The following is a 51,841-nucleotide window of genomic DNA, read 5'->3' as shown; positions in this document are numbered from 1 at the left end:
AAATGCAGGGAAAAGAATGACGTTAGGCAGCTTCAGGTGCCTGGGCGGGTTTCTCCGGGGCATCCTCCAGCACTGGAATTTCTTCACCGCCCAGAAGCGTGATTAGCTCTTCGGCAACGGCCACAAGAGCTGGGATGTGAATATGGGCATCGACATCAAACTTGGATGCTTCGTCATCACCCGGCTCGCCTTGCTCTAGCAGTGCATCGTCGTACTGTATCTTTTTGAGAGCCAGGTCATCCTGAAGCTGCAGCGCCAGCTGACCAGTCCTAGTAATCGCAAGAGCAGAGCAAATTCGGCCACCCTCAAGGTGTTGCAGTATTTCTTCACTATCGAGATCGACCTCTGCGGCTTTGATCACACCCTCATTGCCAGAAGGTGATTCAAGCTGACAGGACTCCCCAAGGGCCCAGCCATCAGCACGCTCAGAAGGCGTGGACAGCCAGCGAGTCATCAAACCCGTTGCGCGATGGCGAGTTGCCAGCGGGGTCACCTTGAGCGAGCCTAGCGTCATGCGCAGTAGGTCAAGCGCCTCTTCGGCTTTCTTTCGGCTTGCAGTGTCAACGAGTATCCAGCTCCGCTTTGTGTCGATGGCCACCAGGAAGTGCCCGGTTCGCTTCAGTGCGGTGGGAAGTAGCTCTTCGTATATCTGCTCTTTGAGCAACTTTTTCTCCGCTCGACGCAGCGGACTTCCTGAGGCTTTCTCCATTTCAGCCGCCCTTTCTTCCACAAGCTCTTTGACCGCTGAAGCTGGGAGTAGTCGCTCCTGCCGGCGAAAGCGAAGAATGAGGTATTGAGACTGCATGCTGTACGCCAGCACATCACCACATACTGTTGACCACCCTACTCTTTTAGCTTCTATTGGTGCGCAGCTTCGGAAAAGATGCTCTTGAATGAGACCTGTCATCTCGTCAGGCCCAGGAACTGGGCTGTGAGCACGATATAGGAGTGCGTTATCAAACATTATGAAGCCCTTTTGGATATTTCTATTAGGTAGGGGGCAGGCTGTCATTTGTAGGTGTGGGCATTATGGATAACGGTATAAACCTCCCTCCCCTCCCTAGCTACCCCAATGAGCGGATGACTGCTCTGTTACCTTGCAGTGGCAGGAGCTTCAACGCCCAGGGCTTCACGTAGAAAGGTATTGGCTGCCCTCCTCCCCGCGTTATCTCGTTGAGGGCTGCTGGCAGACTCTGCCGCAGTAAGCCAGCACGTTTGGTACGTCGCCAGTACAGATGAGTGGTCGACAACGCCACCCACGCGCAGACAATGCAGGATAAAGCGCTGGTCTTCTTTGGTAAGGGGTAGCTCATGCAACTGGCTCAGTAGGATTTCATCACTGTTCATATTATATCTATACTGGACGATGATTTATATTATTGATTCTGTAAAACGGCTCAATTAGTGCTTGCCACTAGCTGAAGGGATGTATATTCGCCTACTGCCGCCGGCGCAGGCGGCGCTTATGGCCTCTCGCGCTGAATGCCCGTAGTCCACGACACCATGTACCGCATCCTCCATACGCCAGTGTTCTCCGACGCGGGGAGCAAGGCTAACCCTCGCGAAGCCTGGAGGGAGCTTTACGGTGAAGCAATGAAGGTGAAGGTCTTCCAGGCCTTCGATCATCTTGAGATTGATCTCATCTATCTGATCTGTCTCGACCGCAAATACTGTGTAGCTCCCATCTAAACCCAGCTGGTTTTGCGCTACGATCGTCAGCATTTCATCGAACATTGGTGACGATCGTGCAGAGGTCTTCGATTCAATCATTCTTCACCTACTTATCATGAGAGCTTCTGTTTGGGCCTCTTTTACGATGATCGGTGACCAAGCATAAACGCCGCCCATCGATCCATAGCTCTCTGAAAATGCCCTCGTGTGTATACATCCCTACCAGCACATCCAAAGGCTCTGCGTAATACGTGGATGATGGTGACTGGGTTTTGTCGGTGATGGGAGTTTCGCGGACCTGCAGCACCACAGCGGTTTGGCTATCCAGTGGTACGGCCTTGTTCTTCATTCCCCATTTCCAAGAGACATTATCTTTGGGTGAGAAACGTTCGTGCGATCGCCCCTCGTTCAGAAGATCCAGGGCTAGGGAAATCGTCATCTTTGTGATGGCGGGGTCATCTGGATCGACTTGGCTAGCCTTCAACGACTGCTTGCCCCGCCCAGTCAAAACCCGTCCAACAGAAACGAGCCAATGCTCGTTGCCTTGTGTCATGCATCTATCCTCGGCGTCTTTCTATTTCGCCCAACAGCCACGGCCACGACTATAAGGGTCCAGGCAGCAAAAAACGTAAAGCCCAAATGAACGAAAGCCCCGTAGGGTGGGCCTATTTTTACAGAGAGGAAAAGCGATGCGCCAAACGCTATGAACCAACGGAACCAATAGTCAATTGCCCGGTTAGCGACCCAGCGCACCTGCTCGAGCGTCAAGGGCCGGTGTAGCCACCGATAAGGGTAAACAATCTTCTCCCTGCTGCCACGGCCTACCTTGAGTGGCTGACGGGGGAATATGCGGTTTACGGCAAACTGCGGAAACATTCCTTCTATTACTCTTCGCATAAGGCTTGCAGAGCGTTCGTCTTGAAGAGACATGGGGAGCCCTCTAACTGGGCGCCCTGGCTGCCTGCGAAGGAACCAAGGCGCAATTATTCAAGTTGCAGTGAGGTTACAGGTTTCGGATATCTGCTGCACGAAGGGCACCACGCTTGATATGTGCTTCGCCGTTTTCATCCCTGTAGATAGTATTCGGTGTGGATTTGATACCCAGGCTTTGGATCAAGTTACTGTTCTCGGTCACGATATTCATTGCTTCGGTGCTCGGGGAGCCGGAAACACTGCCCCCTCGTTCAAACGTGGCCAGCACTTCAACAGGGTTCTCTGCATCAACAATTTGTGCTGCCTGGTGGAGCGACCCCTCACCCATGAAGCCCACCGGAACCCAGCGGATAGTCACTTCATCTAGTACCGCTCGAGACGCCTGATACATCTGCTGGCAGTAACCACATTGCGTATCGAAGACAACATAAAGAACCTTGTCACCCGTTCCTTCTTCAACGTAGAAGGCTTCTTCCTCAACCTGCGCGAGTGCTGCAGCTTCTTGCTCCTCTGAATAACCATTGTCCTTGGCGCCAGAGCGCTGCGGCAGATTGGCCAACTGACTCTCATCCATGTGTTGTTCCATGTGGGCCTGCGTCAAGTTTTCGCCGCCCTCTCCCAAGATCATGCCGATAAAGGCATGATTACCATCGTCAGTGGTATAAATCACATTAGTGTCATTCTCCACACTAATGACCCAGCCATTGATACCGTCCAGTCCTGTATCGAATGTCTTATCTACTTTGGCGCCGGGAATGCCCAGGTCAGCCACCGCCTTGGGAAGCTCCATGCTGGCGCCAGCATTGTCGTCATTGGCAGTAGTTGTGCCGGAGATGAGAGCAGAGGCAACAACAACGGCGGAAGCGATCAAAGTAAGGTTTTTCATCAATAAGCTCCTTGAGCAAGGTTAATCGCCAGCTACACTGGCGTAGTCTTCGCCATGCTGAGCATGGCCACATAAGGTTCTCGTCATCTGCTGCTTAGGGCAGCAGCTCTTCAATTCCCGCCTCGCTCTGCGAAGCGGAACGCTCACGCGCCTGCTGGTTGGCACGGCTGACCAGCTCACGAGCCTCTTCATAGAGACTTGAGGCGCTATAAGTGGTGTCTCCTTGACGATCAAGACTTGTCTCAATCGTGGGGGCGTCTGTTGGCAGACCTAAGCCATCCAGAACAGTGTCAGTTATATCGGGTATGGTGCCGTCCAAGACTGATGCTTGGCGGACGATGACGATGGAGCCATTTGCAGCCTCTAGGATCGCTGGGCGAACGCCATTATCGACACGAGCGAAAGTGGAAACGGCTGAATCCCGCGTTTCGGCGTCACCAAGTAGTTCACTAGCTACAGCACGTCTGGCATTAACGTATTTGGCGGTGTCGAAGGTCACCACGGTCGGTGTTCCAGCGTTTGACGAGGCCCATGGGAGGTCTATGGGAATGACGGTTATAGCGAACGCCATCGCGCCCAGCACGCCGCCAACCAAGGGCAGCACCCTCTCCAAGGGATGCTGAGAACGGGATCTGATTTTCTGGTCTGTCTCACTCATGTGCCTACCTATCGTCTACGCATGAAAAAGCCCCAGGAATAATCCAGGGGCTGTGAATAGAACATCAAAAGGGAAATTCCCCTCCTTCGTCTCCATTACCGGCAGCACCAGCGCTACGCGGCTCACGGAGAATGCGGCAAGTATCCACCATTAGGTTGGTGTACACGGGGCCGTTATCTGCCTTGCGAAAGGACAACTCGCCTTCGACAAAGACCAATTGACCGCGCTTTAAACGATCTTTCATCACCTCGGCAAAGCGGCCGCCAAGAATGCAGTTAAGCCACATCGGTTCGTCGCCAGCCTTCTTGGCCATGTTGATACCGAACCGAACGTATATTTTGCCATTGCCGTTGGTCCGCACTTCGGGCTCACCAATGTGACCAATCTGTAGAGTCTGTCCCCACATGCTCAAATCTCCTCTCTCTCTCTCACATTCCCAACGAAATGGGTCTCGTTGGGGGATAGGGGCGCTACTGACACTAAGAAGCCTGCCAGTCCTTTTTTTTTCATTACGCATGAAAAAACCCCCTGACTCAGAAAAGTCGAGGAGGCTTTGAAAGTGTCACCGCGGGAGGTGACGAACGATTCTTGCCCTGGGCTGGAGGAAACTCCAGTGCGCCAGGTTAAGAAGGAAGTTACCGAATGCTCTCTTGGTGAAGCTCACCACGAACATATCATCGGCACTCTCAATGGCCTGCAAGGTGCTTTGTCGATGTAATTCGCGATCAGGGCGGCGGACCTGGATGACGGTTCCATCCTCAGCCGAGAACGCAAAGCCCTCCAGCTCATCGAGCGAGAAGACCTCGAATGCCACATTCGCATCGGTTCCCAAGTCCGCCATTTGACGTGGCGTTGGCTGGCGCCAGCGGCGACCGGCCTGACGAGGCAAGATGAAACGTGAGCCTTGCGCTGAGTCGATGGCAAACGCCACCTGATCAGCACTGAGGTCATCTATTTGCAGCCCGCCGAACTCACGACCAAAAGCTATGGCATCCTCTTGATTTACAATCAGCTCAATATTCATGTCGCTCTCTCCTCTCATTCCTGCGATGCAGGTCTCAAAAGGAGATAGGGCGGGGACTGCCACAAGTGGACAGCTGGAGCGCCTGTGAAATGTTTCGCATGCGGAACATCAGGCTGTAGGGGTAGTCTGCTACGGGGGTAAGAGAGGGCCAGCGCCAGCATAAAAAAGCCCCTGACCGAAAGGTTCAGGGGCTAGTGAATCATGCAGGTCTAATTGAGCAGCGTGTCACGACAGTCTGGGGAATCCCCCGGTACTCGTCGTGTTTCTTAACACGCCCCTTCAATAAAACCTTTTTCTCCTCTATGGCTTTGCCTGTCTTCCAGACAATGTACCTGCCTTCGAGGTCGCAGAAGATGTGTTTCCACATAAGCCCCCATTTCGTATCTGAAGATAAGGACCGCTTGCGCACTACTTCCATCTCTAATTGATCGCCTGGATCACCAGCATAGCCAAGAGCCTTCATAGACTCACCGGTTACTGCTGACTCCTCATATCGATCGTAGGCAGTGACAGCCGCTGTCATAACACCAGCACCGCGTTTAAGGCCGACCATATCGAATCGAGCATGATGAACAATCATCGTCTCGAAATCATTTAGCTCAGCCTGCAGAGGGAGCACTTCCCGCGCCCACGCTATCACCGCGTCTGCCCGCGCCACGTCCTCAGAGACAAACGCCCTCATCCCCTTGCTGACCATCGGGGCTGAACGAGCCATTTCACCAACGATCTCTGCAGTGGCCAGGTCGCCGGTTTCCTCTGCTCGAGCACGAGACACGAAGCCTCGCTCCCGAATCTGCCTTACTGCCGCGGCCACTAGCCATCGCAGCTCGACAACAGCCTCTGGCGGGCGACCACCGCTCAAGCCAACCTCATCGATCTCTTCCATCATATTGATAACAGAGACCAGTAATTGAGCATGGGCCATCATAGACTCAGCGCCCTGATGGCCAATATAGTCCTTGAGGCATGTCTTTCCGACCTCGAGGACCACGCCAGTTGCCATCTCTTCCATCAGAAAGAGATAACGCCGCTCACGCCGTTTTTTGCAGTGGCTGCAGTCGCCCGTGGCGTCGCCTGATCTGTATGGCTCAGGCAATCGGCTATATGCCCACTCCAAGGGGGTGACCCGTGCTGCCTGGTTCGCTGCCATGTCGATTCGCGCCAGCAAACGATACCCATTTAGCTTCGGAGGTTCACCACTAATCGAGACTTTTACTGCAACGATATGCTCCACCCTAAACTGCGATAGTCGATCCTCGAGATCCACCGTCTCACGAGTCCAAGGCTTTACACCCTCTTCCAGAACGTTGATCTCGAAGGGCGCCATGCCGAGTTTCTTTGCCTTACGATCGAGTCGTTCTACCTTTACCCGCAGAGCGGGAAGGTGGCACTTCGGTATCCAGCAGGTGATCTTGTCTGCCTGTGTCGTCATGATTCTCACTCCTCTCTCATTCCTGCGTAATTGCAGGTCTCAAGAGGAGGTAGGGGAATGAATGACCGTAGGGTGTCCTTATGCAACTGCCTCTTTGAAGGGGTCACGCGGCATTTCTAGCCCTATGCCGGGAAAGGCTCAGCAATAGCCGTAGTCGAGAGGCATCCCGGTGCAAGCCTCGGGCTGTCGAAAAGTTGTCCCATCCTGATTGAATACTCCCTTCGCGATCCAGCTCCGCAATCTGGACCTCGGTGTCTTCCCATTGGTCAGGGGGAATGGTGTCTTCGATCCAGCGCCCCCGTTCGTAAAGATCAATGACTGCGCCATCACTATTGCAGATACGCATGCTTATAGGCCTGAACAAACCCTCATATACATCTTCAGCATCAAGCCACGCTTGGAAATATTCAGCAAAGCCAACGTCAGCCAACTCGCGCAGTTTGTGATACTCCGTGAATGGAGGAACAGCCACATGTCGCGAGGATTCCCTCTCAAAGAAGGCGAGTCCTGGCGCGTGATCGTACATATCCATCTGAACCTCACCCTCAATGGTGATCGACGCGCCAGTAGCCGGCAGTACATTGGTGCCGAACGTTTTATCAAAGTAACTGGCGGAACTGGCAGCGATTCTTTTCTGCAGCTGTCGAAGAAACAAGTGGTCTTCATGCGTTAGTGCAGACATAACGGCCTCCATGGGGCAAAGGTGAGTTTCAGTATCGGGGGGAACAGGGGGCTTTCATGAGGCGGATACGAACGCGGCCTAGGCCTCAGGAAGTGATAGGGGATTGTGTGTCAGGTGGTATAGCGCGGCTGGCGCCAGCGTGAAAAAGCCCCATGCTGAGAACAGCAGAGGGGGCTTGAAATACTATGCGAGCACTACGGCGTCATTCAGATTGCTGGCACGAAGCCTTACCAATCTGGATGAGCCTTCTGGCCTAAATACATTGCGTTTGCGCGGCAAGTCCACCTTGGTGCACGTGTCGCACTCTAGGCCTCCATCGAACCGTACTGGGTACGGCAGCTTTATGCGATCGCCATTTTTCAGGCGCGCACGCTTCTTCTTCGATTCAGCATGCTTTAGGCATTTATCACGCCATTCGCTGGCATACGACAGGCTGAGTCCCATCACTACCCCTAGCTGCTCAAGCTCCTCAAGAGGGGTTAGCAGTTTGAGAATGGATGCAGGGCACTGTGTAAAGTATGGCCCCATCGTTTCATCCATCGACTTGTAGAAAAACTCACCCTGCGAACAACTTGTCTTGACGACCGCCGCTATCGTGTACTCAATTGCCGCTTGATCCGGGGCTTTTCCCGCCTGCTGGATTTTGATCGCAGCGTAGTAGGTAGAGCCCACGAAGCTCGACTTCAGCACTTCGACAGAATGATCCTTCTTGGTGTATTCCTCGTCCAAGAAGGCTTTACGGTCAGACGGCATCCGTATGCTCGTTGTACCCATGATCTTTCTCCTCTCTCATTCCTGCGGAATTGCAGGTCTCATGAGGAGATAGGGCTGGTTCTGACAGAAAGTGTTACGTATGCGAAACATAGCGGCCGGGTCGCTTGGCCACTTAGCCACGAAGGGCCAAGTAGACTTGCTAGAGCTGAAACGCTGGCCATGCTTTGACAGCAGCAACATGCTCTGGCTCGACAATGAAAGGCGCGGAAACCATCCCCAGCAGCTTCATCATAGATACGATGCGATGACGCCCATCCTGCAGCGTTGGGCGGCCACCAGGCACAGCGGACATCCAGGGGTGGTAACACCAGCCCTCTGAGAGGTCTCGCGCCACCTTATTCCATCTTGCCGGGTTCAATGAATACTGATCTCCCTCTTCCATGGTCTCGAGTGCCGAGCGCAATGGTAGCTCGATGACATGGAAATCGTCTGTGCCAGGTGGGCGGCGAAACGAAATTGGATTGTCTATGTCCAGCTCGTATTTGCAGCTATACGGCGGCAAGTTGTCCAGTGATTGGAAGTCATACCACTCGCTTCCATCCTCGCAAAATGCATCTGTACACATGCGCATAAAAAAATACGCTGAAATGCCTTCTGGGACGGGCGGCAAAGGTCTCTGTGTCGTCATTTTTATCCTTTAATGGCTAAGCTGCCGAGTTGTTTGCTCCAAAGCCAACAAAGCATGACCCAGGCGCTAGGCATAGAAAACCCCCAGGCAGCACAATGCTGACTGGGGGCTTAGAATGAGGAGTGGTTACTGCGCGATCGCGTCAGTCCTCCTCGGGTAGAATGATCGTTATGACCGGCTCGGGAGTATCCCCGGGCCCGATGATCATAACGACATCTTTGGGCACAACGACTGGACCAGATTCCTCTTGCTCCATCACATCAACAATGAAGTTGATACAGCTCTCGTTGCGCTCTCTCGCAGCAGCTTCATGAGCGACAAGCAATACATCATCTAGCCGCTTCTTTTCTGCTATAAGCGCGTCTTGTGGGTTTGCACTGTCATGCCACGCCACTAACACCTCCCACGCTGCAGAAGTCATGGCAACAGGCACCTTAAAGCCCATCAAGTTGCCGGCAGCGTGCTTAGCACTTTCGCTGACATCTACCAAATTGCCATCTTCGATGGCATCCGCACGGGAATAGCTATGGATCATGTCAATTTCATCAAACATGAGTAGTAGCCCCCTGTTGGCGTGACGCCAATAATGCAGCCATTGGGATCGGTGTACTTTCCGGCCAAATCGGCAACTTCCAGGCGCCCTCACGTTTAACAACGCGAGCCAGGCGATCAGCAGCAAAGCATAGCCCCCAGCGCTCATTAGAGCGCTCAGACAAGCCGCTTGCTTCGTGCGTAACCTCCCACATCCAGTCAGCATCCACTTCAACGCATGAGCGAACCTTAAACACCTGATTGCTCATTCGCACCCTTCGACTCGAACCTTCAACGCCTAGGTATTCGCCGAAGTTACCGCCGCGACGGCTGTAGATGATCGTTTCCAAACGCTCGCCAAATGTTTCCATTGGGATTCTCTCTCTTCTCTCTCTCACATTCCTGCAAAGCAGGTCTCAAGAAGAGATAGGGGCGTTGCTGACGTTGGAAAATATGGTATTTGTAGCAATCCATCTGTTTCGCATGCGAAACAACCAATTCAGGAGATGCCCATGGTAGGTAACGCTACAGTCCAGGACAGCACAATAGAGGAAGCGCAGCGGGAGAACCTGCGTGTTATCCAGGTTCGCCACCGAGACACCCCCAACAGTGACTCCCCAGACGCCATCTTGATGATCCAGCGCATAGAGCAACCCATTGGCCAGAGCGTTAGGCTGACGCTTCGAGTCAAGCGTATCGATAGCCAGCGGCCACATGGAAGCAATGAATTTTGCTGGGCAGCTTGTTACTCGCAGGCTGGTTTTGGAAACGCTGAAAGGGTCAAGCTAACTGACGGGGAGTGCCGCAGCGGCGGGGATGTGCGTATGCGTTTAAGCGGGCTCCTTGGGAATCGTATTGGCACCTACCTGATGACAGAGATTGTCGCGTGGGCAAAACAGTGGCCAACCGCAGAGGTCATGCAAATAAAGCTCTCTTGGGAGGACGAAAAGCCCGGCGCATGGGACGGGATGAATGTGCCAAGGCGCAATCGATTCTATGAACAGTTCGGCATTGAATTCGTCCCTAGTGAAACCGAATCAAGTATCACCGCTCGTTCTCAACATATGCTGGCTAACGACCTGACCACTGAAGAAGCCGAGCGTGCTTGGCGATTGAATATCCAAGAGATGAATGCGAGTGACTGGCTCGTTGAACAGCAGCGCCAGCTAGAAGAGCAGGAAGGGCAACTAACTAAGATCAAGCGAATGGCAGCAAACCGCCAGACCACGATAGACCGCATCGAAGCTCATCCTTACCGCTATGCGGCATGTCGCCTACTTACCAACCCTCTGGCATGGGGCTGCTTAGCAGTGGCGGCAGTGGCCTTTTCCCTTGCCAAGGAAGTGGTTAGCTGAACTATCCGGCAGCTTCAGGTAACCGGAAATAAAAAAGCTCTTCGCGAAGGAAGAGCTTGTTGAATGTGAGATCAATGTCTCTTGTACTGACGAGAATGACAATCGCCAGAATTCAGCTAACTGCTGCTGCCGTTCTGATGGTGATGGTGCTTGCTGCGCTCAATTTGAACGAACGTGAATAAACTCACGGCCGCCATAAAGACTGCAAAAGCTGTAACTATCCATCCAAAAGGGCTCATAGATTCAATCCTTTTCTGCACTGTTGCGCTCGAATCTTGCGAGAAGCGCAATACCTGTTACCCAAATGATAGCACCTACGAAAAACAAGGCAACTGATGCCCCAAAAGTAATTTTCTCGGTGGGCGCGAAGAAACCCAGTACACCGGCACCCATGGCGCCAAGACCAAGCTTTCGTACATCGTCTGTCAGTGCCTGCAGGCTGTCCGGCCCCATCAGAGGCTGGCCATCCTGCATCCTTCGTCGCACGGTAGCGACCCATTGCTGAAACTTCTTGTTCATGATCCTACTCCTCTCATTCCTGCTGAATTGCAGGTCTCATGAGGGGATAGGGGGCAGGGTGACACTCAAACGGTATTGTAGAAACAATGTATCTACTAATCTTGCAATTTCTTATTGATGTGTCTACAGTGTAGATACACGATTGAGGAAGAAAACATGGAACTCAAAATTCAGAAATGGGGCAACAGCGCGGCGGTGCGGCTGCCAGTTGATCTACTGCGTAAATATGGTTTAAGCGATGGCGACTCGCTTGAGGTTGAGCAGGGCACTACTAAGTTTGTCCTAAAACCAATCCTGTCAAAACCGAAATACTCGCTCCAAGAGCTGTTGGATCAATGCGATCCCAATGCACCAGAACCGGAAGAGCTTTCTGCTTGGCATAACATGAAGCCAGTGGGGCGCGAGGAATGAGCCGAGCAAAGTTTAAGCGCGGTGACATAGTGCGAGTGAATCTTAACCCAACCGAAGGAAGGGAGCAGCAGGGCGATTTTCGGCCTGCGTTCGTCTTAACTCCTGCCGCCTTTAATCAGTTTGGTACTGTTGTCATCGCACCGATTACCCAGGGTGGCAATTTTGCGCGACATGCGGGCTTTGCAGTGCCGCTAACTGGATCAGGCACCAAGACACAAGGCGTTGTTCTAGTTAATCAACTCAGAAGCCTGGATCTGGAGGCACGCGGAGCGCGCAAGGTTGAGGCCGTCCCTGATTACATCATTGAAGACGTATTAGCGCGTGTTCAAACACTCTTTGAATAAAAGTAGGAATCCACGGCGATGAATATGCTTGAAACGATGGCTGCAAATGCTAGTGATCACAAAGATTGGGAAGCCGTCTACGCGAAACGTGCGGCGGTAGTGCAAGCAGTGGCAAGCACTGGCTCTATCAAGGTTAATGACCTTCCTGAATTGGACCGGCTTGGGCGCTTCACCGTGGCAATGGAACATTGGAGCATTTGCGACCAGGGGGCACGCGATGCCCTGCTGAACGATCAGCATCCCCATGTTAGAAGCTGCGCGCTTAATCGGTCACAGAAAGCCCAAAACTGATCAAGAAAAAGCAGGTGTTACGTATGAACACAATTTTAGTGATTTTCTTTGGCATTATTGCCTTAGTATTTGGGCTTTTTGTTGCTCTTCTAATTATTAGCGCTTTAACAAAAAAAGCCGAGAGTTTGCGAGAAGCCATGTGGGAAAACCCACCTAAAGTAATGGGGAAACTATTTGTCTGCTTCGCCATTTTCTACCTAATGGTTTTTGGAGCACTCAGTGTTATAGGTACGTCAGAAAATGATGTTTTTAAAGAGCCGTTTAATTTAGCGACTCTATTCGGTTATGGCGGCTATGTCGGTGTGGGCCTTTTGGTTTTTGGGGCAGTATTAGCTGGACTCGGCTACACGCTAGATAAAGCAATGAAAAGTTAAAGTAAAAGCCCCTTACAGGGCCTTCTCTAGCGGCTCGCCTGGGGCTGCCCCCGAAAGCAACCAACGCGGAATACTCAATGTCTAACCTCAACTCAAAATTTTTGTCAGTCGTTGATGCTGCAACTAAGCAGGCAATACTCGAATCTATTGCCTTTCAATACGGTATTACCCCCGCAGAAGCGTATAACGAAGTAGCGGACGAAGAAGCCGAACATTTGCTTGACTATATTGTTGAGCCTCAACGCTCCGCTACGTCTGTATTGATGCAGCGCCACGCTTTAGATTATTGAGCAATAGGTAAAGCAGATTTATGGTAGATCGTGTACCCAAGGTCGCAACATTAAAAGTAGGTGCCTTAGCCATTGCTTTCGGACTGTTTCTTTCTGTTAAGTCGCCCGATGCATTGCTAAATGAGCTAATGTGGTTTTCGCTACGCTGAATATTGCCGCAGGAATAATATTGCTGGTTTGGCAGCGCCAGGGTAAGCAATGGCTGGGTATGTTAATTAAATGAATAAGTTATAGGAAATCTAATGACCAGCAGCGTTGAACCGCCAGATAGGCTCACTATAGTTCTGGATCGGGATGCCCAGCGTTTAGTAAAGCGCTTCCGTGAGGCCTACTATAAAGCTCTAGAAACTCCCGAAGACAAGCGTGGCTCCAAGAACGGCTATAAGAAGCGCGTAGCTGATGAGGCAGCCGCTGCTAAGGATCTGGCGTTATGGATCGATGTGATTACGCAACAGGCCGAGCAAGCTAAGAGTTAAAGGAAAAGCCATTCAATGAGCAAAATCAGGCACGACGCAGAAATGTTCGCAAATGTAATAGCGTCAAGAATCGAGGACGAATCAGTCACAGACGCGATCGATGTCATAACACGCGACGGTGAGCCAGAGACGCTTCTAGCTGTTGTGCGCAGCGAACTGGACTTTAACCTTTACTACTCAAGTGGCAAGACTTACACCAAGTACCAGCACGCTTATGCTGCTATTGGCGCTGCCATTGACAAGGCCAATCCCGAGCATAAACCGCTTAACGACCGCTGGGTCGATTAATGGCACTAGCTAGACGTTTTGGGTAGATAAAATGAAAGAATTATTGTTCGTATGTATTGGCTCATTACTTCTATTTTTTATCGTTAAAGATGGGCGAAAGGCTTCCAGTTGGAAAGCTGGGAAAAAGATAAAACCTGATGAGTTTAAGAATAGGCCATCACTAACGTGGACGAGGCGCGACCCAAAGAATCCAATTGATACCGATTTTTAAAAAAGCATGAGAAACCTCCCACAGCAGAGCTGAAGGAGGCGTGAAGTCAACGATCTGGACGAACCACAAGACCGTATAGCCCATGTCTTACAGGGTAGGTTCGCCGCTTACCATCGATTGATAGCCTGACTGAGGCAGCGTAGGGCCAGTCCCGCGAAAGGAACGTTACCTTCGCTTTTCGCCGCTCAATCCCAAAGTCCGCAGGGTCAACATCTGCAAAAGGCTGACCCTCCATCGCTCGCCAGTAGCAACGAAGCTCAGCATCGCCGCGAACGATCAGCACTTCATCATGGTTTTTCATTCCTCTCTCCTCATTCCCGGTATGTCAGGTCTCAAGGAGAGGTAGGGGGCGGTGTGACTGAAAAAGTAACCTCAGTTACGGGTTGGAGGCTTTGTCGATAGGCAGCCTTCCATCCTGATAAGGTGATGCCTGTTTAGCTGAACAGCTTGGGCACCCCGCTTACTTCCGCCTTAGCTCCGCCAGGCTTTCCAGAACCTTTGCTCGTTTTCGCCTGGCCTGCCTGTTTACCTTGATCTGCTGGCGCGACATTGTTCGAGGCCTGTCGTGCTTGGCGACCAGCGGCTCCTCCACGCTTCTTCAGTCGTCGCTGAATGGGTGATGACGGTTCTGCATCATCCTGGCCAGACGCGGCCGCTTCCAGCTGCTCAGAAACGCTTGTAGCCGTTTCAGCCTTATCAGCGGGAGCTGCTTGAGGGCTACCCTGGGATTTACCCTCAACAGGGCCTGCGGGTTGAGGTGAGTTATTCGGCTCTTCACTTAATAGCCAGGAGCCATCTTCGGCGGCCGGCTGCGTTACTGGTGGCTTATGCTCAACTGCGGCCTGCTCCGTCTCCCCCTGGCCAGGGATAATATGAGCATCATTCGGTGCGTCTTCGACTTCTGGACTCCAGTCATCCAGCTCAGCCGAAACTTTACTATGGTTATCTGCGCCTGAGGCTGTCGCCACTTGCCCCCCATCTTCAGATACGCCCGTGTATTCGGATTGCTCCACAATCGGTGCAACATTCCCACCGTCTGCCTTGTGCGGGATTGGTTCCTGGGGCTCAACCCGTGCAATGTTCCCACCGGCTAGGTCAGCGCCATCATCCAAGAGCCAGGCTCCCTCTGAATCGCCTTCGCTGCCTCCGTAGGGCTTGTCTGAAGTGGCGTCATTCTTTCCATGCTGCTCGTCCCGTGCAACATTCCCACCGCCGTCATGGGCATCTTCCAACAGCCAGGCGCCAGCACCATCTGTCTGCTCGTCTGAATCGGCCTTGGCTAGGGCCTGCGGTTTCTGAGCGTGATTGTCCTTCTGTGCAACATCCCCACCGCCCGGGCTGTACTGGCGCGCCTCTTCCTGTGCAGCATCCCCACCTGCTGGCGCGGGGTCATCCAATAGCCACGCACCGGCCATGTCAGTCTTGTTGACTGATTTTTTGCTGGACTTGGAGGCGTTGTTTGCTGCCTCTGCGCTCTCCTGTGCAGCATTCCCACCGCTTGAGCCAGACTGCTGCTCTGCCTTCTGTGCAGCATTCCCACCGCTTGAGTCGGATTGCTGCTCTGCCTTCTGTGCAGCATTCCCCCCGGGTTTCGGTGCTGCTACAGCTGGCGCCGTAGCAAATAGGCTGACATCACATACATCGGACGCTGGAATACCTTTAGGCTTGGTCATGCGCTCTTCCCGCTTACCACTATCTTTTGTTGGTGCAACGCCAGCATTACCACTGTGCTTGCCCTGGGGGCCAAGGACGGTCACTTCATAAGCGGTTTCTCGTGGGTATAGGCCTTGGTGTTCCGCTGGCAGCTCTACCGCGATCATACCCCTGAACTCGATTATGCCGGAACGTACCCGCCATAACGCTTGGTCAGATGGCAACGTCCAGGTCTTCGCCGTTTCGCTCCCCTCTGGCAAGCCCTCGATTTCAGTGATGAGCCAGCCGCGATCGGCCAATGCTCCCAACAGCACCTGTGTAAACTCCCCCGACTTACCTCGGGCTCGAAAGTCACCACCAAAGGCCGCGGCAACGTCATCATCTAGCTTGGAAAGGGCTGTCTCCCGAACATGATGTTCTGACAGGTAAAGACGCTCACCAACGCGGAAGCCAGCTGCTTTGACACGCTTCGCCAAGCCTTTCACCTGATAGGGTACTTGGGGAACCACTCGCAAAAATGTATCGATCGCAAGCTCTTGAACATCCAGAGTCTCAAGCACCTTGCGCTTCTCGCCTCGTGTCGCTAGGCCATCTATTTCTCGCAACTGCTGGAGGAGGGTGACAGCGCGGCGCATCCCATTACTGCAAAGCCCTGGGAATGTCACTGGCATCAAGTTAGGTGAATGCTCATATTTGACTGCCAGTAAAAGGATAGATCGTTCATCTTCAGGAAGCGCCCACCAAGCGGGAAATTTCGCCAACAAGCGACCGCTCTGTTTATCGTGGTAGGAAAGGCGCACCCACTGTCCGTCCTGTTTCGCATGCGAAACAGTTTTGCCAATATCGTGAGCGGCCGCAGCAAGAGGGAGAAGTGAGTCGGCACCTTCATACTCGAAGGCCTCATCAATCACCCCGAGATGATGCTCGAGCAGCGTTGTGTTGTGTCCGTCTCCGCAATAAGCATCAGGGTGCGCCTGGAGGTAACCGAGGAGCTGATTAATTAACGGCATGTGGTGTGCCGGAACGTTACCCGCCAGCTCTGCTTTCACAGGCTTGTAGCTAATCGGATCAGGACTGGGCATATAAGTGATTGAGAGATCCATGCCCCGGAAATCACCGCGTGATTTAGCACGCCGTCGACGTGTTATTAATCCCACTCCCACCATTAGTAGAACGATCACAGTACCTGCAGCCATTCCACCGACTAACCATGGCCAGACTACACGCGACCTTGCCAGGACGACCTCTGTGGCCGCTGAAGCCGCGTTCGGGGGGGTTATCTCATCGTCACCCTCAACCCAAAAGCCGGCGCCAGCTAACCACTCCTGAAGCGTTTCCGGCCCCATAGAATAAAACACAGCAATCGCAGTGAGGCTGTAGAACAAGGTCAAAGCAATAACGGATCTAAGCAGTGTCGAGCGGTAACCCATCAAGCTCATGTCATACGCTCCAGGCGCTTGATACGCCGATAGGTCGGCGGATGTGTCGAGAAAAGCCCCCAACTCGGTTCGAGCCCCGTAGAGAGCCTACTGAGAAGCCGGCAGCCAGCAATTGGCGAGGCAACACGCGCTGCGTCACGATCGGCACGATATTCCATGAGACGCCCTAAGTGGCGATCCATAACTTTGAAAAGCCCTAATGCCAAGCGGAGCCCCAGGCTCGCCACAGAGAAGTACAAGCCGCTCAACAGGCCAATCAGGGGGATGGGACGCAGAACTGTATAGATCAACCGCGACAGCCAAAGAGCCACCCGCAAAATGCTGTGCTGCGTCCACCAGCAAAGGCTCGCAGACGCATCGCCGCGGCGAAGGTGTGACCTCTCGTGCGCCAGCAGCCACTCAAGCTCATCAGGAGGCAGATTGAGGGCGCCCCGGGATACGATTACAACGCCACCCGTAGGGCTCGGCATAGCATAGGCCTGAAGGGCAGGCGTCTCGTAAACCCAGACACGATCGGCAATCTCACGAGCCCCTGGGAATAGCCGGCCGATCCGAAAACTGGCTGGCGCCAGCCTAAGCCCTAGCCAGGCGAGGGCAGTTAGGCCCCCACCAGCTAGGAAGGTGGCTTTGGCCAGCCAAGTGACTGCCATAAGCTCACCAGGGGGACGCATGAACTCCAGGGGTAAGCCAACGAAGACCACCACCGGCAATACCACCATCACAGTATAACCAAGCGCCCCAGCGAAACAGGCCGACAAAGCAGACAGAAGCGCCAGCATAAGCCAAGCCTACCCTTGCCCCTCGGCCAGCATGCGGATGGCCTCCTGCGTGCTGTAGCCCGCTGAAGTGAGCTTCATCAAGCGCGCCTGGTCCTTGGGATTGGTCGAGTATAGGAAGTAGGAGTAAGGATCGACAACGAAGCGGAAAAGACCACCGCCGCTCTCGTGCTTGACGAAGACCTCCGAATATCCGGCACCGGGCTTCACACCGCGCAGCATGTCGAATAAGAATTCGTCTTCGCCACCCAGCTTTCCGTTTTTCTGTGCGTAGTCGAGCGAGGGCCCCGACTGCTTGAGCACAAACGTCCAAGGCGCATTGTCGAAGGCAGCCTGAGCGGCCGGCGAAAGGTCGGTATCCTTGAAGCCCTGGGTAATGAAACCGGCACTGCCGTAATACTTACGGATGCGCCGGAATGCCGTTTCGATAAACTTCCCGCTTTTGGGGTCCGCGAGCAGATCCCATGCCTCATCGATCAGCATCATTTTCGGGATGTTACGTGGGCGCAGATACATGTCCCGCGTTGTACGCGCCATCAGGAGGGTCATGACCACGTTGCGCAGCTCACGGTCAACGTTTAGCTCCTCCAGCTCGAGGATAGTGAACTCATTGGAGAGGTCCAACTGGGGCTCACCATTAAACCATTCAGCATGGCGACCCACCGCATACGGCTCCAGCTGCAACGCAATGCTCTTGGCCACCGGATCGCTGTCTGCCCGGGATTCAAGCCACTGATAGACATGCTTGGTTTCCATGACCTCGCCGTGTTTATCGTGCGCCTCGAGTATGCCTTTTTCGATCAATTGGTATTCGTAGTTGTCGGGCTCACCCAGCGGGAATGCCATCTGAGAAATGGCATCCTTCAGCACCGGGATCATTTCGGCGATCTCGCTGCCACCCTCGTCATCTTCATAACGCTGCTTGCCCTTGATACCCCAGAACGGGTTAAGCGAGACGGGATGATTCGGATCGAACCGCAATTCCTGGCCGCCTAGCAGCTCACACAGCTCCTTGTAGGAGCCCCCCACGTCAATGATTCGGACCACACCATCGCGACAACGCATGTCGGTAACGAACTCGTTGGCAAGGAATGACTTACCCGCACCAGAGGTCGCGATCACCGAGAAATTGTACGAGGTGGCCGAGTCGAAGATGTCAATGCACGACATTTGCCCGCGGCGAGAGACCAGCAACAGCCCATTTGCGTAGAGATAAGGGTTGCCCTGAGGGTCTTTGCGCACCACCGGCCCGTTACCGCCCCAGTCTCCCTGACAGATCGAGGCGCAGGCGCCGTTCAGGCTGGATACCATCTGTGCCCGCTGAAGGCCTGAAGTGGGCTTATCCATGCGGGGGTTATAGCCCCACGGCAAGGACGATAACCAGATAGGCAATGAGATATAGCGCTCACGCGAGGCTCTGAAGCCTGCTTTCCGCCATAGGGAGGAAACATAGTCCGCATCAGATGCTGCACGCTCGGGCTCGGTGATGATGTTGATCCCCGACCACATTCGCACCGGGCAGTAGTTTGAGCGAGTATCGTTGAGCAACTGCTGGGTATCTCTACGCCGTGTGAAGAGGTGGGGCATCATCCCCTTGTACCACTCCGAATCACTCATACACTGCTTTGAGATCATGCCCATGCGCATGGTGATGTCATCGCGTGCCTTTTCGGTGTTCGGCTTATAGATCGTGGTATACATCCAGTAGGCTGGCGCAATGCGATCGGTCGCTGACTTCAATTCCCCAAGCATGTCGCCGGTCATGTAAAGACGCAGGTAGTCCGGGTAGGTGTCGATGGTCAAAGGAACAACATCTACCTCCCGATCAGTGTCGCTAAACTGGATCGACCCCGAGGACTTCACGCGAACACGAGTGCGCTTATCGAAGATGGAGTCGACGAAGTGCCCACCTTCCTCCTCCAGACGTTGAAGCTCACCCGGCACCATTTGTGGGTTGGCTATGCGGCGCAGTACACGCCGGGTACCCAACTCGTTCATAAGGGCAGGGGACAGGCCCATAGAGCTGAACGTCCCCATCACCGACTGCCGGAATTCATCGCACATGTGTCGCCATGAGCGGATCTCTTCAGCGTGCTCTGGGTCGCCGCCAAATGTCATGGTAAAAAAGGCGAAGTAATGCACCTCCCTTGGATAAAGTCGCTCATTCGGCAGCAAGCTCTTGTTACTGGCCGCAGCGTCAAGCATGTGCTTGCTACGGCGCTCTACCAGCTCCTGGAGCATGGGGTCTTTGCAGTAACGTAGCCGCCGTGTCTGCCACGTATTAATTCGGTCTTCAATGGCCGGTGAGCTATGGGCGACAAACTGGATAACGGTGTCAGCTGGCGCTCGCGTGATCAACGACTCGATTTGCTCCTCGATGTCCTTGCCAGCCACCATCAATGGTGCAAACTGGACGCCGAAGCCAAGCTGCGGGTGTTTACCATCATCCCTGACACAGTAGTTATCTTCATAGTCGATGTAAGGGAGCAGGCTCGCTGGATCGTCCCGTTCAGTCAGCGCCTCGGCTGCCTGGAGGGGGAGGGCGCGATCACCATAATCGGGGGCGCCCTGCTGGATCATGCGGCGAACTTGGTGCCGCAGGCGAGTCATCGCGGTTATTTTCATATCAATTCTCCGGGACGATCTGCATTTGCGGCTGAATGCGATAAGGGTTCACGCTGTCTTCTTGCCCTCTAGGCGCGATGTGTTGAACGCCCGGAGAAGGGCCGATCATGCCTGCCCCAATGCCATCGTCACGCAGCTGGCCATAACTCCACTCATCGGGCAGAGTCACATACAGGTACTCGCCTGATCGTAGAATGCCGTCACCACCGCGCCATGGAGCAACCCAGATACGCACCGGTTTGCCTGGCTGGTAGACAGGCATATCGGTTAAGCCTCCCCCGCTGTAGGGTCGCCATTGCTCGATCTTTTCTTCTTCAGCTTCTGAGCCATCCTTGCGGCCCTCCATGACAGTTTCAGAGGAACCACTATTTGCCACCGCAGCTTCATAAACATCACCTGTACCGACACACTCGCTTCCAAGCTCACAATCATGCTGGACAGTGGCACAGCCGCCGAGGAACAGCAGCGCGGTCAAGGGAATCATCAACTTCAAGCTCATAGTATTAGCCCTCGCTCGGCATCTTGTCGGCCAGCTCGTAGGCTTCCCATTCGAGCTTCTGGCCTTCCTGAATTACAACAGTGCCGCGGCGCCCTGATGGAACCTCGATCACCGGGAACATTGATTCAGCCTCTTCGATGTAACGCTCTGCCAGGATCTCCATGGCCCGGCCAGCGCCGCCGTACATGCCAACCTCGGCGACACTATTCGGGTCGATGGTGGTGACAACTCCACTGCCAGTGACAGCCGATTCAGCACCTTGAGCTGCTGTTGAAGCGATACTGCTGGCGCCTTCTGCGAAGCCAGCAAGCATGGCCTTACCTAGCAGGGCGCCAGCACGACGTTCAACTTTGCCGCGAAGCCCCAGACGGCCATCCGAGTCGACGATGTAGCCATTGATCGGCGACTCAAGCATCATTCCAGTCCGCGTATCGACACAGGAAATACGAGAGACGTTGATATGCGCACGCTCGCTCGACAAATCTCCGTAACCACCGCCCATGCCAAAGCAGTCAGCGAGGCGATACCGCGCACTGCCAGGCAGAAAAGCATCGTTCTGAATGCGGAATAGCACCGGCTGAGGGTTGTTACGGGTACGCTCGGCAGCGCCAAAGTCAGCTCCAGTCAGCATTGCCACCTCTGAGAACGACCCCATGGGGAGGAATCCAGCTTTAGGTGGGCCCAGATTCTCTTCGTCGTCATCCTGCTGGGCTTCTTCATTACGTAAGATCCGAGCGCTGGACTCACCACTTGAGCCATTGAGCACGATCGGGTCAGCCGGTCCTTCTTCCTTTTGGAGCTGTGGAAGCTGTGAAGGAATGACGCCGCCCTGTGTAGACGATTGTTGCCTCGGGGGTAAACCGGCACGGCCAGAGTCACCATCACGACGCGCTACCGGGGGAGGGGGTACCACGCCAGCGTCGTCACCTCGGGGGGGGCGGAGATAGTCTGACGGGGAGCGGTTGGCGTCAGCACTTCTGTTTGAAGATGTGCCAATGCGAACTTCGCTGGAGCTATCAGAACCGCTAGAAATATCAGCTAGGCGTGTTCGCAGCGCCTCCATGGTTTCCCGCGTTTCTTCGCGTTCAGATTCCATGCCAGCCTGCATTTCTTCGAGCTGCTCCTGAAGCCGTTCATCCCTCTGCTCTTGGTTATGGCGCTGGTCTGCCAATTCCTCATGAGCTTCCCTCAACTGTTGCTGCAGTCGGGAAATAGTGACTTCCTCGCCATGCCGTGTGTCCGGCGTAGTGTCCATAAATTCCGGGGGAGGGGGCGCTTTGTTGCTACTGCTGTCTCGGGAGCTAATAGCGTTAGTTGCCACAAGCCAGATGACTAGACAGACCCCACCACCATATAGAAGCCACTTCCGGTGCTGCGCTCGCTCCAACAGGCTCTGAGAGACTACCTTTGACCTAGCTCGGGCCTGGGCCACCCTAGAAGGCTTGTCCTGGCCCGATCCTTTCGGTTGCTGGTTGTTCTTATCTTCAGCCACGATCAACCTCCACGACGATCATTCGGGGCTGATGACGCTCACTTACTGTGTCCCCTTCCAGGGAAACAGCAACGACGCCATCGCGGTAGAAGTCACGTGGCTCGACCTCAACGGACGAATCAGAGGACAGCCGGTAGATATTTACGACATGGCCTGAACCACGGTACTGGGTTTCCGCTGTGAGCATGAGCGTGCCGCCATTAGGCATTTCCAATCGGGCACTAGGCGGGGCACCAGCCGGCTCAAACCCGCTAGGGCGAGACCCTTGAAAAGCAGACAGGATAGTGTCAGCAATCCAGCGATCCTTGGGCCGGCTTTCCTTTTCGGGCTCTGCAGATAGATCAGGGGCGTTTCGATACCGGAACACCTGGGCATCGATGCCGCTTTCCGGCTCTAGCTTCACCGTGAAAGCCTCGCCGCTTCGCAACTGAATGAAGATTGAGAACGGCTCGGCTTCGTCTGAGGGCCGAATTAGGAGACCACGTTTGCCATCAGTGGGCACCGGGTTGTCGCGCAACTCGGCCTCGGGTGGGATAACAATCGTTGAGTACGGCTCTGGGAATACCAGCCGGTTATAAGCATCGGTGGATACAACCACCTTCTGGACATCATCGCTGGCGCCAGCAAACGTGGCGACGGCTAGCGCCGCCACCATTGCCAGCCCCTGCATCATGGGCTTTTTCATTCGTCCTCCAAAGAGAAACCAGCGACATACGGAACGCCACCGCTGAAGGAATAGCGGACACGGTAAGCAATCGGTTCGTCTTCAATCTGTTCGGTGCCATGCCAAGCCCGCAAGCGCCCATAAACCCGCACTGTGCCGTCTAAGGCTTCCGTCCCTTCAACGAACAATGCTTGGGTACGCTCGGATTTCTCCAAGTCTGGAATTCGGGCTTGTAGATCGTTGCCGACCTTGGCGTAGAGGGCCGGCGTCATCCGGTTTTGGAACCGAGCGTATTGCTTCTGCACGTTCCGAGGAGTCCAGTTGCTATGTAACTGAGCATCCGCGATCGCTATCTCGGTGAGGTAACTCGCATCGGTATAGTCAGCACTGGCTCCCACCTCCACCGGCCCATCCATGAGATGGAGGTTGTAGGGAACCAGCCGGGTTGGCATATTGGCACTTAGCTGGACATAGCTCTGCAAGACATAGATCAGCAGCCCCGTCAGGAGCAAGGTGCAGAACATCCAGCCCCTGGCAGCAATCCACTGATTTCGCAATGCATTGAGGTATTTCATCAGCGCATGTACTCCAATCGCATTGGCGGAGGGGCGTATTTACCGAGGAGCGAATCAAGCTTCAGCCCCATCCGCCACAAAACGTGCTGCACCTGTCCCCGCTTTTGACCAGCACGCATCCTCTTAGCCATCATCATGAGAAAAATGGCTACGAAAATGCTCGGGATGAAGAGCCGCATTATTAGGCCTACACCAATCACCATAATGGCTACGATCACCTCGGTGATTTCCCACATAAAGATTGGAATAGGCGCATCAACGTCTTGCGGAATTCGGTATGCATCTTGTGACATGATCCGTTTCCTCTACGCCTAGTTGTTTAAGCGAACCATTCAAAAATCTGAATGATTAGGTAGGGGCCTACAGCGAATGCGCCCGCAATGCCCAGCCCTAGGAAAGCAGGCGCTACGGACTGCTTAGCGAGGCCGAAGAGACAACCCATAATTAGGGCAAGCACCGAGATACCGATGGCAAAGTCACCACCTGCCAGTTCTTCGATTTTTTCACGAAAGGTACCGAAATCTTGGTCCTGAGCCCATGTCGGTAGGGAAAGGAAGAGGGTTCCACACCCGACAAGATACTTCTCTGATGCTCGTGTTTTAACTGCTGACACGCGCTTATGAAGGCCAGCGAATAATCCTAGCTTGGTGTCGGCTTGAGCTTCAGGGGTCTTGGTGTAAGCTTTCATTGGTACTGATCTCCTAGTGTCGCGAGGACTTCGTTTGCGTATTGCTGGCCTGCCGGACTATTCGGCGACCCAGCGTTGTAAGCGGCCAATGCCGCCTCCCATTCGCCGTAGCGCGTGATGTTGTCGTAGAGAATCCACGTCCCTACAGCGAAATTCGTACACTCATTTTCCAGCAACTCACGCTCGGTAATTCCCCATTGCTGGAGGTAATTCCGGTTGGTTTCCTGGTCGAGCCACCATGTATTGATTTGCATAGCGCCTAGGTCGTAAGTGCCATTCTTGTTCGGACCTATGCGACCCACTAATTGCCCTCGGCTGCCGCTCTCTTGAAGACGTACTGCCGCGACAATCTCGATGGGTACTTGGTAGTAATCAGCGATTTCAGGGACACAATCAGGTAGGGCAAACACTGACCACCTCCTAGCGTTTTTCTTCGGCCACGGCAGATACTTCCTCATCCCCAGCGCCAGCATCGTTGCTAGACTCCTCTGGGGCGTTCTTAGCTTCAGGCTTGGCCACATCAAACGGCGTCATCATGCGTTCAGCGACCATGGCAGTTGGACTGACGCGATCCATCACCAAGCCGACCTCAAGACTCTCCTCAAAGCCGCCTTCTGCACCTGGCTTGGGGATCTTCCGCAACAACCCGGTAACTCGCCCCTCGACATGTAAGGCGGTGCCTGCTTCGTACTCGACAAGACGGTCTACAACACGCCCATAGGAGGCCATGGCCACCACGCCTGTATGCTGAAATGAGCGGCCCAGGTCAGGCCGGTCAGGGCCAATCTGAAGGTAAGCTGTGGAGGGGGGGCCATCCTTTTCGGGGGTTTTCACTCCCCTTAGCAAGCCAATCGCAATAAAGCGATTGAAGAGGTGCTTCTCGATGTTGCCCTCAATCATCGGCGCAGCCGGCTGGATGTTGTTGGCCACCAGTTCAGCGCTAAGGTGCTGCTCGCCTGTGTGGTGGGCACGACGCACGATGCCACCCACATGGCCGAATATCTCGATGTAGGAATCAACTTCAAGCTTGGCTGCGCGATCAGACAGATGACTCGGGATGCGGACAATTATCTGATTCACTGATTGAATCAGCGCTTCTGTGCTTCTCTTGCTCTTACCAACCTTGAGCACCATCAGGCCTGAGCGACCGCGCTCCTTCGGCTCCTCTTTTCGTAGAATTTGGGCGTGGGCGATAAAAACGTTCATTGTTCTGCCTCCAGGAAAAAAATCTCGGCACGACGGTTTGCCGCCCGCGCCTCATCAGTCGTGTCGTCAACCAACTTGGGATAAATGCCATGCCCTTCCGTCAGGAACTGGGCATTTGGCCAAGCCATATGGAGCTGTCCTGCGATAGCGTCAGCACGACGCTGCGAAAGTGGGATGTTGTACGACTCGGTGCCGATGTGGTCGGTGTAACCAACTACGAGGATTCGGCCGGCCAAGTCTTCCCCTTCCAAGAAGGAATACATTTCACGCTGCGATGCAGGCGTCAGCTTTGTGGAGTCGAACTCGAAGTGGAAGCGCGCCAGAGGCACCGTATTCATGGCGTCCTTGTAGTCATTCGGCATCGAGGCATAGCGCTGCTGCCAATACGCCTCGTCGTAGGCGGTGCCTCCTGAAGCGTACCGATCAAGCCCCTGGCCCGCGCCGTAAAACCAGTTGGTGGTACGGGTCGCGTTGACCCCTTGAAGCTCATAGGCCGGGATCACCACAAAGCGGCTCGTCATCGTGTTGTACGAATCAGGAAGCGTCGTGGTACGTGCGTGCTCTTGCGCCGGGGGGTGAACTGCGCAGCCAGCAAGAACGGCTGTCAGCGCGACAGCAAGGACAGGGTTTCGCGGGGTCATTAAAGGTTCTCCAGGTACTTAATTACGGCCTCTGCCTTCTCGGAAACGTCTCCCGACAGGCTTAATAGCTTCACGTCAGAGAGAGACACAGCGACAAAGGCGGGGTACTCGCGAAGACCCGCCCGACCGGCAAGCCTCGCTGCTCGCTCAATCGCTTCGACAGAGCTGGGATCGCTTATATGATCGTCCGCAAACTCGTTCCATCGAACTTGGGGCACATACAGCTGGAGATGCGCCAGCACATCGTCATAGTCCTTGAGGGGGACGCCTGTTTCGCCAGCAGCGAGAAAAGCCTTACGTACCTCATTGGCGACCCCAGGAATGGAGCGTGATGCGTAGAAAGCGCGCTCTCTCCATGCTCGCTCAAGGCCGGTATGGGAAGGCAGGGGGGCGTAGCGGTACTCCAGGCCTGCCGCTTCGACGGCTGCCTGAATGGAAGGGTGGTGTTGCTCCATGGCCTGGCAGTGCGGGCAATCGAAGCTGGCAAACTCAACCAGCGCCACAGGTTGATCATTTGCGGCATACGCGCCAGCAGCGAGCCCCAAGGTGGTCACGGTGACACCGAGAATTTTACGGATAGGGTTTAGCAAGCGGGTGGGGGAGATCATTGCTCGCGCTCCCCGGACTCATCGCTAGATTCGTTCCCTTTGTGGGTTTCGATCCAGGCGTCCTCGTGCAGCAAGCGCCACACGGTAAAGCGACAAGCGTAGTCGGCTGATTCAAACGTCTCGTGAACCGTCTCCTGCTGCTTAGGAAAGGTCAGCTGCGTGAGAGAGGTTGCCACATTGCCGAACCACAGAACCGGCTGACAGGTACGCTCAATACGTTCTGATGAATCGGTCGCCAGAACAATCCATGCGACCCAAACTAATATAGCTACGCCAATAAGCGTGCTGCCTCGCATCGCCATCATCTCCATTCCGCCTCCCAGCGGTGCTCTCTCATAGGTGCCCTTGGTGGGCCTCGCAGGTAGATAGGGCAGCCACTGACACTTAACCGGAGGAGATGAGAATTTTTTTTGCGCGAGTTGCTTTGCTGGCGCAGGCCAAGGCTTAGGGGGAGATGAAAACGACTATTGGGGCGAGATCAGAACAGAGTGAGCTGGGTTTCTTTCGTGTGAGGTGAAGACGAAGGGCTGCTTTGCCCATCAACGGCTGCCGGGTAGTCCCCCGAGGCATCATCAGCGCCAGCGAGCCACGCCATATCCTCAGAGGACCAAGGACGATAGGGAGAGGGCTGATAGCGGCCCTGCTTTAGGTGAAGCTCATGTGACAGGCGGTAAGCCTCGTCGCGTACTTGATCCATTGCCTTTCCGTTAGGATGTGTTTTCGGGATGCTAACTCAAACACTAAAGCTGGCGCGATCGCATGGACCGCGCCAGCTTACTTCTTACTGGTCGGGCTTATCGGCCACCAGGATGGTCACGTTAACGCCAGTCCCGGCGAACTCGCCCTGATAGCTAGCAGTCCATTCCATCTCCCGGCCTGGCAGTAAATCCTTGCCGCGCATGCTGCCGGGGAGGATAGCCACAAGTCGCCCGCCAGGAGCCAGACAACTCGCTGCGGCTTCAAGGTGATGGAGGGAGCTATTGAGGCCCAGGGAAAATCACAAAGAGGTGCGGCGCTCACCTTCTCCGGGCGGTGCATACTGGCTAAGGGTTGTCTCCAGCTGCTCAGGTATCTCAAGGCAAGTACGAAGCTCACATTGAGCATGGATCAATAGCGCCAGCTTGGGTGTCCACTCAGGCAGCCCGAGGTGGCCTACATACTCTTCAGCAACAGGGCCAGTAAGAAACTCTGCTGCTGAAAACTGGTGCTTGAGGTTGCTACTCTTCAGGTCGTCAATCGCCTTCAGGAATACCTGCGTGAGCAACTGCCGGTGGGGCAGCAGCTCCTGCGACTGATGGCAATCGGTAGACACAATAGCTTGCCCTGGAATCAACACATCAGCTAGGGCGGAAACTTGTGAGTCCATAAGCTTGCTACTCCTCTCCAGAGCCTGCCATGCGGCTTTTAAGGTGATTGTCGATTGAAGCCATGACTTCCATCGGGTTGGCCACACGATCGAAGCGAGCTTCGCTGGTACCAGTGCCTGCCGCCGACATTTCCACGGTCCCGTATCCCAGTAAGCGCCCCATAATCGTCTGGTTCACTTCGGTAGAACGAATGTGGTCAATAAACAGGGGTGTAACACGCCTAGCGATGATGCCGTGCCGCTCTATAACGCGATCGGGGCCTATCGCGTACTCGTGGGCAAGACGCTGATAGGCGACGTTCAGCAATCCCCAAGCGGCTAACCCCATCCCTGCCCAGGAAAGGATGTTCGTCAGGGCGTCTGGAGCATTGGCACCAGCGAGGGTGAAGGGGGCATGAGGCGCAAAGTGCAGCGCTGCCCCCAAGGGTACGAGCAACCAATGGCCCAACAGGGCGCGGTGACTGACTCGAAAGGTGGTCTTGCTTGTCATGGGTTTTAACTCCCGGCTGCGGCCACCTCCGCGTTTTCTTGCAGCCGGTGGCTCAGTTGTGATTCTGCCGATTCAACGTGGAAAAGCTCGATGCTGTCATCCGGCCAGCGGATCAGGACGAATCCATCACGCAGCAGGTGGGTAAGGGGGGTAGGGCCAGAGATGACAGGTAACGAAGGGCCTTCAAGCGTATGGAGTTCCCAGCGACTCGCAGAGCGGTCATGAAGCAAAGCCGCGTTGTCAGCGCCGCCTGGCCACTTTAGATCACAGTCACGCTCAAGACGCCTAACTAGCTGTCGGGCCTGGCGGGAATTACGAAGCCCGCTCATAGGCAACCTCCAGCCCATACGCTTTCTTTACGGCGCACTCAATTTCTTGGCGCACCCGCTCCATCGTCAGTAACCGCGCCCCCTCCTCATCAATTAACAGCGTCAGTTTTCCATTGCCTTCGCGCATAGTCGCCCGATCTACGACCAGTCGTGAGAGCAGGGAAAGCTCGTCTTGCGCGTTCTTGATTAGGGTATCTGAATTCATATTAACATCCTTAACTATACTAGACGACATTTTTAATTTAGTTTCTTAAACGTTGTATTCTGATGCCGCGCCAGCCCTTATTGCCATAAATTTGCCTCTACGACCTTGCGCTACAATGTAGGAGCGCTGCGCTTGCGGTGGATCGGGATTGCGCAGAGGATACTGGGTCTGAAATTGCTTCGCAGGGTTTGAAGTAGAAATTGTCGTATAGTATAATTTATATATTTGGCAGCAATTCTGCCCGAGGCCATCAAAACAAGGGAACAAAGGGGATCAAAATGACTATCAAGCAAACTCTCAAAGGTCTGGCTGCCGCCTCAATGCTGCTTATGGCTGCCGGTTGCGCAGCACCGCAAGGGGCTGGCATGTTGCAAAATTCAGCCGTCAACGCGATTACAGGTGTGGCCGATGTGATAGGCGGTCGTAACAACAGTAGCGCCAGCGCAGCGGGAGCCGAGTCAGCCAGTCAGATGCAGGGCATGCAGGGTTTGGTTAATGGCGGTAAGGCCGGTATGAGCGGTGCGGCTTACGGGGCTGTTGGCGCTGGCGCACTAGGCGTGGTCGATAAGGGGATGCGTGGTGCTTTCACCGCGTTGCAGGGCGAACCTGAAGTCGGGTTCGAGGACGTGGCCAACATGAAACAGAACATCGCCAAGAGTGATCCTTATGTCGATAGTGAAGGCCGCACCTGCATTGATTACTACATTACTGTCACTGATGGCCCCGAGGACAGTGATCAAAATGTCACTACCTGCCAGAATGCCGGTGGCGACTGGGAACGAATCTGATCCGATCAGCGGCCACTCAAGCAGTGGCCGCTCAGCTTTTGGAGGGCAATATGGCTGACGATAATATCAACACCTCGCGGTTCAATAAGTCTGCGCAGGACATGACCAGGCTGGAAGTTTTCACGATGACCGCCATGCACGCCATTCTGCTTGGCGAGGGAGGGGGTAAATTAAGCCCCGAGGAAGTCGGCGAGAACGCGGCAGCCTTTGCCGAAGCATCCCTCTCCGCGGCCTCTGAAACGCTCGATGACAACGACACGATGCCGAGTTAAACCCATGCGAGACTGCAAGTACGCGATCGGGCAGCAACCTTAGCGGTTTGCTGCCCGATTTTCGTTAGATGGCGGCGTATTTGTTTCGCATGCGAAACAATCCAACTGCATCTTCGATCTGCTATGTGACCGTCCTCCCCCTATCCGGGATGACACCAGAATTACTCATTATATTGGCGTCTAAAACTGCCTTTCGTTCTGGAATAGTCCTATATATAGGACTATAATGGAGGGACGTTCCCAAGCACTTAGAGAGAGACAGCCCATGGCTAACCCGCTGACTTACGCGAAGCTCAACCAAGCTGAAAGCATGATCGTTCTGACCACTGGCCATCTCCCTCAAGAGGAGGTGGAAACGGTGGAAACGCTCCTAGCACGGCGCGAAATCAACGGTGCAAATGCGCACCGGGAGTGGTTCGTAATTTCAGCGGGATATACCTATGACGGAGCCGAATACGACCCGTTAGCCAAAGTTTCAAATGATGTGCCAGTGCTGAACAGTCTGGCCAGTGAAGCGCGCAAAACTGGCGTCCGCTGGCTCATGTTCGATGCTGATGTCACGCCTACCGATGGTCTGACGGTCTATGGCAGGTAAGCCAATCCTTGGCGGCTTTGGAGCCGCCAGTGCTTTAAATGATTTAGCGAGTATTCCCATGCCAAGCTATCAGGATCAGCAATCCAAACACGAAACGAATCCCCTCATTTCCCAACAGAAGACGCAGCACGCCCTCTACCCACGGGAAGACTGGCTGCTTGAGTACAAGAATGGGGATACAGCCCTCCCTTATTGGGACTGGGTTGAGATGGTTCGCGGTCAGGGGTTACAGAGCGTCCAGCATGCTGTCATTTTCAGCAATTAATGCGACCCTCAGCGCGTAATATCGGGCTATTATGGCAGTCTGTACAGGATTGAATGCGACAGATTTAATAGAAATTGCTGCGACAGAATGCGTTTTATTCACTATTTGGTGCGACTGCCCATGCCATTGCCTACATCCGTTCGTAACATCGGCCCTACCCGACGAAGCGTGTCTGGCTACTATGCTTTTCGCGGGGAGGAGTCGATTGCGTTCGAGTCGACGCTCGAACGTGATTTCCTCATCAAGGCTGACTTTGATGTGAGCGTTCTTGGTGTGATTTCCCAGCCGTGCGAGATCCCGTTTCATCATCCCGTGACAGGTAGGCGTTACACCTACACGCCGGATTATTTGGTTTATTACCGTCTCGGTAACCGTCATTACAAGGACTACCCGAAACCTCTTCTGGTGGAGGTCAAACCACGGGAAAAGTGGCAAGCACATTGGCGCGAATGGTCGCCTAAATGGAAGGCGGCTATACGGCATGCCAACAACGAGGGCTGGGCGTTTCGTATTCATGATGAAAGCCGCATTCGTGATAAGACCCTGGACAACATCACTTTCTTGGCGCGTTACAAACGAATGGTGTTTCCCTCTGTTGAAAGCCAGGCAGTGCTCAACACGGTGAGGGAGATGGGGGTGGCGACCTTGGATTACCTGCTGTCTCGGCACTTCATGGGTGACATTTACCGGGCAGAGGGAATTGCGCATTTATGGCATCTGCTGGCGACCCGGCAGCTAGATTGCGATATGGCTCAATCCTTTAGCCCTCTATCAGAGGTGTGGGTACCCGATTATGAATAATCATCGTGACAACACAGCTGAACCCAGTAGCGGCGTCGCCCAAACACGCCAACACTTGCAGATCACGGTGGGTGAGCAAGTTCAGAAAGATGGCACCGTTTACCGTATTTCTCAGGTGCTCGATTTTGAGACGGTCATTGGTATTGCCGTTGACTCCGGGCGTAGTTGTCCGCTTCGCATCAGTGAATTAACGCCTTTTCATAACGGGCCTGCTCCCCTTGAGCAGGATATGTCTGAGATTGGGGATGCCGATTGGCGGGAGGCTGAGCATCGCCTTTCCATCATTAAGCCCTTGGTGGATCGTCATACCGTAGGGCGAGATGCAGCGGAAGAGCGTGCTAAACAAACGGGTGTGGATACAGCCACGATCTACCGTTGGTTGAAGCGGTATAAAGCGACGGGCTCGGTGCTTGCATTGATTCCTCAAAAGCCAGGATGGAAGAAGGGTAAGTCGCGTATCCCCGCGCATGCCGAAGCGGTAATTCAGGAAGTCATCAAAGACGTGTACCTGACGCTGCAGCGTCCCTCCGCGCAAAAAGCGGTACAGGAAGTGATGCGGCGCTGCCATGAACGGCGCATTGACCCGCCGAGCCCTGGTACCGTTCGTGCTCGTCTGCGTGATATCCCGGAGCGTGACCGATTGCGTGGCCATGGCTTTAGAGACAAAGCGATTAATAAGTTTCAGCCGGCGGCTGGAAAATTTCCCAATGCGGACTATCCGCTAGCGGTCATGCAGATTGACCACACGCCTGCCGATATTATTTTGGTGGATGACGTGCATCGCAAACCGATTGGTCGACCATGGATCACGCTGGCAATGGACGTGTGCACTCGCGTAGTCACGGGCTATTACTTATCGTTCGACCCACCCTCTGAAACATCCGTCGGCTTGTGCGTGGCTCAATCAATGCTGCCTAAAGATGAATGGTTGCTGCTGCATAACGTGGAGGCAAAGTGGCCGGTATGGGGCACTCCCGCCACGATTCATGTCGATAACGGCCCAGATTTTCGCTCAGAGACGTTTCGGCGCTCATGCCTAGCCTATGGGATCAACCTTGAATTTCGGCCTGTTAAGCAGCCTCGTTACGGTGGTCACATCGAGCGGTTGCTGGGCTCTCTTCTCAAGGAGATCCATAACCTGCCTGGGACGACCTTTTCCTCCATTAAAGAGAAAGAGGGGTACGATCCAGAGAAACACGCAGCTATGACGAAAAGCGAGTTTGAAGAGTGGCTGGTGACGTTGATTTGTAAGGTTTACCACCAGCGTCTTCATTCTGGAATTGGTATGTCACCGATGAGGAAATGGGAAATCGGTGTGTTTGGCAATGCTGACGTGCAGGGAGTGGGCTTAGCACCACGGCCTGCTGATAGACTTTCTGTATTGCTCGATTTTTTGCCCAGCTTTCAGCGCACGATCCAGACCTTTGGTGTGACCATCGATGGCATGAACTATTACGACGAGGCGCTAAGGCCATGGATCAATGCTAAAGATCCAGACACGCCAAACAAGAAACGTACTTTTGTATTCCGACGCGACCCTCGCGACATTAGTGTCATTTGGTTCAAAGACCCAGAACTCGGCCACTATTTTCGCATTCCCTTTGCCAATCTTGCCCTTCCCTCAATGAGCGTTTGGGAGTATGCACAGGCGAAGGCGCGCCTTCGCCAGGAAGGCAGGAGCTCGGTGAACGAGTCTGAAATCCTACGCGCTATTAGTGAACTGCGAACCCATGTGGAGGAGTCGCAAGCACGCACTAAGCGAAGTCGCCGTCAGGCACAACGACGTAAAGAGCATGAGAAGAAGGTGACACCTGCAGATCCCCTTTTACATGCGCCCTCAACCGCGCCCCCCCAAGAGTCACCCGCTCAGGGAGATGGTCTCTTATCGGGTGATATCGATGTGAATTGGGACATAGCATGAGCACACACCTTCATCCTGATCTTCGTCATGTCTTGGGGCTGTCCGCTAAAGAGCGAATGGAGTTTATGGATCAACCGCGATGGTTGGGGTATCCATTGGCTAATCGTGTCATTGAGGTCATGCGTGGGCTGATGGAGAAGCCTAGTCGCCCTCGTATGCCTAACCTTTTGCTCGTGGGTGACTCCAACAACGGAAAGACAACCATCGTTCAACGGTTTCGTAAACAGTACGGTGAGGGCTACGTGAATGAAGACGTAGAACCTGTGAAACCCGTGATCGTCACTCAAGCCCCACCGAGTGCCGATGAGAAAAGTCTGTAGAGCCGGATAACCAAGCAAAGAAGATCGACTCTGAGAAAAGACGTATTCAAGCATGTCTCAGTTCTATGCCGTCCGCTTCATTATCAGACCAAGTGCTGCAAGCCTATTGGCTGCAATTGGAAACCTGTATACAGGCGGGCAAAACATCCCACACCTCCGCACGACTTGCACTAAGCGCGGCAGCCGCATTGTTGCTCAATACTGACCGAGAGGGACAGCGTCTACCTAACCAGGGTGATGTGTAAGCGTCCGCCGATCACCGCGGGCGTGTTATCAGGCGGTTTTTTGCCAGTTTTGCGGTAGGAGTTCGTAAAGTTGGCTGGCCTTGTGGGTCGGCAATCGCTCCAGAACGTCTCGAAGGTAGGCGTAAGGATCATGGCCATTGAGCTTAGCGCACTGGATCAGGCTCATAACGTTGGCCGCGCGCTGGCCACTGCGCAGTGACCCGGCGAATAGCCAGTTCGAACGTCCGAGCGTCCAAGGGCGAATCAGGTTTTCTACCCGATTATTGTCAATGGGTAGTCCACCGTCGTCGAGGTAGCGCGTTAGCGCTGCCCAACGCTTCAGACTGTAATCTAGTGCCTTGGCCGTCGCCGAGCCGTTCGGGACCTTCTCGCGATGCGCCAACATCCAGCGGTACAGCGCGTCGACGAGGGGCCTTGCGCGTGTCTCCCGCAATCGTTGACGCTCTTCCACGGTGAGCGATTGTGTCTCGCGCTCCACCTGGTAGAGCTGGCCGATTAGCGCGATGGCCTGCCCGGCGATCTGGCTCTTGTCGGCCACGTGCAAGTCGACGAACTTGCGTCGTGCGTGGGCCATGCAGCCGATCTCGGTCACGCCCTTGGCAAAGCTCTGCTTGTAGCCGCTGTAGTCGTCGCAGATCAGCTTGCCTCGCCAGTCGCCAAGAAAGTCGCGAGCATGCTGACCGCCGCGCCCCTCGCTGAAGTCGTAGACGACCGCCTTCAACTCGGCATAGGGCGTGGTGGCATAGGCCCAGAGGTAGGCCCGGTGGGTTTTCTTCTTCCCCGGCGCCAACATCGGCACCGGGGTCTCGTCGGCATGCAGTACCGGCTCATTAAGCAGCAGGTTGCGTAAGGCATCGATCAGTGGCTGAAGCCGTACGCCGCAGATACCGACCCACTCCGCCAGGGTGGAGCGCGGAATCGGTACGCCGGCGCGGCCAAAGATCTGCTCCTGGCGATAGAGCGGTAGATGATCGGCATATTTGGCAATCAGCACCTGAGCCAGCAGGCCGGCGGTGGGGATGCCCTTGTCAATGATCTGTGCCGGCATCGGCGCCTGGACCAGTGTTTCGCACTGGTCACAGACCCATTTGCCGCGGATATGGCGTTCGACGTGGAACACGCCCGGCGTGTAATCGAGTTTCTCGCTGACCTCCTCGCCAATTCGCCGCCGTTGGCAGCCACACTCACAGTGCTCGCTCTCCGGATCATGATGGATCTCGGTGCGCGGCAACTCAGGGGGCAAGGGGGTGCGCGTAGGCGTCTTCTTGGTCGCTGGCGGCGTGTCGGGGGTGGCCAGGTCTTCCAACTCGGTCTCGATGGCCGCGATGTCGGCATCCACCCCCTCGTCCAGCAGGCTGATTTGCAGGACGTTGAGCTGTTCGCTGCGCTTGCCGAAGGCATGACGCTTGAGCAGTGCCAGTTCATAGGTCAGCTTCTGGTTGACCTGCTCAGTGTGACGCAGTGTTTTCTGGCTCTGCGCCAATGCCTGTCCCTGCTGCTCGACCTGCGACATCAGCGATGCCGCCAGGTGGCGGAGCTGATCGGGAGAGAGCTGAGACAGGTCGGATGGCGCGTTCATCGGGTGAGTATGCCAGCGGCCTGAGGAAAAGGGGATGGGCCTATCATCGAATACCCCGCCACGGCGTTTTGTGCCGTTCGTGGCAGGTGCGCCTTAGACCACCGAGATCACGCCGGCGGCCCCAATGCGCTGCCAGGGCAGACCTTGTACCAGCGCTGTCACCTGTTCGGGAGAGAGCTCGACGCGATCACCGTGCCCGTTGCCGGCCCTATGAAACTTGCCCTGGTTCAGACGCCGGGCGCACAGCCAGATGCCCAGGCCATCGTGGATCAACACCTTCATGCGGTTACCGGGGCGATTGGCGAACAGATAGGCGCAGTGTGGCCGGGCGGCGCCGAACACCTTCACCACCCTGGCCAGGGCCGTGTCGGGACCAGCGCGCATGTCCAATGGTTCGGTGGCCAGCCAGATCTCGTCGATACGCATCATGACAGCAGATCCCGAAGCAGCGCCCGACACCCCTGCGCATCGGACAATGGCCATTCGATGGTCACCGTGCCTTTGGGGCTCGGCAGTGAAAGTCGAATACGCTCGGCTTCCCGAAGCGGGGTCGAGGCCAGCGTTGCGGTGCTTGCCATCGGCAACGGGACAAATGCCGGGGGTTCACTTACCGGCGCCGAGCGACGAGCCTCACGGATCCACTTATGGACCAGATTGGTGTTCAGAGCATGCTCCAACGCGATGCCAGCCACTGAGGCACCAGGTTGTTGGCACGCTTCGACGACGCCGGCCTTGAACTCGGCTGTAAAGCGGCGACGCTTTCGAGGCGCCTCCAATACGCTTAACTCACTCATAATAGGTGTCCACTAAGGAATAGGTGGACACCTACCGTCATCGAAGTCGGGTCTCAGCGGAAGGTGTGTTCACCGGCCGGATACGGTGATGTAGACAGTTACTTGAGTGCGGTGCCCGGACAAGCAGCCTCGGTGACGGGGTTTACCAATTTCTTAAATCGTCAACATACCACCACACTGGCTCCTAAAGTGGATGAGAAGCGAGCAAGAAAACGGCGAAAAGAAAAGTTGGCTCACACCATGATGCAAATGGCTAAGTGCGTTGATAAAGAGGAAGAGTGGAGGGATCGGTGGATCGTCACAGCCATGGAGTACTTTCATGACAAGAAAGTATCTAAAAAAGCACTTCGTCAGCAGACCATAGAGCATTCAGGAGACGGGGTTCGGGTTAGCTTGGAGGGTGTGAGCTACTGGCTGCCTATTGCATGAGGGCGCATGCGCCTGCTTGATACGTTAGCAAGCACCAAAGCGCACTTAAGTGTAAACCCTGGTGTTTGTCGTTAGGTGCGTTATGGATGTACCACCCCGGCCTGTTGGCCGGGGTGATTCGAGGGAGAGATCAAAGCATTTTCTTCAGCTCCCCGTAGTCTCCCCCAACACGCAAGACCACGGTCACGTCGTTGTCATTGCGGTTACGGAAGAACCAGCCGTGGTTGCCAGTGAAAGCAGCTTCAAGCTCTCCCTCATCCTCAGGTACGCCACGCCCCTTCTCGTAGCTGATTGAGTTTCCATTGCCATCGCCGTGGGTATCGAAATTAAGTGGCCCACCGTCGGACATCCAAGCGAATGTCGCGACAGCACCTTCGTCCATCGTTAGCTTATACTCGGTACCTTCACCTGGCGCGAGTGTAAAAGTCACCTCATCACCCCATGCCGCAGTTTCTTCAGTTGCCTGGGTAGATGTCTCCTCAGCGGCTGGAGCGTCAGCAAGCGCTACGTTTGCTTCAGTCTGCTCCATCTTTTGGTCTTCTGGTAACGAAGCGGCTACTTGCTCCCTCTCTACGTCTGAAGTCGGTGCAGCACTAGCGGTTGCGGTCGAAGGTTGGCTATCACTAACGGCCTCTTGAGGTGCAGTGGGTTCAGAAGCCTGTTGGGCACTGGCTTGATCATTGGCTTGGTCGAGCTCGGCTTCCTCAGCCAACTGGGTCTTGATTTCTCCCATCTCAGTCAGTCCCAACAAGCGCCCAGCGCCGGTGGGGTCAACGGCATACTCAGCAGGCAGCACGACGCTGATCAGCAAGGCGGCGGCAATAACGGCTGCCATCAACGTAGAGCGCAGTAACTTACCCGTTGACGGCAGCTCGGCACGGGTTGGAAGGTCAGTGTTATACATCGGTAACTCCTTCAATTAGGCAATGAAATAGCCGGTCAGTTGATAACCCACCAGCATAAAACCAGCACACATCATGGCGACGTTGGCGGTATACGCATGACGTAAGAAGCCAGTAGTGCGTCGCCAGAAGCCCATCACAATGAGAATGGCGCTCAATGCCAGTAGCTGGCCGATCTCTACGCCTACGTTGAATGCCAGGAGATTAGGGACGAGACCATCGGGTGAGATATCGTACTCAATGATCTTGCTCGACAGGCCAAAGCCATGAAACAGACCGAACACCAACGTGGCGACCTTGGTGTTGGGCTGAAAGCCGAACCAGCGCTGATATGCGCCGATGTTATCGAGCGCCTTATAGACAATGGAGAGCCCGATGATGGCATCAATTAGGTAGCTATTGATGCCGATATTGAAGTACACCCCGAGCAGCATGGTCGTCGAGTGACCGATGGCAAAGAGGCTGACGTAAATAGCGATATGCTGCATTCGGTAGAGGAAAAAGATGACCCCTAGCAAAAACAGGATATGGTCATACCCCGTTACCATGTGCTTGGCACCGAGATACATAAACGAGATCAGATTAACGCCATAGATCTCTTGGATGTAGCCCTTGTCACCTTCAGCCACCGCGTGAGCAAGCGCTTCGCCACTGGCTCCCAGTAGCATTAACAGCAGAGTTAGAAAGGCTAAGGCGTGGCGTCGGGCCATCATAGGCAAGCCGAGCACACCCCTTACTTGGGATGGAAACATGTAACCTCCACGGGTCTGACATTAGTATTGGCCACCCGAAGGATGGCCCCAGTTATCAAGCGACAACTGGCCGTGGTGGTCGCTCCAATCGGTAGGCGCGACGCAGGGGTAAACCGCGCCGTTCGCCTAGCCGCAGGGCATGACGGACGTTCGGAGCGATGACAAGGCCCGCCCCCAAGCGATCCGCTTGTTCGTGGAAGTGACTGCCGCTCTCATGAGAAAGATGTCGACCGTCATCGTGCTTATGCCCATGGGCATGCCCATGGCCCTTCTGCACACTCTCCTGGTGAGATGACTCAACGCCAACCAGGCTCATTGCGCCATGCGCACTCGCTTCGCCCACACTGGTAAGCATCAGGCTAGGCAAAAACAGCAGTAGCAGGGTCAGATAGCCAAGGCGGTGACGCAGCCGATTGAGCATTTGAAGCAACCAGGACAAAAATTGATGATAAAAAAGGTAGATAACAGTTTGCTTACGCCGTAGCGCCGCGTAGCAATAATAGATTACCATCCCCTCCAGGGGGATAGGAATAGAATAAGGGAAAGAAAATGACAATACATACGCACCAGTCACATCCTGACATCATCAAGCGCTTGAACCGGGCTCGGGGGCATCTTTCGAGTGTGACGCAGATGATAGAGGATGGTCGCCACTGTCTAGACATTGCCCAGCAGCTCCATGCGGTTGAGAAGGCTATTCAACAGGCCAAACGTGCCTTGGTTTTAGATCATATCGATCACTGCCTAGAGGATGCCTTGGGCGCTCAGGATCAAACACAGCGGGCGCGGGCTGAAGAGTTCAAGGCCATTGCCCGCTACCTGTAAATGCATCTAAGCTCCCCTCTCGTGAGGAACGTTCTATGCTCGATGTACTCGCCCATCGCGTCTATCGCCATCTCTTTTTCGCTCAGGTCATTGCACTGATTGGTACCGGTCTGACCACCGTTGCCCTAGCGTTACTGGCTCATGATCTTGCTGGGGGGCAGGCGGGTGTCGTACTAGGCACAGCGCTGGCGATTAAGATGGTTGCCTACGTGGGCATTGCGCCACTGGTGGGTGCTTACGCCTCACGCCTACCTCGACGCATGTTGTTGGTTAGCCTCGACTTGCTGCGAGCAGCCGTGGTTTGCGCACTGCCTTTCGTTACAGAAGTGTGGCAAATCTATGTGCTGATCTTTCTACTCAATGCTTGCTCAGCAGGCTTCACGCCCGTTTTCCAGGCGACAATACCAGACATCCTAGAAGACGAAGAGCAATACACGCGAGCATTATCCCTGTCACGCCTTGCCTACGATTTAGAGAATCTGCTTAGCCCGATGGTAGCAGCGACATTGCTGATGGTGATGAGCTTTGATGTCCTGTTTGTACTCAACGCCCTGGCGTTCGTGATCTCTGCCTCACTGGTTATATCGGTGCTGTTGCCTGCGTCACAACCGCTAGAGGATATTCCCGGCGTTTGGCGTCGCGTTTCTTACGGCATACGGATTTATCTAAAAACACCTCGTTTGCGCGGCTTGTTGGCGTTGAACTTGGCGGTCTCAGCCGCCGGAGCGATGCAGATCGTCAATACGGTAGTGCTTGTTCGCTCTATGTTGGGGCTTGGCGAGAAAGAAGTAGCTTTGGCCTTTGCGGCCGCAGGTGGGGGCTCCATGCTGGTGGCTTTATTGCTACCCAAGGTACTGGATCGATTGCCTGAACGACCAGTCATGCTGTTGGGTGGCGTTATCATGGCGCTCAGTCTCTACTTAGGCTGGCTAGGCCCATCGTTTGCGGGACTTGTCGGGCTATGGTTGCTACTGGGGGCAGGCGCTTCGATGGTCATGACCCCTACAGGGCGCTTGCTCAAGCGTTCTTGCCAGGCGGAGGATCGTCCAGCGCTATTTGCTGCCCAATTCTCTTTGTCACACGGTTGCTGGTTGATCACCTACCCGTTGGCAGGGTGGATAGGGCTGAATATGGGAATGGCAGGAACATTCGCAATGCTCGGAACCGTGGCTTTAACGGCGACGGGGCTTGCTGCGTTTGCTTGGCCTCGTCGAGATCCAATAGAGATTGCGCATGAGCACTCGCCTATTCGTCATAGTCATCTTCACTATCACGATGAACACCATCAACACGAGCATGAAGGGTGGGAAGGGCCGGAACCTCATCGCCATCCCCACGGTCATCCCAGAAATGTGCATCGGCACATATTTGTCATTGATAACCACCATACACGATGGCCTTTGTGACACATTAAGGCTGACAAGTTAATAGATGCCTATTAGGTTAAATTACCACGGGTGATGCCTATTTTACTGAAGGCATTCACCCCAGAAGCTTCGCAGAGAACATTTTCCTTGCTTGAACGTATCGGCGATCCCTGGCAGTGGCCAGCCAATGACTCAGCTATCTTGCTGCTGGTGTGGTGTTACCCCCACGTCACACTGACCACTAGACCGTTGGGCGTGCGATTACTAAGCGTAAGGCGTGCGTTTTGGCGCTGGGCCAACTCCGAGACAATCGACAAACCCAATCCGCTGCCGGTGGTGCCCTGGCCAGACGCGCGCCTAAAGCGTTCAGTGACTTTATCCAAAAGTGCCTCGGGGAGTCCGGGGCCAGTGTCTCTCACCGTGAGCCGAGGCAACCCTTCCCAAAACGCTAACTCTACCTCCACTTGACCGCCTTCTGACGTATAGCGCAAGGCGTTATCCAGGAGGTTACGAAAGAGAATACCCACCTCGACTTCGTCGGCGCGAATCTCCAGCTGGGTTAAGCCTGTTAGCCTCAAGTGCTGGTTTCGCTCTTCAGCGAGTGACCACAGCTCAGCTACCAGTTCAGCAATAATCGGATAGAGATCGATAGTGGCCGGTGAGGTTGTGGCCCCTTGATCCAATCGAGCCAAAATAAGCAGTTGTTCTACCACCCGCTGAAGCCGCTCAACCCCGACATAAGCCTTTTGTAATGATTGCTCTCCCCCTGCCTGCGCATTATCTAAGTGGATTCTCAGCGCTGCCAAGGGCGTGCGTAATTCATGGGCCGCATCTGCAGTGAAGCGCCGCTCGCGTTCTAATGTTTCTTTCAACCGGGCGATAAAGTCGTTTAGCGATTGGCGTAATTCATTAAGCTCTTGAGGAACAAGATTATCGATTTGACGCAGATCGTGGGCGGAGCGGCCCTGCACCTGGCTGGAAAGCGCTTGGATGGGCGCGGTACCTCGCCGGATAATACGGTTCATCAGCCAAAGGAGGAGTGGTAGCAAAAAGAGCATCGGCAATAAATTGTTCCAGGTGATGCGCTCCACCACTTCATCATGAAACGAACCGCGTAGCCCCATGCTGATCCAGGTATCGCTGGCAATATCGAACATGCTGAAAACCCGCCAGCGATGCCCATCGTAGCTTTCCCAGCGAAAACCCTCCTCTAAAGGGGCGGGGAAAGGGCCTGCATCATTCCATGTGCCCCCTAGCAGCCTAGGTGAGCCATCGGCATTCCAAAAACCAAGGACTAATTTAAGCTCTTCCTCGTGGTAAAGCTTGGGATCTGATTCAGGACTGCTGACAGGCACTGTGTTCCCGTCGCGATATAGCTGAGCCGGATGTTCTGGAAGGCCCATCCGAGAAGCCAGGCGAGCATAGTCGTCAATGGTCGCGTTTGGATCGAGTTGGCCAGCCACAATCCGGCTATGCAGACTGAGCTGTGTATCAAGAATTTCTTCTAACTCATGATCTGTGATTAAGTAGGCCGCGGTAAACGCGACGCCCCCCGCAACAACCAGGGCTATGGCCAGCGTGCGGAGTAGATAACGCCGTATCGATATCATTGTGCTTGACTATCCAACCGGTAGCCAATCCCGCGCACGTTAATAATCAGATGCTTTTCAAGCTTTTTACGCAGATGATGAATGTGAACCTCCACCGCATTGGACTCGACCTCTTCGCCCCAACCGTAAAGCAGATTTTCCAAACGGGGACGAGACAGCACTCTGTCGGGGTGCCTGGCTAGCTCTAACAATAGAGCATACTCGCGTCGACCCAACTTTACGTCTTTGCCCCGCCAACTCACCGCATGACGCGCCTCATCAATACTCAGCGCTCCCAGTGTCAATACTTGCGAAGCGCGCCCCTCAGCGCGTCGCATGACGACACGCAAACGGGCAAGTAACTCCTTCAAGTTAAAAGGCTTGAGCACATAGTCATCCGCCCCCGCATCTAAACCGCCAATACGGTCTTCCATTGCGTCGCGGGCCGTCAAAATCAAAATAGGTAGAGTGGATTGCTGACGGAGTAAATGCAGTACCTGCATGCCGTCCATATCAGGCAGGCCAAGATCCAAAATAATCACACTGAATGTCTCGCTTTCGATAGCGCTGATTGCCTCGCGGCCAAGCATAAACCAATCGACCGTGTACCCCTCGCGTTCCAGCGCCGTTTTAATGCCATCCCCAAGCAAGGGATCATCTTCTATTAGCAGTGCACGCATGCTGCTCCCCCAATCTACAAACCGCTATCTTCGCCACTAAAACTTAAGCTTTTCTTAAATACGGCAACGTATCCCCCACAACGCATACACCTCTGAATTCAACCTGTAAGTCAGCCACCCTTTTTTGCAAACCTTTTACGCAGCTTAACTCTTCTTTAAGTTACTTAGGCTCAAGCTGCCTCTTTCGCCATGGGCAAAGCCAAAGCAGCGCCTTCACTGGCGGTCATTTTGAATCTGCCCTGTCGCTACCGCGGGCAGGTCATTTTCTATTAACTGAATAGAGCGCCAGAGTATGCACTTACTAACACTGATTAGAACAAACTATTATTTAAAAATAATGGCCCGTTTTTTAGAAAAAAGAATGAAGCGATTTTTACTCGGAGGTATACGGTATATCGTCAAAGCGCCTGCACCAGAAACCATTGACAGCCTTGTTGGAATAGAAAAAATCCTCATTATTCGCCCCAATTTTCGTCTGGGCAACGCGCTAATCAGCACTCCTGTCATCGATGCTTTTCGTGACCGTTTTCCTTCCGCACGCATAGATTATCTAGCGACTGATAAAACATGGCCACTGTTGCAGCAACGTCCTGTTGATCATTTTCATTTACTGTCGAGAACCGCCATTCTCCGTCCCTGGCAGTGCGTGACGCTATTACGACGCTTACGGGCACAACGCTATGATCTAGCGGTACAAGTGAGCGGAGGTTCAACGAGCGGCTTTATCGTGACCCGGTTAATAGGAGCACGGTACAGCATGGGTTCAGGTAAAGGTCACCAGCGCTGGTACAACATTGAGGCGGAAGGTAAGTCATCACATGCCTATGATGCCATCGTCAATTTGACACGCCCGCTCGGTGTTGCTTGCCATAATCGGCCACTGCTCCAGCTAACGGATCAGGAACGCTATCAAGCCATCACGAAGATACGACAGCTATTCAGTCTGCATAGCGACCACTCATCAGATACAGACTTTATTGCGATCTTCGTAGGCGGGCATCAAAACAAACGTTGGCCGTTGGCATTTTGGCTAATGCTCATCGATGCCATGGAAGCCTGCAAAATACGTTATGTCGTTTTCCTTGGACCGGAGGAGTTTAGGCTTCTAGCCCCTATTGAGCAGCGCTTGATGTCATCACTGTATGGTAGCTTATGCCCGCCGCTTCCTATTCGTCACTTTGCCGCTGTTCTAGGGCGAGCGCGGTTACTCGTGACACCAGACTCCGGGCCTATGCACTTAGCGGCAGCACTCGATGTCGCCACCATTTCCCTAGTACGCCAGAAAAAATCACTCGCCTTCGTACCACGAGAAGCCTATGACACTATTCTGTGGCGCCCAGAGATCAGCACGGTAATAGACGCTATCAGCGCTAATCTTGACGGACAAAACGCAACCGCTCCCGTTCAACTGGCCTCGGCAACAAACCAACCAACACAGCGGGTTAGAACACCACCCAGCGCTGCCCCTTTGCATTCTAGCTACTGAATTAAAGCGCATAACTGTTCGTTAAGTTTTGCGCTTTACAGTGACCCTACTGTTACGTTATCGAGAGTACTGTCTTGCCTATTTCAACGACGTCAAAACCTAATGGCACGGGTGTCAAACGCATCTTCCGCGCTTCTATTAATGCAGTATCGGGTTTAAAAGCTTGCTGGATAAATGAGTCTGCATTTAGACAAGAGGTGATACTATGCCTCGTCCTTTACCCTTTTATATTTTTTGTTAATGCCACTTCCGTAGAAAAAGCATTGCTGTTTTCTTCACTCACCCTTGTAGTGATAGTGGAACTCATTAACTCCGCCATCGAATGCACCATTGACCGTATTGGACTAGAACATAACGAACTTAGCGGGCGTGCTAAAGACATGGGGGCTGCCGCCGTCATGATGACCCTTTTTATGATGATGGGTGTGTGGCTATGCGTGCTGCTCTACTAAATGTTCTCAAATCCCTAGCATCCGTATGGCTTTTATTTCTAATCGCCATGTCGGTCTTCAGTATTTTAAACATAGATTTTACGATAACTGACGTTATATATCGCTTTCAAGGTAATGCCTGGGCGTGGAAAGATACCTTGATTACCCAAGATGTTCTTCACACAGGCGGTAAATGGCTAAGCTTAGCGATGGGTTTAGTCACACTCCTCCTTTTGATACTAAGCACCGTGGTAACTCGTTTTAAAGCGTATCGCACGCCGCTTTTATATCTTTTTTCCGCAACGCTTCTTTCTACGCTGCTTGTCGCAACGCTTAAACAACTTGTGAACATGGAATGCCCTTGGGATTTAGTTCGCTATGGTGGTGAACGAGACTTTATTGGCTTGCTCAATACACGGCCTTCCTCAATGCCAGCATCCGCCTGCTTTCCCGCCGGGCATGCCAGCGCAGGATATACGTGGGTAGCCCTCTACTTCTTTTTTGCCGCCATACGGCCCCATTGGCGATGGGCAGGGCTTTCGCTGGGTTTAGGGCTTGGCCTTACGTTTGGGATCACTCAACAGTTCCGCGGGGCGCACTTTCTCTCCCACGACCTCTGGACCGTCATGATTTGTTGGACCGTAAGCTTTGTCCTTTCAAGATTCTTATTACACCCCAGCGTTCATTAATCTTTTCATTCAGAGAGCCTTTCGATGCGTCCTTTGCTATCATGGCCTTCAAAAGTTGTTGGCACCGCTTGGCATTATCGCCCCACATTAAGCACGGAGCAGCTTGTCTTATGGGCCGTTGTCATATTCAGTGTTTTTTACAATGTCTCTTTTTGGCAACAAGCCTTTGCTGGCTATGACCCTCTTGCCGTCCAGACGTGGCTAACTTTTGCCAATATGTTTTTGGTGATGACCTGCCTTAACTATTTGGTCTTCGTGAGCCTTGCTTTTCGAATGTTGGTGAAGCCATTATTAACCTTGCTTTTTCTGATTGCCGCCTTCGTCAGTTACTTCACTAGCTATTACGGCACCTATTTTGATACTTCAATGTTAGACAACGTGCTTCAAACGGATACTAACGAGGCACAAGAGCTTTTTACACCCGGATTACTGATTCATTTAGTCATCTTTTTCTGTTTGCCAACCATCATAATTTGGCGCGTTAAAATCACACCGTCAACCTGGAAGAAGGCAGTGTTGCGTCGTTCGGCTTATTGCCTTGCCAGCACTGCTATATTGCTGTTAGCAATTTTCTTATCTTACCAAGAAGTGTCGTCACTCATGCGCAACAATAAAGAGCTACGCTACTTGGTGACCCCAGGTAATTATATTGTTTCGATGGCGCAGGCCCTTTCGAGCCAACACGCTTCCGCGAATACGGTGCGTTCCCCGGTGGGTGAGGACGCCCGTATCAATTCACAAGCGGGTGACAAACCCACACTTCTCGTCATCGTGGTGGGCGAAACGGTACGGGCGGCGAATTGGGGGTTAAATGGTTATGAACGCCAAACCACACCTAAACTTGCCCTGCAGCCTGACGTTATCAATTTTTCAGATGTTTCCTCATGCGGTACAAGCACAGCAGTCTCATTACCCTGCATGTTTTCATTACCAGGGCGTGCCGATTACGAAAAATTGTATGCTCAGCAACATGAATCCTTGCTGGACGTATTAGCCCACGCCGGGTTAGAGGCCACCTGGCTTGATAACCAGTCAGGCTGTAAAGGTGTCTGCGACGGAGTGACGACAAAAGCGCTCTCGCCAGAGGAGTATGCGTCTTTGTGTCAGGAAGGGCGATGCTTGGATGAAGCACTGGTTCAAGCCTTGACCAAGCAAATTAGCGGTACCTCCGTTGATCAGGTTGTTGTGCTGCATCAGCTAGGCAACCATGGCCCCAGCTATTACCAACGCTACCCTGATGACTACGAACGTTTTGTTCCCGCTTGCACCACCGCTGATTTAGCCAAGTGCTCAAGAGACGACATTACCAACAGCTACGACAATGCCATTCTGTATACCGACACTGTGTTGGATCAGGTGATTGAGACGTTAAAGCGTCAGGATGACTACGCAACTGCGATGATCTATCTCTCTGATCATGGTGAATCACTGGGTGAAAATGGCCTATATTTGCACGGCATTCCCTATGCCATTGCTCCCGATGAACAGACCCATGTGCCTATGGTTTGGTGGCTTTCCAACTCATTTTCAAAGCAGCGAGGACTCGATACGGAGTGCTTACGCCAAGTCTCAGATCAAGCCGCTTCCCACGATAACTTATTTCACAGCGTGCTGGGGTTGCTTGGCGTAGCAACGGACGTATATCAGCAGGCAGAAGATATTAGCCAACCGTGCCGGAGCCTCGCCAATTAATGAATGCTTAAGTGATCGTTAAGTATTCCATGGCAAGCTGCTCTCCATTCTGCTCAACTATTCTGGTGTATGCACATGGTTTTATCGCATCTATTGGACTCCAAGCAAGGATTTTGGAGACAGCTGCTACCCAAAAAAAAGGCAGCAGCAGGGGGCTTGGTAGGCGGTGCCAGTACCTCTAATCATTCTGCTAAATGGCTTTCCTTTAAAGTCAGCGTTGTTTTGATTGCTTTACTAACGACTCTGCTATGGTTAACGGGAATAGAAAACATCGAAATCACTATCGCTGTATTAAGTGTAACGTCAAATGGTATATCACAGTTACTTGGTCGCTGTTATTCTTTCAGTGTATTGAAAATGGCAGAAAATGAGTTCATAGATACGCTCGACGCGTTAGGAGCTGCAGGAGTTGGAACGTTAATAATATTATATTTATTGGGTTAAAATTTAATATATAATATTTGAGATATTATTCACTTATTAATGCAGTCAGGGAAAAAGTGAAGTTTTAGGAAACATGATTAGCCTATGCTAAGTGTCTTATACAAGGCGAACTTCTTTTTTTGCGTTTTGACTTGTTTATCTAGCCGGAAATGATAATGTTGGAAGTCTTTTAATACCCGACTGATTTACTCAAGTATAGCAGGCATTTTGGGTGACTTGATTTAGAGCGTCGGATTTTCAGCCAGAGACACCATGTCATGACATTTGCCACCATATTGATTTTGGCCTTTTCCATGTCGGCAGACGCCTTCGCTGCTTCCATCAGCAAAGGCGCTGAGCTACAAAAACCCTCGTTTCGGCACGCCATCAGCATTGGGTTGATATTTGGTACTATCGAGACCATAACACCCCTGCTGGGCTGGTTGGCCGGGGTAGCATCGCAGCGCTTTGTGCAGGCTTGGGATCACTGGGTTGCGTTCTCGATCTTAGTGGTTATTGGTTTACATATGGTGTATTCGGGCCTATGCAAAGAAGACAAAATAGCCCAAGAAAAGCAAACACTATGGTTATTGATATTAACGGCTATTGCTACGAGTATTGATGCCATGGCCGTTGGTGCAAGCCTCGCCTTTATTGATGCTAATATCATCGCTACCAGCTTAGCTATTGGTTTAGCCACTACTGTCATGGCATCAATTGGCACCTTGTTGGGTCACCAGCTTGGCAAATACGTTAGCCATTGGGCTGAGCTGATCGGTGGGATCGTTTTAATTGGTATTGGACTTGGAGTGTTAGCCGAGCATACTGCCTTTTTTAATTAATCTTTACTGATCTATGTCATTCAGAGACAGTATTAAAGCAATATGCGTAGCAACCCTCTGGGAAAGAGGGCTATTTGGGTAAATCACCACGAGTGATGCCTACTTTACTGAAGAATTTCATCACAGAAGCTTCGCAAGGGACATTTTCCTTTTTAGGGTTAGGGCACTTGAACTTATAGGCCTTCCTGGATAGTGACCAGCTGACTTTGGGATGATACATGTCCAATCATGGTGTCAATTTAAGGTTTTGAAGGACGGCAGCATAGCTAAGTGAGACGTACCGAATAATCTAAAAATGCACTTTATAAAAAAGGGTAACCGGAATATCTGGTTGATCTCTACTTTGGCGTTCATTCACAGATTTTACTTTCTCAACGGAAAAGCTGGTTGTTTTGTTGCGTCAAGATCATATATCACATAATATCTATCTGTGTGATATATGGTTATTTAGGGGTGAGAATGAAGCAATATGATCCAGTACCGCCGCCTGTTACGTGGTTCGGAAGTAAAAGCAGGCTGGTTAAGGAGATCGTTAAGCATTTTCCAGAGCATCAGACGTATGTCGATGTGTTTGGTGGAAGTGGAGCCGTCCTGCTTGGCAAAAAACCAAGCAAAGTTGAGGTATATAACGATCTGAACAGAAAGATGACCAGTCTGTTTAATGTGCTATCCGACAAGCGAAAAACTCAAGAGCTGGTTCGCAGACTCGAACTAACCCCGTACAGCAGAGATGAGTTCAAGTCAGCAGTTGCATCTATTGATAATGAATATGATGAAATTGAGCTTGCAAGGCTCATGATCGTTGTGCAACGCCAGTCTCACGGGGGCTTAGCTAAGCAGTGGTCATACTGCGTTGACGCTCCGGCAGGTGGATACAGTGCCAGCGTTCGCAAGTTTCATGCGGGCATAGAGCGTCTTCCCAATGTGCAAGCGAGGATGCGAAAAGTTCAGATTGAAAACCTGTGCTTCACTGATTTAATCCCTCGATATGACAGACCTGGAACCCTGTTCTATCTCGATCCCCCGTATGTGCCAGACACTAGAATTAATGGTCAGTATGAGAATGAAATGACCATTGAGGATCATCATGCGCTTGTCGATCTGCTGCTGTCGTCTAGCGGGATGTTTGTTTTGTCGGGGTATAAAACACCTGTTTACCTTCCGTTAGAAAATGCGGGATGGAATCGAGTAGATATAGAGACATACGCCAGCACAAGCAAAACTCGAACAAAGAGGACGGAATGCCTTTGGGTGTCTCCCAACTGCTTGAATAAAAAAGATATTCCCACATATCAGGATATTGAGAATGATTCAGACCTGACAAACCGCCAAAAGGCGGCCTTGAGGGTTCACCGACACAGGCGGGAACAGTCCGAGTCCGCTATAAAAGAAGCGATTTACAGCCTGAAACGCATGAAGAAAAAAGTGACAAAAGTGGAGGTGTCTCGGATGACAGGGATCAGTCGAGAACATATCACCAGGCATTACGGACACCTTTTTTAGGATATTGAATGAACGATTTACAAGAAAGTAACAGCATACATTTGCCAGAGTATGAGGTGCTGGGCTGCAAAACCACCGACGACGAAATGCACTTCCAAGTGGGCGCGCCCGATCCCATTGCCTGCGAAGAATGCGGAGTGCAGGGTGAGTTCGTGCGGTTCGGCAAGCGTGATGTTCCCTATCGTGATCTGCCCATCCACGGCAAGCGGGTCACCCTCTGGGTAGTCAGACGCCGGTACACCTGCCGGGCCTGCAAGACCACCTTCAGGCCCCAGCTACCGGAGATGGTGGACGGTTTCCGCATGACGTTGCGTTTGCATGAATACGTGGAGAAGGAATCTTTCAATCACCCCTACACCTTCGTGGCGGCACAGACTGGTCTGGACGAGAAGACGGTGCGCGACATCTTCAACGCCCGCGCCGAGTTCCTGGGGCGATGGCACCGCTTCGAGACACCCCGCATTTTGGGTATCGACGAGCTGTACCTGAACAAGCGCTACCGCTGCATTCTGACCAACATCGAGGAGCGAACCCTGCTCGACCTGCTGTCCACACGACGACAGGATGTGGTTACCAACTACCTGATGAAGCTGAAAGACCGACAGAAGGTCGAGATCGTCAGCATGGACATGTGGAACCCCTACCGGGCAGCGGTCAAGTCCGTTCTGCCACAGGCTCGCATTGTGGTCGATAAGTTCCATGTGGTGCGCATGGCCAACGATGCCTTGGAGAAGGTTCGCAAGGGTCTCAGAAAGGATCTGAAACCCGCCCAAAGCCGAACCCTCAAGGGAGACCGGAAAATCCTGCTGAAACGCGCTCACGAAGTCTCGGACCGGGAGTGGTTAATCATGGAAACATGGACGGGTGCATTCCCGCAGATGCGAGCCGCATACGAACACAAGGAGCGTTTCTACGATATTTGGGACGCCTCCACACGGGTACAGGCAGAGGCCGCCCTGGACGAATGGATAGACACTATCCCCAAGGGACAGAAGGAAGTCTGGAGTGATCTGGTCAGGGCTGTAGGCAACTGGCGCGAAGAGATCATGACCTACTTCGAGACGGATATGCCTGTCACCAACGCTTACACGGAGTCTATCAACCGATTAGCCAAGGACAAAAACCGTGAAGGACGTGGTTACTCCTTCGAGGTGATGCGGGCACGAATGCTCTACACCACCAAACACAAGAAGAAGGCCCCGACTGCGAAGGTCTCTCCGTTCTACAAGAAAACCATCGGTTATGGACTGCCAGACTTCGCAGGGGAACTCAACTACGGGGTCGATCTATCAACCATCTGAGGGTGGCATCAGGTTGGTGGGGTGAAAACGCCCCATCAACCATTAAATCCGTATACCCATAAAAAACACAAGTCGAAATGAGTCTTCCCCACCTTATTGGCAGGAGGACTGCTTTTCTCAACCTGCATGTCAGCGCTCAATGGGCTCCTTGCATGAATGTCACGACCGCTGAGATGAAGGCAAAAAACAACCCTTTATAAACCTACCCGATACTTTCCCACTTCTATGCCGCTATTCTGTGAACCTGACAGGGCTAAGTTCAGACGGTGGCAATGACAGATGCGTTTGCCAATTGGCTTCGGCTAGCAAGGGGTAA

Annotated in this window: 70 protein-coding genes; 26 read left to right on the top strand and 44 right to left on the bottom strand. The window is 53.4% G+C overall.

Annotation, left to right across the window (positions count from 1 at the left end; translation table 11 throughout):
- Window positions 1–22: 22 nt before the first annotated feature.
- The 14 genes from ACT3UM_RS22895 to ACT3UM_RS22830 form a co-directional block, all read right to left on the bottom strand.
- The gene (locus tag ACT3UM_RS22895) at window positions 23–964 is read right to left on the bottom strand and encodes a recombination-associated protein RdgC (RefSeq protein ID WP_498902323.1); all 942 of its coding nucleotides are present in this window, start codon (window positions 962–964) and stop codon (window positions 23–25) included.
- A 128-nt stretch (window positions 965–1,092) separates the two neighbouring features.
- On the bottom strand, window positions 1,093–1,347 hold the full coding sequence (locus ACT3UM_RS22890; protein WP_498902322.1) for a hypothetical protein: 255 nt from the start codon (window positions 1,345–1,347) through the stop codon (window positions 1,093–1,095).
- 54 nt (window positions 1,348–1,401) lie between these two features.
- Entirely contained in the window at window positions 1,402–1,770 is a 369-nt protein-coding gene (locus tag ACT3UM_RS22885; RefSeq protein WP_498902321.1) for a hypothetical protein, read from the bottom strand.
- Between the two features lie 7 nt (window positions 1,771–1,777).
- Window positions 1,778–2,224, bottom strand: a complete 447-nt coding sequence (locus ACT3UM_RS22880; protein ID WP_498902320.1) for a hypothetical protein — start codon at window positions 2,222–2,224, stop codon at window positions 1,778–1,780.
- 450 nt (window positions 2,225–2,674) lie between these two features.
- The gene (locus ACT3UM_RS22875) at window positions 2,675–3,490 is read right to left on the bottom strand and encodes a thioredoxin fold domain-containing protein (protein WP_498902319.1); all 816 of its coding nucleotides are present in this window, start codon (window positions 3,488–3,490) and stop codon (window positions 2,675–2,677) included.
- A gap of 94 nt (window positions 3,491–3,584) precedes the next feature.
- Window positions 3,585–4,148: a hypothetical protein gene (locus ACT3UM_RS22870; protein ID WP_498902318.1), complete on the bottom strand. Its 564-nt coding sequence runs from the start codon at window positions 4,146–4,148 to the stop codon at window positions 3,585–3,587.
- Window positions 4,149–4,212: 64 nt separating this feature from the next.
- Window positions 4,213–4,554: a single-stranded DNA-binding protein gene (locus tag ACT3UM_RS22865; RefSeq protein WP_144815750.1), complete on the bottom strand. Its 342-nt coding sequence runs from the start codon at window positions 4,552–4,554 to the stop codon at window positions 4,213–4,215.
- A gap of 156 nt (window positions 4,555–4,710) precedes the next feature.
- Window positions 4,711–5,172: a hypothetical protein gene (locus tag ACT3UM_RS22860; protein WP_498902317.1), complete on the bottom strand. Its 462-nt coding sequence runs from the start codon at window positions 5,170–5,172 to the stop codon at window positions 4,711–4,713.
- Window positions 5,173–5,371: 199 nt separating this feature from the next.
- Window positions 5,372–6,604: a hypothetical protein gene (locus ACT3UM_RS22855; protein ID WP_498902316.1), complete on the bottom strand. Its 1,233-nt coding sequence runs from the start codon at window positions 6,602–6,604 to the stop codon at window positions 5,372–5,374.
- A gap of 103 nt (window positions 6,605–6,707) precedes the next feature.
- On the bottom strand, window positions 6,708–7,286 hold the full coding sequence (locus ACT3UM_RS22850; RefSeq protein WP_498902315.1) for a hypothetical protein: 579 nt from the start codon (window positions 7,284–7,286) through the stop codon (window positions 6,708–6,710).
- Window positions 7,287–7,469: 183 nt separating this feature from the next.
- The gene (locus tag ACT3UM_RS22845; protein WP_498902314.1) at window positions 7,470–8,060 is read right to left on the bottom strand and encodes a DUF6927 domain-containing protein; all 591 of its coding nucleotides are present in this window, start codon (window positions 8,058–8,060) and stop codon (window positions 7,470–7,472) included.
- Between the two features lie 139 nt (window positions 8,061–8,199).
- Window positions 8,200–8,688 carry a hypothetical protein gene (locus ACT3UM_RS22840; RefSeq protein ID WP_498902313.1) on the bottom strand — a complete coding sequence of 163 codons (489 nt, stop codon included), beginning with the start codon at window positions 8,686–8,688 and terminating at the stop codon, window positions 8,200–8,202.
- Window positions 8,689–8,830: 142 nt separating this feature from the next.
- Window positions 8,831–9,241, bottom strand: a complete 411-nt coding sequence (locus ACT3UM_RS22835; protein WP_498902312.1) for a DUF6573 family protein — start codon at window positions 9,239–9,241, stop codon at window positions 8,831–8,833.
- Window positions 9,234–9,590: a hypothetical protein gene (locus ACT3UM_RS22830; RefSeq protein ID WP_498902311.1), complete on the bottom strand. Its 357-nt coding sequence runs from the start codon at window positions 9,588–9,590 to the stop codon at window positions 9,234–9,236. Before ACT3UM_RS22830 ends, ACT3UM_RS22835 begins: the two co-directional genes overlap by 8 nt.
- 141 nt (window positions 9,591–9,731) lie before the next feature.
- On the opposite strand from ACT3UM_RS22830, the gene ACT3UM_RS22825 reads away from it, so the two are divergent.
- Complete coding sequence (locus ACT3UM_RS22825) at window positions 9,732–10,574, top strand: hypothetical protein (RefSeq protein ID WP_498902310.1); 843 nt, start codon at window positions 9,732–9,734, stop codon at window positions 10,572–10,574.
- Between the two features lie 243 nt (window positions 10,575–10,817).
- On the opposite strand, the gene ACT3UM_RS22820 is transcribed toward ACT3UM_RS22825, so the two are convergent.
- The gene (locus tag ACT3UM_RS22820) at window positions 10,818–11,093 is read right to left on the bottom strand and encodes a hypothetical protein (RefSeq protein ID WP_342583305.1); all 276 of its coding nucleotides are present in this window, start codon (window positions 11,091–11,093) and stop codon (window positions 10,818–10,820) included.
- A gap of 156 nt (window positions 11,094–11,249) precedes the next feature.
- Here ACT3UM_RS22820 and ACT3UM_RS22815 point away from each other — a divergent pair, with 156 nt between their 5' ends.
- The 7 genes from ACT3UM_RS22815 to ACT3UM_RS22785 all read left to right on the top strand — a co-directional run bounded on the left by ACT3UM_RS22815 (window position 11,250) and on the right by ACT3UM_RS22785 (window position 13,567).
- On the top strand, window positions 11,250–11,504 hold the full coding sequence (locus ACT3UM_RS22815; protein WP_342583306.1) for an AbrB/MazE/SpoVT family DNA-binding domain-containing protein: 255 nt from the start codon (window positions 11,250–11,252) through the stop codon (window positions 11,502–11,504).
- Window positions 11,501–11,848: a type II toxin-antitoxin system ChpB family toxin gene (locus tag ACT3UM_RS22810; protein WP_342583307.1), complete on the top strand. Its 348-nt coding sequence runs from the start codon at window positions 11,501–11,503 to the stop codon at window positions 11,846–11,848. The genes ACT3UM_RS22815 and ACT3UM_RS22810 overlap by 4 nt, the downstream gene beginning before the upstream one ends.
- Window positions 11,849–11,866: 18 nt before the next feature.
- Window positions 11,867–12,139: a hypothetical protein gene (locus ACT3UM_RS22805; protein WP_342583308.1), complete on the top strand. Its 273-nt coding sequence runs from the start codon at window positions 11,867–11,869 to the stop codon at window positions 12,137–12,139.
- 23 nt (window positions 12,140–12,162) lie between these two features.
- Window positions 12,163–12,513: a hypothetical protein gene (locus ACT3UM_RS22800; protein WP_498902309.1), complete on the top strand. Its 351-nt coding sequence runs from the start codon at window positions 12,163–12,165 to the stop codon at window positions 12,511–12,513.
- Window positions 12,514–12,590: 77 nt separating this feature from the next.
- Entirely contained in the window at window positions 12,591–12,803 is a 213-nt protein-coding gene (locus ACT3UM_RS22795; protein WP_498902308.1) for a hypothetical protein, read from the top strand.
- Between the two features lie 242 nt (window positions 12,804–13,045).
- Window positions 13,046–13,279: a hypothetical protein gene (locus ACT3UM_RS22790; RefSeq protein ID WP_498902307.1), complete on the top strand. Its 234-nt coding sequence runs from the start codon at window positions 13,046–13,048 to the stop codon at window positions 13,277–13,279.
- Window positions 13,280–13,294: 15 nt separating this feature from the next.
- Entirely contained in the window at window positions 13,295–13,567 is a 273-nt protein-coding gene (locus ACT3UM_RS22785; protein ID WP_498902306.1) for a hypothetical protein, read from the top strand.
- A gap of 257 nt (window positions 13,568–13,824) precedes the next feature.
- On the opposite strand, the gene ACT3UM_RS22780 is transcribed toward ACT3UM_RS22785, so the two are convergent.
- The 21 genes from ACT3UM_RS22780 to ACT3UM_RS22680 all read right to left on the bottom strand — a co-directional run bounded on the left by ACT3UM_RS22780 (window position 13,825) and on the right by ACT3UM_RS22680 (window position 29,034).
- Window positions 13,825–14,079, bottom strand: coding sequence for a hypothetical protein (locus ACT3UM_RS22780; protein WP_144815801.1), 255 nt, complete (start codon window positions 14,077–14,079; stop codon window positions 13,825–13,827).
- A 133-nt stretch (window positions 14,080–14,212) separates the two neighbouring features.
- Complete coding sequence (locus ACT3UM_RS22775) at window positions 14,213–16,870, bottom strand: ICP22 family protein (protein ID WP_498902305.1); 2,658 nt, start codon at window positions 16,868–16,870, stop codon at window positions 14,213–14,215.
- Window positions 16,867–17,649, bottom strand: a complete 783-nt coding sequence (locus tag ACT3UM_RS22770; protein ID WP_498902304.1) for a M48 family metallopeptidase — start codon at window positions 17,647–17,649, stop codon at window positions 16,867–16,869. The genes ACT3UM_RS22775 and ACT3UM_RS22770 overlap by 4 nt, the downstream gene beginning before the upstream one ends.
- Window positions 17,650–17,658: 9 nt before the next feature.
- The gene (locus tag ACT3UM_RS22765; RefSeq protein ID WP_498902303.1) at window positions 17,659–20,271 is read right to left on the bottom strand and encodes a TraG/VirB4 family ATPase; all 2,613 of its coding nucleotides are present in this window, start codon (window positions 20,269–20,271) and stop codon (window positions 17,659–17,661) included.
- A gap of 1 nt (window position 20,272) precedes the next feature.
- Window positions 20,273–20,770: a TraV family lipoprotein gene (locus ACT3UM_RS22760; RefSeq protein WP_498902302.1), complete on the bottom strand. Its 498-nt coding sequence runs from the start codon at window positions 20,768–20,770 to the stop codon at window positions 20,273–20,275.
- Window positions 20,771–20,774: 4 nt separating this feature from the next.
- Entirely contained in the window at window positions 20,775–22,025 is a 1,251-nt protein-coding gene (locus ACT3UM_RS22755) for a TrbI/VirB10 family protein (RefSeq protein WP_498902301.1), read from the bottom strand.
- Between the two features lie 229 nt (window positions 22,026–22,254).
- The gene (locus tag ACT3UM_RS22750; protein ID WP_498902300.1) at window positions 22,255–22,947 is read right to left on the bottom strand and encodes a hypothetical protein; all 693 of its coding nucleotides are present in this window, start codon (window positions 22,945–22,947) and stop codon (window positions 22,255–22,257) included.
- Window positions 22,944–23,501 (bottom strand): TraE/TraK family type IV conjugative transfer system protein, encoded by a 558-nt coding sequence (locus tag ACT3UM_RS22745; RefSeq protein ID WP_498902299.1) that lies wholly within the window; start codon window positions 23,499–23,501, stop codon window positions 22,944–22,946. Before ACT3UM_RS22745 ends, ACT3UM_RS22750 begins: the two co-directional genes overlap by 4 nt.
- Entirely contained in the window at window positions 23,501–23,794 is a 294-nt protein-coding gene (traL, locus tag ACT3UM_RS22740; RefSeq protein WP_342583322.1) for a type IV conjugative transfer system protein TraL, read from the bottom strand. Before traL ends, ACT3UM_RS22745 begins: the two co-directional genes overlap by 1 nt.
- Window positions 23,795–23,820: 26 nt before the next feature.
- Window positions 23,821–24,189, bottom strand: coding sequence for a hypothetical protein (locus ACT3UM_RS22735; protein WP_498902298.1), 369 nt, complete (start codon window positions 24,187–24,189; stop codon window positions 23,821–23,823).
- Complete coding sequence (locus tag ACT3UM_RS22730; RefSeq protein ID WP_498902297.1) at window positions 24,186–24,599, bottom strand: lytic transglycosylase domain-containing protein; 414 nt, start codon at window positions 24,597–24,599, stop codon at window positions 24,186–24,188. Before ACT3UM_RS22730 ends, ACT3UM_RS22735 begins: the two co-directional genes overlap by 4 nt.
- Window positions 24,600–24,609: 10 nt before the next feature.
- Entirely contained in the window at window positions 24,610–25,395 is a 786-nt protein-coding gene (locus tag ACT3UM_RS22725) for a hypothetical protein (RefSeq protein ID WP_498902296.1), read from the bottom strand.
- Window positions 25,392–26,036, bottom strand: coding sequence for an OmpA family protein (locus ACT3UM_RS22720; protein ID WP_498902295.1), 645 nt, complete (start codon window positions 26,034–26,036; stop codon window positions 25,392–25,394). The genes ACT3UM_RS22725 and ACT3UM_RS22720 overlap by 4 nt, the downstream gene beginning before the upstream one ends.
- Window positions 26,036–26,644 carry a thioredoxin domain-containing protein gene (locus ACT3UM_RS22715; protein ID WP_008958351.1) on the bottom strand — a complete coding sequence of 203 codons (609 nt, stop codon included), beginning with the start codon at window positions 26,642–26,644 and terminating at the stop codon, window positions 26,036–26,038. Before ACT3UM_RS22715 ends, ACT3UM_RS22720 begins: the two co-directional genes overlap by 1 nt.
- Window positions 26,641–26,949 (bottom strand): hypothetical protein, encoded by a 309-nt coding sequence (locus ACT3UM_RS22710; protein WP_139041564.1) that lies wholly within the window; start codon window positions 26,947–26,949, stop codon window positions 26,641–26,643. The genes ACT3UM_RS22715 and ACT3UM_RS22710 overlap by 4 nt, the downstream gene beginning before the upstream one ends.
- A gap of 173 nt (window positions 26,950–27,122) precedes the next feature.
- Window positions 27,123–27,341 (bottom strand): hypothetical protein, encoded by a 219-nt coding sequence (locus ACT3UM_RS22705; RefSeq protein WP_008958353.1) that lies wholly within the window; start codon window positions 27,339–27,341, stop codon window positions 27,123–27,125.
- Between the two features lie 84 nt (window positions 27,342–27,425).
- Window positions 27,426–27,566, bottom strand: a complete 141-nt coding sequence (locus tag ACT3UM_RS22700; protein WP_008958354.1) for a hypothetical protein — start codon at window positions 27,564–27,566, stop codon at window positions 27,426–27,428.
- Between the two features lie 75 nt (window positions 27,567–27,641).
- A complete protein-coding gene (locus ACT3UM_RS22695; RefSeq protein WP_008958355.1) occupies window positions 27,642–28,010 on the bottom strand; it encodes a hypothetical protein in 369 nt (122 codons plus the stop codon).
- Window positions 28,011–28,017: 7 nt separating this feature from the next.
- Window positions 28,018–28,500, bottom strand: coding sequence for a PH domain-containing protein (locus ACT3UM_RS22690; RefSeq protein WP_008958356.1), 483 nt, complete (start codon window positions 28,498–28,500; stop codon window positions 28,018–28,020).
- Between the two features lie 5 nt (window positions 28,501–28,505).
- Window positions 28,506–28,829 carry a hypothetical protein gene (locus tag ACT3UM_RS22685; RefSeq protein ID WP_008958357.1) on the bottom strand — a complete coding sequence of 108 codons (324 nt, stop codon included), beginning with the start codon at window positions 28,827–28,829 and terminating at the stop codon, window positions 28,506–28,508.
- Complete coding sequence (locus ACT3UM_RS22680; protein WP_008958358.1) at window positions 28,813–29,034, bottom strand: hypothetical protein; 222 nt, start codon at window positions 29,032–29,034, stop codon at window positions 28,813–28,815. Before ACT3UM_RS22680 ends, ACT3UM_RS22685 begins: the two co-directional genes overlap by 17 nt.
- A 278-nt stretch (window positions 29,035–29,312) precedes the next feature.
- Here ACT3UM_RS22680 and ACT3UM_RS22675 point away from each other — a divergent pair, with 278 nt between their 5' ends.
- From ACT3UM_RS22675 to ACT3UM_RS22645, 7 genes are all read left to right on the top strand, one after another.
- On the top strand, window positions 29,313–29,822 hold the full coding sequence (locus tag ACT3UM_RS22675; RefSeq protein ID WP_144815823.1) for a hypothetical protein: 510 nt from the start codon (window positions 29,313–29,315) through the stop codon (window positions 29,820–29,822).
- A gap of 50 nt (window positions 29,823–29,872) precedes the next feature.
- Window positions 29,873–30,094 (top strand): hypothetical protein, encoded by a 222-nt coding sequence (locus ACT3UM_RS22670; protein WP_008958360.1) that lies wholly within the window; start codon window positions 29,873–29,875, stop codon window positions 30,092–30,094.
- A 265-nt stretch (window positions 30,095–30,359) separates the two neighbouring features.
- Complete coding sequence (locus ACT3UM_RS22665; protein WP_008958361.1) at window positions 30,360–30,689, top strand: DUF5983 family protein; 330 nt, start codon at window positions 30,360–30,362, stop codon at window positions 30,687–30,689.
- Window positions 30,679–30,954 (top strand): hypothetical protein, encoded by a 276-nt coding sequence (locus tag ACT3UM_RS22660; RefSeq protein ID WP_008958362.1) that lies wholly within the window; start codon window positions 30,679–30,681, stop codon window positions 30,952–30,954. The genes ACT3UM_RS22665 and ACT3UM_RS22660 overlap by 11 nt, the downstream gene beginning before the upstream one ends.
- 120 nt (window positions 30,955–31,074) lie before the next feature.
- Window positions 31,075–31,755 carry a TnsA endonuclease N-terminal domain-containing protein gene (locus ACT3UM_RS22655; RefSeq protein WP_233974136.1) on the top strand — a complete coding sequence of 227 codons (681 nt, stop codon included), beginning with the start codon at window positions 31,075–31,077 and terminating at the stop codon, window positions 31,753–31,755.
- The gene (locus ACT3UM_RS22650; protein WP_498902294.1) at window positions 31,748–33,676 is read left to right on the top strand and encodes a transposase; all 1,929 of its coding nucleotides are present in this window, start codon (window positions 31,748–31,750) and stop codon (window positions 33,674–33,676) included. The genes ACT3UM_RS22655 and ACT3UM_RS22650 overlap by 8 nt, the downstream gene beginning before the upstream one ends.
- Window positions 33,673–33,996 (top strand): TniB family NTP-binding protein, encoded by a 324-nt coding sequence (locus ACT3UM_RS22645; protein ID WP_498902293.1) that lies wholly within the window; start codon window positions 33,673–33,675, stop codon window positions 33,994–33,996. Before ACT3UM_RS22650 ends, ACT3UM_RS22645 begins: the two co-directional genes overlap by 4 nt.
- 273 nt (window positions 33,997–34,269) lie before the next feature.
- Here the strand turns inward: ACT3UM_RS22645 and tnpC are convergent, their stop codons facing one another.
- The 3 genes from tnpC to tnpA all read right to left on the bottom strand — a co-directional run bounded on the left by tnpC (window position 34,270) and on the right by tnpA (window position 36,614).
- The gene (tnpC, locus tag ACT3UM_RS22640) at window positions 34,270–35,820 is read right to left on the bottom strand and encodes an IS66 family transposase (protein ID WP_498902292.1); all 1,551 of its coding nucleotides are present in this window, start codon (window positions 35,818–35,820) and stop codon (window positions 34,270–34,272) included.
- 93 nt (window positions 35,821–35,913) lie between these two features.
- On the bottom strand, window positions 35,914–36,249 hold the full coding sequence (tnpB, locus tag ACT3UM_RS22635; RefSeq protein WP_008958367.1) for an IS66 family insertion sequence element accessory protein TnpB: 336 nt from the start codon (window positions 36,247–36,249) through the stop codon (window positions 35,914–35,916).
- The gene (gene tnpA / locus ACT3UM_RS22630) at window positions 36,246–36,614 is read right to left on the bottom strand and encodes an IS66-like element accessory protein TnpA (protein ID WP_008958368.1); all 369 of its coding nucleotides are present in this window, start codon (window positions 36,612–36,614) and stop codon (window positions 36,246–36,248) included. Before tnpA ends, tnpB begins: the two co-directional genes overlap by 4 nt.
- 102 nt (window positions 36,615–36,716) lie before the next feature.
- Here tnpA and ACT3UM_RS22625 point away from each other — a divergent pair, with 102 nt between their 5' ends.
- The gene (locus tag ACT3UM_RS22625; protein ID WP_498902291.1) at window positions 36,717–37,043 is read left to right on the top strand and encodes a hypothetical protein; all 327 of its coding nucleotides are present in this window, start codon (window positions 36,717–36,719) and stop codon (window positions 37,041–37,043) included.
- Between the two features lie 130 nt (window positions 37,044–37,173).
- On the opposite strand, the gene ACT3UM_RS22620 is transcribed toward ACT3UM_RS22625, so the two are convergent.
- Genes ACT3UM_RS22620 through ACT3UM_RS22610 form a run of 3 tightly spaced genes read right to left on the bottom strand, consistent with a single transcriptional unit; the run spans window position 37,174 to window position 39,118 of the window.
- Window positions 37,174–37,947 carry a hypothetical protein gene (locus ACT3UM_RS22620; protein WP_498902290.1) on the bottom strand — a complete coding sequence of 258 codons (774 nt, stop codon included), beginning with the start codon at window positions 37,945–37,947 and terminating at the stop codon, window positions 37,174–37,176.
- 15 nt (window positions 37,948–37,962) lie between these two features.
- The gene (locus ACT3UM_RS22615; RefSeq protein WP_008958371.1) at window positions 37,963–38,697 is read right to left on the bottom strand and encodes a HupE/UreJ family protein; all 735 of its coding nucleotides are present in this window, start codon (window positions 38,695–38,697) and stop codon (window positions 37,963–37,965) included.
- Window positions 38,698–38,752: 55 nt separating this feature from the next.
- The gene (locus ACT3UM_RS22610) at window positions 38,753–39,118 is read right to left on the bottom strand and encodes a hypothetical protein (RefSeq protein ID WP_290675171.1); all 366 of its coding nucleotides are present in this window, start codon (window positions 39,116–39,118) and stop codon (window positions 38,753–38,755) included.
- Window positions 39,119–39,246: 128 nt separating this feature from the next.
- Here ACT3UM_RS22610 and ACT3UM_RS22605 point away from each other — a divergent pair, with 128 nt between their 5' ends.
- Complete coding sequence (locus tag ACT3UM_RS22605) at window positions 39,247–39,522, top strand: metal-sensing transcriptional repressor (protein WP_008958373.1); 276 nt, start codon at window positions 39,247–39,249, stop codon at window positions 39,520–39,522.
- A 35-nt stretch (window positions 39,523–39,557) separates the two neighbouring features.
- Window positions 39,558–40,928: an MFS transporter gene (locus ACT3UM_RS22600; protein ID WP_498902289.1), complete on the top strand. Its 1,371-nt coding sequence runs from the start codon at window positions 39,558–39,560 to the stop codon at window positions 40,926–40,928.
- Between the two features lie 179 nt (window positions 40,929–41,107).
- On the opposite strand, the gene ACT3UM_RS22595 is transcribed toward ACT3UM_RS22600, so the two are convergent.
- Window positions 41,108–42,499 (bottom strand): ATP-binding protein, encoded by a 1,392-nt coding sequence (locus tag ACT3UM_RS22595; RefSeq protein WP_498902288.1) that lies wholly within the window; start codon window positions 42,497–42,499, stop codon window positions 41,108–41,110.
- Window positions 42,496–43,158 carry a response regulator gene (locus tag ACT3UM_RS22590; RefSeq protein ID WP_445532711.1) on the bottom strand — a complete coding sequence of 221 codons (663 nt, stop codon included), beginning with the start codon at window positions 43,156–43,158 and terminating at the stop codon, window positions 42,496–42,498. The genes ACT3UM_RS22595 and ACT3UM_RS22590 overlap by 4 nt, the downstream gene beginning before the upstream one ends.
- A 292-nt stretch (window positions 43,159–43,450) precedes the next feature.
- Between ACT3UM_RS22590 and ACT3UM_RS22585 the strand changes: the two genes are divergently transcribed.
- The 8 genes from ACT3UM_RS22585 to ACT3UM_RS22550 all read left to right on the top strand — a co-directional run bounded on the left by ACT3UM_RS22585 (window position 43,451) and on the right by ACT3UM_RS22550 (window position 51,525).
- Entirely contained in the window at window positions 43,451–44,644 is a 1,194-nt protein-coding gene (locus ACT3UM_RS22585; RefSeq protein ID WP_498902287.1) for a glycosyltransferase family 9 protein, read from the top strand.
- A gap of 74 nt (window positions 44,645–44,718) precedes the next feature.
- The gene (locus ACT3UM_RS22580) at window positions 44,719–45,096 is read left to right on the top strand and encodes a diacylglycerol kinase (RefSeq protein WP_238528547.1); all 378 of its coding nucleotides are present in this window, start codon (window positions 44,719–44,721) and stop codon (window positions 45,094–45,096) included.
- Entirely contained in the window at window positions 45,078–45,764 is a 687-nt protein-coding gene (locus ACT3UM_RS22575; protein ID WP_008958379.1) for a phosphatase PAP2 family protein, read from the top strand. The genes ACT3UM_RS22580 and ACT3UM_RS22575 overlap by 19 nt, the downstream gene beginning before the upstream one ends.
- A 24-nt stretch (window positions 45,765–45,788) precedes the next feature.
- Window positions 45,789–47,456, top strand: coding sequence for a phosphoethanolamine transferase (locus ACT3UM_RS22570; RefSeq protein ID WP_144815837.1), 1,668 nt, complete (start codon window positions 45,789–45,791; stop codon window positions 47,454–47,456).
- A 75-nt stretch (window positions 47,457–47,531) separates the two neighbouring features.
- Window positions 47,532–47,900: a hypothetical protein gene (locus ACT3UM_RS22565; RefSeq protein ID WP_498902286.1), complete on the top strand. Its 369-nt coding sequence runs from the start codon at window positions 47,532–47,534 to the stop codon at window positions 47,898–47,900.
- A gap of 257 nt (window positions 47,901–48,157) precedes the next feature.
- Window positions 48,158–48,721 (top strand): manganese efflux pump MntP, encoded by a 564-nt coding sequence (locus ACT3UM_RS22560; protein ID WP_008958508.1) that lies wholly within the window; start codon window positions 48,158–48,160, stop codon window positions 48,719–48,721.
- A gap of 459 nt (window positions 48,722–49,180) precedes the next feature.
- Window positions 49,181–50,224: a DNA adenine methylase gene (locus tag ACT3UM_RS22555; RefSeq protein WP_498902285.1), complete on the top strand. Its 1,044-nt coding sequence runs from the start codon at window positions 49,181–49,183 to the stop codon at window positions 50,222–50,224.
- An 8-nt stretch (window positions 50,225–50,232) separates the two neighbouring features.
- The gene (locus tag ACT3UM_RS22550; protein WP_498902284.1) at window positions 50,233–51,525 is read left to right on the top strand and encodes an ISL3 family transposase; all 1,293 of its coding nucleotides are present in this window, start codon (window positions 50,233–50,235) and stop codon (window positions 51,523–51,525) included.
- The last annotated feature ends 316 nt before the right edge of the window (window positions 51,526–51,841 follow it).

Origin of the sequence: Halomonas sp. AOP13-D3-9, assembly GCF_052379125.1 — a bacterium.
GTDB lineage: Bacteria > Pseudomonadota > Gammaproteobacteria > Pseudomonadales > Halomonadaceae > Vreelandella.
This window is presented reverse-complemented; position numbering and strand designations above follow the sequence as displayed.

What these genes read in the sequence shown, in the direction of transcription:
- ACT3UM_RS22895 (WP_498902323.1), bottom strand. Translation starts at nt 964, where the DNA reads ATGTTTGATAACGCACTCCTATATCGTGCTCACAGCCCAGTTCCTGGG.
- ACT3UM_RS22890 (WP_498902322.1), bottom strand. Translation starts at nt 1,347, where the DNA reads ATGAACAGTGATGAAATCCTACTGAGCCAGTTGCATGAGCTACCCCTT.
- ACT3UM_RS22885 (WP_498902321.1), bottom strand. Translation starts at nt 1,770, where the DNA reads ATGATTGAATCGAAGACCTCTGCACGATCGTCACCAATGTTCGATGAA.
- ACT3UM_RS22880 (WP_498902320.1), bottom strand. Translation starts at nt 2,224, where the DNA reads ATGACACAAGGCAACGAGCATTGGCTCGTTTCTGTTGGACGGGTTTTG.
- ACT3UM_RS22875 (WP_498902319.1), bottom strand. Translation starts at nt 3,490, where the DNA reads ATGAAAAACCTTACTTTGATCGCTTCCGCCGTTGTTGTTGCCTCTGCT.
- ACT3UM_RS22870 (WP_498902318.1), bottom strand. Translation starts at nt 4,148, where the DNA reads ATGAGTGAGACAGACCAGAAAATCAGATCCCGTTCTCAGCATCCCTTG.
- ACT3UM_RS22865 (WP_144815750.1), bottom strand. Translation starts at nt 4,554, where the DNA reads ATGTGGGGACAGACTCTACAGATTGGTCACATTGGTGAGCCCGAAGTG.
- ACT3UM_RS22860 (WP_498902317.1), bottom strand. Translation starts at nt 5,172, where the DNA reads ATGAATATTGAGCTGATTGTAAATCAAGAGGATGCCATAGCTTTTGGT.
- ACT3UM_RS22855 (WP_498902316.1), bottom strand. Translation starts at nt 6,604, where the DNA reads ATGACGACACAGGCAGACAAGATCACCTGCTGGATACCGAAGTGCCAC.
- ACT3UM_RS22850 (WP_498902315.1), bottom strand. Translation starts at nt 7,286, where the DNA reads ATGTCTGCACTAACGCATGAAGACCACTTGTTTCTTCGACAGCTGCAG.
- ACT3UM_RS22845 (WP_498902314.1), bottom strand. Translation starts at nt 8,060, where the DNA reads ATGGGTACAACGAGCATACGGATGCCGTCTGACCGTAAAGCCTTCTTG.
- ACT3UM_RS22840 (WP_498902313.1), bottom strand. Translation starts at nt 8,688, where the DNA reads ATGACGACACAGAGACCTTTGCCGCCCGTCCCAGAAGGCATTTCAGCG.
- ACT3UM_RS22835 (WP_498902312.1), bottom strand. Translation starts at nt 9,241, where the DNA reads ATGTTTGATGAAATTGACATGATCCATAGCTATTCCCGTGCGGATGCC.
- ACT3UM_RS22830 (WP_498902311.1), bottom strand. Translation starts at nt 9,590, where the DNA reads ATGGAAACATTTGGCGAGCGTTTGGAAACGATCATCTACAGCCGTCGC.
- ACT3UM_RS22825 (WP_498902310.1), top strand. Translation starts at nt 9,732, where the DNA reads ATGGTAGGTAACGCTACAGTCCAGGACAGCACAATAGAGGAAGCGCAG.
- ACT3UM_RS22820 (WP_342583305.1), bottom strand. Translation starts at nt 11,093, where the DNA reads ATGAACAAGAAGTTTCAGCAATGGGTCGCTACCGTGCGACGAAGGATG.
- ACT3UM_RS22815 (WP_342583306.1), top strand. Translation starts at nt 11,250, where the DNA reads ATGGAACTCAAAATTCAGAAATGGGGCAACAGCGCGGCGGTGCGGCTG.
- ACT3UM_RS22810 (WP_342583307.1), top strand. Translation starts at nt 11,501, where the DNA reads ATGAGCCGAGCAAAGTTTAAGCGCGGTGACATAGTGCGAGTGAATCTT.
- ACT3UM_RS22805 (WP_342583308.1), top strand. Translation starts at nt 11,867, where the DNA reads ATGAATATGCTTGAAACGATGGCTGCAAATGCTAGTGATCACAAAGAT.
- ACT3UM_RS22800 (WP_498902309.1), top strand. Translation starts at nt 12,163, where the DNA reads ATGAACACAATTTTAGTGATTTTCTTTGGCATTATTGCCTTAGTATTT.
- ACT3UM_RS22795 (WP_498902308.1), top strand. Translation starts at nt 12,591, where the DNA reads ATGTCTAACCTCAACTCAAAATTTTTGTCAGTCGTTGATGCTGCAACT.
- ACT3UM_RS22790 (WP_498902307.1), top strand. Translation starts at nt 13,046, where the DNA reads ATGACCAGCAGCGTTGAACCGCCAGATAGGCTCACTATAGTTCTGGAT.
- ACT3UM_RS22785 (WP_498902306.1), top strand. Translation starts at nt 13,295, where the DNA reads ATGAGCAAAATCAGGCACGACGCAGAAATGTTCGCAAATGTAATAGCG.
- ACT3UM_RS22780 (WP_144815801.1), bottom strand. Translation starts at nt 14,079, where the DNA reads ATGAAAAACCATGATGAAGTGCTGATCGTTCGCGGCGATGCTGAGCTT.
- ACT3UM_RS22775 (WP_498902305.1), bottom strand. Translation starts at nt 16,870, where the DNA reads ATGAGCTTGATGGGTTACCGCTCGACACTGCTTAGATCCGTTATTGCT.
- ACT3UM_RS22770 (WP_498902304.1), bottom strand. Translation starts at nt 17,649, where the DNA reads ATGCTGGCGCTTCTGTCTGCTTTGTCGGCCTGTTTCGCTGGGGCGCTT.
- ACT3UM_RS22765 (WP_498902303.1), bottom strand. Translation starts at nt 20,271, where the DNA reads ATGAAAATAACCGCGATGACTCGCCTGCGGCACCAAGTTCGCCGCATG.
- ACT3UM_RS22760 (WP_498902302.1), bottom strand. Translation starts at nt 20,770, where the DNA reads ATGAGCTTGAAGTTGATGATTCCCTTGACCGCGCTGCTGTTCCTCGGC.
- ACT3UM_RS22755 (WP_498902301.1), bottom strand. Translation starts at nt 22,025, where the DNA reads ATGGACACTACGCCGGACACACGGCATGGCGAGGAAGTCACTATTTCC.
- ACT3UM_RS22750 (WP_498902300.1), bottom strand. Translation starts at nt 22,947, where the DNA reads ATGAAAAAGCCCATGATGCAGGGGCTGGCAATGGTGGCGGCGCTAGCC.
- ACT3UM_RS22745 (WP_498902299.1), bottom strand. Translation starts at nt 23,501, where the DNA reads ATGAAATACCTCAATGCATTGCGAAATCAGTGGATTGCTGCCAGGGGC.
- traL (WP_342583322.1), bottom strand. Translation starts at nt 23,794, where the DNA reads ATGTCACAAGATGCATACCGAATTCCGCAAGACGTTGATGCGCCTATT.
- ACT3UM_RS22735 (WP_498902298.1), bottom strand. Translation starts at nt 24,189, where the DNA reads ATGAAAGCTTACACCAAGACCCCTGAAGCTCAAGCCGACACCAAGCTA.
- ACT3UM_RS22725 (WP_498902296.1), bottom strand. Translation starts at nt 25,395, where the DNA reads ATGAACGTTTTTATCGCCCACGCCCAAATTCTACGAAAAGAGGAGCCG.
- ACT3UM_RS22720 (WP_498902295.1), bottom strand. Translation starts at nt 26,036, where the DNA reads ATGACCCCGCGAAACCCTGTCCTTGCTGTCGCGCTGACAGCCGTTCTT.
- ACT3UM_RS22715 (WP_008958351.1), bottom strand. Translation starts at nt 26,644, where the DNA reads ATGATCTCCCCCACCCGCTTGCTAAACCCTATCCGTAAAATTCTCGGT.
- ACT3UM_RS22710 (WP_139041564.1), bottom strand. Translation starts at nt 26,949, where the DNA reads ATGATGGCGATGCGAGGCAGCACGCTTATTGGCGTAGCTATATTAGTT.
- ACT3UM_RS22705 (WP_008958353.1), bottom strand. Translation starts at nt 27,341, where the DNA reads ATGGATCAAGTACGCGACGAGGCTTACCGCCTGTCACATGAGCTTCAC.
- ACT3UM_RS22695 (WP_008958355.1), bottom strand. Translation starts at nt 28,010, where the DNA reads ATGGACTCACAAGTTTCCGCCCTAGCTGATGTGTTGATTCCAGGGCAA.
- ACT3UM_RS22690 (WP_008958356.1), bottom strand. Translation starts at nt 28,500, where the DNA reads ATGACAAGCAAGACCACCTTTCGAGTCAGTCACCGCGCCCTGTTGGGC.
- ACT3UM_RS22685 (WP_008958357.1), bottom strand. Translation starts at nt 28,829, where the DNA reads ATGAGCGGGCTTCGTAATTCCCGCCAGGCCCGACAGCTAGTTAGGCGT.
- ACT3UM_RS22680 (WP_008958358.1), bottom strand. Translation starts at nt 29,034, where the DNA reads ATGAATTCAGATACCCTAATCAAGAACGCGCAAGACGAGCTTTCCCTG.
- ACT3UM_RS22675 (WP_144815823.1), top strand. Translation starts at nt 29,313, where the DNA reads ATGACTATCAAGCAAACTCTCAAAGGTCTGGCTGCCGCCTCAATGCTG.
- ACT3UM_RS22670 (WP_008958360.1), top strand. Translation starts at nt 29,873, where the DNA reads ATGGCTGACGATAATATCAACACCTCGCGGTTCAATAAGTCTGCGCAG.
- ACT3UM_RS22665 (WP_008958361.1), top strand. Translation starts at nt 30,360, where the DNA reads ATGGCTAACCCGCTGACTTACGCGAAGCTCAACCAAGCTGAAAGCATG.
- ACT3UM_RS22660 (WP_008958362.1), top strand. Translation starts at nt 30,679, where the DNA reads ATGGCAGGTAAGCCAATCCTTGGCGGCTTTGGAGCCGCCAGTGCTTTA.
- ACT3UM_RS22655 (WP_233974136.1), top strand. Translation starts at nt 31,075, where the DNA reads ATGCCATTGCCTACATCCGTTCGTAACATCGGCCCTACCCGACGAAGC.
- ACT3UM_RS22650 (WP_498902294.1), top strand. Translation starts at nt 31,748, where the DNA reads ATGAATAATCATCGTGACAACACAGCTGAACCCAGTAGCGGCGTCGCC.
- ACT3UM_RS22645 (WP_498902293.1), top strand. Translation starts at nt 33,673, where the DNA reads ATGAGCACACACCTTCATCCTGATCTTCGTCATGTCTTGGGGCTGTCC.
- tnpC (WP_498902292.1), bottom strand. Translation starts at nt 35,820, where the DNA reads ATGAACGCGCCATCCGACCTGTCTCAGCTCTCTCCCGATCAGCTCCGC.
- tnpB (WP_008958367.1), bottom strand. Translation starts at nt 36,249, where the DNA reads ATGATGCGTATCGACGAGATCTGGCTGGCCACCGAACCATTGGACATG.
- tnpA (WP_008958368.1), bottom strand. Translation starts at nt 36,614, where the DNA reads ATGAGTGAGTTAAGCGTATTGGAGGCGCCTCGAAAGCGTCGCCGCTTT.
- ACT3UM_RS22620 (WP_498902290.1), bottom strand. Translation starts at nt 37,947, where the DNA reads ATGTATAACACTGACCTTCCAACCCGTGCCGAGCTGCCGTCAACGGGT.
- ACT3UM_RS22615 (WP_008958371.1), bottom strand. Translation starts at nt 38,697, where the DNA reads ATGTTTCCATCCCAAGTAAGGGGTGTGCTCGGCTTGCCTATGATGGCC.
- ACT3UM_RS22610 (WP_290675171.1), bottom strand. Translation starts at nt 39,118, where the DNA reads ATGCTCAATCGGCTGCGTCACCGCCTTGGCTATCTGACCCTGCTACTG.
- ACT3UM_RS22605 (WP_008958373.1), top strand. Translation starts at nt 39,247, where the DNA reads ATGACAATACATACGCACCAGTCACATCCTGACATCATCAAGCGCTTG.
- ACT3UM_RS22600 (WP_498902289.1), top strand. Translation starts at nt 39,558, where the DNA reads ATGCTCGATGTACTCGCCCATCGCGTCTATCGCCATCTCTTTTTCGCT.
- ACT3UM_RS22595 (WP_498902288.1), bottom strand. Translation starts at nt 42,499, where the DNA reads ATGATATCGATACGGCGTTATCTACTCCGCACGCTGGCCATAGCCCTG.
- ACT3UM_RS22590 (WP_445532711.1), bottom strand. Translation starts at nt 43,158, where the DNA reads ATGCGTGCACTGCTAATAGAAGATGATCCCTTGCTTGGGGATGGCATT.
- ACT3UM_RS22585 (WP_498902287.1), top strand. Translation starts at nt 43,451, where the DNA reads ATGCACTTACTAACACTGATTAGAACAAACTATTATTTAAAAATAATG.
- ACT3UM_RS22575 (WP_008958379.1), top strand. Translation starts at nt 45,078, where the DNA reads ATGCGTGCTGCTCTACTAAATGTTCTCAAATCCCTAGCATCCGTATGG.
- ACT3UM_RS22570 (WP_144815837.1), top strand. Translation starts at nt 45,789, where the DNA reads ATGCGTCCTTTGCTATCATGGCCTTCAAAAGTTGTTGGCACCGCTTGG.
- ACT3UM_RS22565 (WP_498902286.1), top strand. Translation starts at nt 47,532, where the DNA reads ATGGTTTTATCGCATCTATTGGACTCCAAGCAAGGATTTTGGAGACAG.
- ACT3UM_RS22560 (WP_008958508.1), top strand. Translation starts at nt 48,158, where the DNA reads ATGACATTTGCCACCATATTGATTTTGGCCTTTTCCATGTCGGCAGAC.
- ACT3UM_RS22555 (WP_498902285.1), top strand. Translation starts at nt 49,181, where the DNA reads ATGAAGCAATATGATCCAGTACCGCCGCCTGTTACGTGGTTCGGAAGT.
- ACT3UM_RS22550 (WP_498902284.1), top strand. Translation starts at nt 50,233, where the DNA reads ATGAACGATTTACAAGAAAGTAACAGCATACATTTGCCAGAGTATGAG.